The organism is Prevotella sp. TF12-30, assembly GCF_003436715.1.
Lineage (GTDB): Bacteria > Bacteroidota > Bacteroidia > Bacteroidales > Bacteroidaceae > Prevotella > Prevotella copri_A.
Window position 1 is genome coordinate 123,382 of the sequence record NZ_QSQJ01000003.1, and the last position, 52,850, is coordinate 176,231.

The following is a 52,850-nucleotide window of genomic DNA, read 5'->3' on the forward strand; positions in this document are numbered from 1 at the left end:
GTATCTGGCAGCGAAAGGAGTAGCCGCTACCCCTCAAAAAAACTATAAGCAAACACCCCGTTATTAATAACAATTTAAAGAAAATCTGCGTTATTTGCTTAACGCAGATTTTTTTTGTGTTATAAAACATCATTTTTAATGCAGATGTAACATTTATATCGATTTTTTTGTTTATATTTGCACTCGAAATCAATATTAAGGGAATATTTCCCCGTATTATTAATTAATTTTTATAAAAAAGGTATGCAGAAAAGATTGCATTTATTAATGGCTTTGCTCGCCTTTATGGTAACTACAGCCATGGCACAGATTACTACTTCTGGTTTAAGTGGTTCTGTGACTGCAAGTGGTGAAGACGTGATTGGCGCAACGATTGAGGCCGTTCACGTTCCTTCTGGAACTCGTTACAAAGCTGTAACCAACATTGATGGTATGTTCACTATCAATGGTATGCGTGTCGGCGGTCCTTACGAAGTCAAGATCAGCTACATCGGCTACAAGACTAAGGTCGTAAAGAACGTCACCCTTCAGCTTGGTGAAACTTACAACTTGAAAGAAACTCTTGATGAGGATGCTAAGCAGCTTGGCGAAGTTGTAGTAGTAGCAAAGGGTTCCAAGTTCAGTGTAGAGAAGACTGGTGCTTCTACCAACATCTCTAATGCACAGATTGCTAACATGCCAACTGTTAGCCGTAGCATTACTGATATCACCCGTCTTTCTCCTTATGGTGGAAACGGAATGTCATTCGCAGGTGCTGATGGCCGTACAGCCAACTTCACTGTGGATGGTGCAAACTTCAACAACAACTTCGGCTTGAGCTCAAAGCTTCCTGGTGGTGGTGCTCCTATCTCTCTGGATGCTATCGAGGAAATGCAGGTTGTTATCTCTCCTTATGATGTTCGTCAGACTAACTTCGTTGGTGGTGGTGTCAATGCTATTACCAAGTCTGGTACCAACAACTTCAAGGGTAGCGCTTACGTATATCACAAGAATGAGAACATGCGTGGTGATGCTATCGAGCGTGAACAGATTTCTGGTGCACGTGAGAAGGATCAGCAGACTACTTGGGGTTTCTCTCTCGGTGGTCCTATCATCAAGAACAAGTTGTTCTTCTTCGCTAACGGTGAAATGGTCAAGACTCCTACAGTGGTAAACCGCTGGAGAGGTTCTGAGGATGGTATTGGTGATGCTGTGAACTATATCTCTCGTACCAAGCTTGCTGATTTGGAGAGAGTTTCTAAGTTCGTTAAGGATAAGTATGGTTACGATACAGGTTCATGGACCAACTTCCCTGCAGACGAGAGCAATTACAAGCTCCTCTTCCGTGTTGACTGGAACATCACAGACAAGCATCACTTGGCTGTACGCTACAACTATACCAAGAACCGTTCTTGGCAGGCTCCTAACGCATCATCTATGGATGGTGGTACACGTGCATCTGGTAGCCGTATGTCTCAGTACTCTATGTCATTTGCCAACAGTATGTATGCCAATGACAACCTCGTGAACTCTTGGACAGTTGACTTGAACAGCCGTTTCACAGACAATCTGTCTAACCAGTTCCTGTTCACATACTCTAAGTTGGATGATAGCCGTTACACTAATTCTTCAGAGTTCCCATTCATCGATATCCTCGATGGCGGACAGAAGAGTGTAGATGGAACTGCTGATGCTGATGGTACCAACAACTACATGGCTTTGGGTTATGAGTTGTTTACCTGGAACAATGCTGTACACAATACTGTATGGAATATCAAGGATGACGTAACTTACTATCTCGGTAAGCACAAGATCATCGCTGGTCTCAACTATGAGCACCAGATGGCAGACAATGCTTATCAGCGTAATGGTACTGGTTACTATCGTTACAAGAGTCTCGACGACTTCCTGAATGGTGGTATTCCAGAGGTTGTATGTTTGACTTATGGTTATGGTGGCAACAACAATCCTGCTGCCCGCGTACAGTATAACAAGGCTGGTATCTACGCTCAGGATGAGTGGCAGATGACTCCTCAGTTTAAGTTGACCTATGGTCTTCGTCTGGATGGTCTGTTCTTCGACAATTCTGACTTGATGACTAACAATGCCATTCTCGGTCTCGACTATAACGGTCGTCACATCGACTCTGGCAAGTGGCCAAACAGCTCTTTGACAGTTTCTCCTCGTATCGGTTTCGTATATGATGTATTTGGTGACAAGACATTGAAGTTCCGTGGTGGTACTGGTTTCTTCCAGGGCCGTTTGCCATTGGTATTCTTCACCAACTTGCCAACCAACTCTGGTATGATACAGTATCAGGCACAGCTGAATGCAACCAAGGCATGGAATCCTCAGACAGGTAAGAAAGAGGGTGTAGATATGACTCCATTTGCAGGTGGTCTGGTTGTTGATAAGGATGGTAAGCCAACAGCAGCAGCTCTCCGTGACAAGTTGATTTCTATGGGTTACCCAGAGAACATCACTCCTGAAGAGGGTTCTGTTCCTTCAGCAATCTCTGCTGTAGATAGAAACTTCAAGTTGCCACAGGTTTGGAAGACATCTTTCGCTGTCGATTATCAGATTCCTGTTTCATTCCCAATGTCTGTTTCTGTTGAGGGTATCTTCAACAAGACATTGAATGCAGCTACATTGACAGACTGGAGCGTACAGGATGCCAAGGGCTTCCCACGTTTCAATGGTGCCGACAACCGTCCTGTATATCCTAAGGGTTCTACCGTAGGTACAAGTGCTTATGTACTTGAGAACACAAGCCGTGGTTACGGTTGGTCTTTCTCTGCACAGGTAAATGCTCAGCCATGGGAGTGGTTGAACTTGATGGCAGCCTATACTCATACAGTATCTAAGGAGGTTACATCACTTCCTGGATCTAACGCATCTTCTGTATTGAACTATATCTCTACAGTATATGGTCCTAACAACATCAAGTTGCACAACGGACAGAATGTAACTCCTGATCGTATCATTGCTTCTGCAACGATCCACGACAAGAGCAACAACCACTATAGCTTCATCTATGAGGCATGGCGTGGTGGTTACAACTACTCTTACATGACTGTAAACGATATCAATAATGATGGTTACAACTATGATGCTCTCTACATCCCAACAGACAAGCAGGTAGCTGATAATGAGTTCCGCTTCAAGTCAGAGGATGATAAGACCCGCTTCATGGATTATGTACATGCCAACAGCTATCTGAAGAACCATCAGGGTGAGTATGCAGAGGCTTACAGCCTTTACAACCCTTGGGTACATCGTATCGACTTCAGCTACAAGCACGACTTCAAGTTTGATGTGGCTGGTCACACTAACACTATCCAGTTGAGCTTCGATATGAAGAACGTGCTTAACTTCTTCAACTCTAGCTGGGGTGTCATGAAGTACTTGAACCCAGAGATTGGTTCAGATCCACGTATCTTGCGTTACGAGGGTCAGGATGCAGAGGGTTATGCAACCTTCTCTACTCCAAAGTCAATCAATGGTAACACCAAGACTTTCGTACCAAATCACGCTATCGGTCAGTGCTGGTATGCATCAGTGGGTCTCCGTTACATCTTCTAATTAATAAAGTATCGAAATTATGAAATTTAAATATTTATTCATCGCATTGATCGCCGTAGCAGGCTTCTTTGCAAGTTGTAGCGATGATAAGGACTTAGGTCAGCTTGATGGCATTCAGCTTTCTCAGTCTTCTCTCTCTATTCCGGTAGAGGGTGGACAGGTTGAATTTGATGTTACTTCTGCTGCTGACTGGAAGTTTGTTACCAACGATAAGAAGGGCAATCCTGTGGATTCTATTCCTGCCTGGATTTCTTCTTCTTGCAAGGGTGGTAGTGCAGGTACAACTCATGTTGTCTTCAATGCTGCTGCTACAAAGGGTGCTAACAATAGTACCTTCAAGTTGGTAAGTGGTGCTCAGACTCAGTACATCACCGTGATTCAGGGTGTATTGAATCCTCCATTCTCTACCTGTGCTGAAATCCTGGCAGGTAATGATGGTGAGACTTATAAGGTGAAGGGTACGCTCACCAAGCTTTCCAATACCGTATATGGTAACTGGTATATCAAGGATGCTACCGGTGAAGTATATGTTTATGGTACACTTGATGCCAATGGTAGTGCGCAGAATTTCGCTAGCTTGAAGCTGGAGGAAGGTGATGAGGTTACCATCCAGGGTCCTAGAACCACTTATGGAGGTTCACCTCAGTTGAAAAATGTAACCGTTTTGAGCTATACTAAGTCTTTGATCAAGGTTGAAGAACTCGATAAGGATACCTTGGATAAGGCTGGTGAGGACTTCAAGGTTACTTTGACCGTAAAGGGTGAAGGCGTAACTGTTGATATCCCTGAGGCTGATCAGAGCTGGTTGTCTGTTAAGGGTATCGTTACCAGTGGTACAAAGGCTGAGATTACATTCCATGCCAATGCCAATGCAGGTGGTGCTCGTTCTTCCAGCATCGGTTTCACTTCTACCAGAGGTAAGCAGAGCTCTACTGTTACTGCTGTAGCTTATCAGTTGGGTTCTATCATCGAGTGCCCTATTGCTGACTTCAACAAGGCTGAGAAGGGTTCTACCGTTTATCGTCTGACTGGTGTCATTACCAAGGTCGCTAAAGCTCAATATGGTAATTGCTACATCAAGGATGCTACTGGTGAAACATACGTTTACGGTATCGGTGCCAAGGGCGACTTCGAGAAGAAGGGCTTGAAGGTTGGCGATGTTGTAACACTTACTGGTGTGAAGGACATCTATAATGGTACAGGTCAGATGAAGAATGCTACTTTGGAGGCTGTGAAGGTAGTAACCAAGATTTCAGTAGCTGACTTCCTGACTAAGAAAGATGACAAAAACGTATATTATATGTTGGAAGGTACCATCACAGAGTTTGCCGGTCAGAAGAATGATTTGAAGACATTTGGTAACTTCGGTTTGACAGATGCAACTGGTTCTGCTTACGTCTATGGCTTGACTGCAGGCTGGGGTGGTGAAGGCAAGAAGGCTGGTGAGCTTGGCTTGAACTTTGGCGATAAGATTACCATCATCGGTTATCATACATCATACAAGAACGCTCCTCAGGTAGGTGGTGCATTCCTCTTCTCTAAGGGAAAGTAATCTGATACGTAAGTTTAATAAATAAGTAAGGTTAAGCGAGAACGTTGCTGAGTAGGTAATGTTCTCGCTTTTCTTTTCCATAAGAATAGAGATATTCTACAATAGATTATTCATTTATAAATAAGTGTAGTTATGAAGGCAAAATGGTTTTATCTTCTTTCCTTGAGCTTCCTGCTGGCTTTCTCTGCGTGTAATAGCGACGGTGATGACCAGGGCTCTCTGAAAGATTCGAATGCGAATAAGAATGTAGTTTCTGCTTCTGTTCCTACAGAAGCAACAGGGTTGGAATTCCCTAAGATTGTGGCGAATGGTACCACTAGAAATACGGTGCTCGTTCGCAGAACGGCTGACTATGGCGTAACCTATTCCACTTACTACGATTTGGATAAGAAGTCGCCAAGATGGTGCTGCTATCAGATCTGCCAGTCTAACAATATGAAAAACTGGACTAGAAAGCAGTGGGAAGGCGCTACTTGGATGGGCAAGAAATGGAGTGGGGATCCGTTCCAGAAAGACCCGGAGGTAGATGCCGATTGCCAGCCACCGGTTAGCAAGGAGTTTAGCGGAAGTGGATATGATCGTGGTCACATCGTGGCTTCTGAGGATAGAGTTTACTGTCAGGATGCCAATGGACAGACCTTCTATATGACCAACATGTATCCTCAGATGCATAGTTTCAATGCCGGTATCTGGGAAGATATGGAGAAGCTGGTCCGTAATTTCCTTACCTACGATATGAGTACCCAGGCATCTCATGCCAAAGATACGCTTTATGTGTGCAAAGGTGGCACCATCGACTCTTCTGGTCAGATTCTGAATTATACGAAGAATGGTTATATCGTTCCGAAGTATTTCTTCTGTGCGGTTCTTCTGAAGAATGCCAAAGGTTATCAGGCTATCGGTTTCTGGTTCCGCCACAACGCTTATGGTTCGTCTGAAACGGTAAAGGGTCATGTGGTCAATATCAGGAAGCTGGAAGAGCTGACAGGACTTGATTTCTTCTGCAATCTTCCGGATGATATTGAGAGAAGTGTAGAAAATGCTTCTTGTGATCCGAATACGGTCAAGGAAAAGTGGGGATTCTAACCACTTCTCTTGTTGTATGCAATAAGAAAGAATCCGTATATGAAAAAGGGTGCGTCATCAATCTGTGACGCACCCTTTTAATTTATATGATACCAGTTGGATATTAGAACAGTTGGGCGAATGCCTCGGCTGTCTTGCCTGTATAGGTTACCATCTCTGTAACTGGCTGGTAGCCGAAATCCTTGAAGGCAAGGAGCTGGGTGGCTACAAACTGATGGTCGTCAGAGAGGCATGCCTGCAGCTTCATATTACCCATACTGATGGCTGATACCGGAAACTTCTGGATAGAAGATTCTACCTCGCTAGGGGCAGAGCTCAGGATGTTGATGAGCTTCTTGCCATCCTCTACAGAGTATTCCTTCTCCTTGATCTTGATTGCACTGTTGGTTGGTTTGTAGATCAACTTGATGGTCAAACCCATGAAACCCTTCTTTACCTGTACATCGTCGAGTGCCAATACTTCCGCACCCATATCTAAATGATTAATCTTAGCCATAATCTTATTTTCTTCTTTAAATATATATATAAATCTGTTTTTTGTAAAATATAAAAAGAAGAACTAACAGATGAGATGCCGCAGACAAATGACATAATATTTGCTGGCGACATCAAAGTGGATAGGGGCAGTTTCCTGGCGGAAAGGCTCCTTCGCACCTTCTATGACTGATAAAAGGGATGATAAAAATCGGATTCTATGGATTAGCAATCTACTGCTTGCAGATGGGTTGCCATGTATATTGCCACTTGGCAACAAACGCTGTGGACGACTGCTGCATACCCGATAGGCGGCATTGGATGCATCTTCCAGCTGGGCATCCTGCTCCTGCTGGTGAGGTGTAACCTTGGCAAGTCCATCCTTCGTATGGCTGGCTTCTGCCGCATACGATCCATCCTTCTTGTGCGTAGCATCAGCAGCTTCTACAGCTAAAGAATCCTGATGGGATAAAGAAACAGAAGCAGCAGATACCTCTCCATAGCCTGAGAAGACCATGGACATCAGAAAAATGATGTAGAGTATCAGCTGCTTCATATTTTTATAATATATAGGGTGTCAGGATTTGTTCCCCCTGACACCGGGGTGAATTAATAACTTCTTGCGATGATAACGCGAGCTACGGCAGGCTTGCCGCTCACCATATCAACACCTGGAGTCTGCTCGTAAGCGAATGGCACGCAACGGATGGTAGCCTGAGTCTCCTCCTTGATCTTTGCCTCGGTCTCGGCTGTACCGTCCCAGTGGCAGAGGAAGAAACCGCCATTCTTTACACGCTCCTTGAACTCCTCGTAGTTGTCGCACTCATATACGTGAGCATCACGGTAAGCACGAGCCTTCTCGAAGATGTTCTTCTGGATGTCTTCCAGCATATCCTTCACGCGCTCTACGATGCCGTCGAAGCTTACGTTCTCCTTCTCCAAGGTATCACGACGCATGATCTCGATGGTGTTGTTCTCCAAGTCACGGCCACCCATGGCGAGACGAACAGGTACACCCTTCAACTCGTAGTCAGCAAACTTGAAGCCAGGACGCTTAGCTGTGTTGTCATCATACTTCACGCTGATGCCCAACTCGCGGAGCTGGTCGATAACTGGCTGCAGCTTGGCTGTAATCTGAGCCAACTGCTCGTCGCCCTTGTTGATAGGAATGATCACCACCTGGATAGGAGCCAGCTTTGGAGGCAAAACCAGACCGTTGTCATCGCTGTGAACCATGATGAGGGCACCCATCAGTCGGGTAGAAACACCCCATGAAGTTGCCCATACATACTCAGGCTTGTTCTCCTTATTCAGATAGGTAACATCGAAGCTCTTGGCGAAATTCTGACCCAGGAAGTGAGAAGTACCGCTCTGCAGCGCCTTGCCATCCTGCATCATTGCCTCGATGGTATAAGTGTTGAGAGCACCGGCGAAGCGCTCTGTCTCACTCTTCACACCCTGCAATACAGGCACACCCATATACTTCTCAGCGAACTCAGCATATACCTTCAGCATCTCCTGAGCCTTTGCCTCAGCCTCTTCCTTGGTAGCATGAGCGGTATGACCCTCCTGCCAGAGGAACTCAGAAGTACGGAGGAATGGACGGGTACGCATCTCCCAACGCATCACGTTACACCACTGGTTGCAGAGGATAGGGAGATCACGCCATGAATGAATCCAGTTCTTATATGTGTTCCAGATGATGGTCTCTGAAGTAGGGCGGATGATCAGCTCCTCATCGAGCTTGGCATTAGGATCCACCTCAACCTCTGTACCATCTTCTGTAGAACGAAGACGATAGTGAGTAACCACAGCACACTCCTTGGCGAAACCTGCCACGTGCTCTGCCTCACGAGAGAAGAAGCTCTTCGGGATGAGGAGAGGGAAGTATGCGTTCTGTACACCTGTCTGCTTAAACATCTTGTCGAGCTGCTGCTGCATCTTCTCCCAGATTGCATAGCCGTATGGTTTGATGATCATACAACCACGAACTGGTGACAACTCTGCGAGGTCAGCCTTTACTACCAAATCATTGTACCACTGACTGTAGTTGTCAGCGCGCTTGGTTAAATTCTTAAGTTCTTTAGCCATATTACTAATTATATATTTTGTTTTTAAATTCTGCTTGATATTTTGAGCGTGTAAACACGATGTATCTTGAGCGTGAAAACACGGCCAATAGGGAATTTCCGCCCCGAAATAGGCGATTTCCTTTCGCCATTTGGACAAATACCCTTAAATTTGCATGCAAAATTACAAAAAAATATTAGAAAACCCTCCATATTGGAGAAAAAAGACGTATCTTTGCATTTAAATAACATAAATATAGGAGAATTATAGTATGAAAAAGATGAAATTTACTGCTGCAGCGCTCTCAATGCTGCTCGTTTTGGGAAGTTGTGGAACTAGTCAGAAGACTGGTACAGCTGCTGGTGCAGGTGCTGGTGCTGCTCTTGGTGCCTTGGTTGGTGGTTTGCTCAATAACAGCCATCGTGGTACTGGTGCAGTGGTAGGTGCTGCTATCGGTGCTGCTGTTGGTGGTACAGCGGGTAACTTGATTGGAAAGCACATGGATAAGGTTAAGGCTGAGGCAGAGGCTGTGAAGAATGCGCAGGTTTCTACCGTTACAGATGCCAATGGTTTGACAGCTGTCAAGGTAACCTTCGATTCTGGTATCCTCTTCCAGACCAACAAATATACGCTCAATGCAAGCGCTAAGAACGACTTGGCTCAGTTTGCCCAGGTCTTGAAGAACAATGCCGACTGCGAGGTAGCTATCCAGGGTTACACCGATGCTACAGGTAATGATGGCATCAACTTGCCTTTGAGCCAGAATCGTGCCAATGCCGTTTCTAACTACTTGAAGTCATGCGGTGTTACCAGCAGCCAGATCAAGAGCGTAGAGGGTTTGGGTTCAGCTAATCCTGTGGTGAATACTACAGCAGCCTGCGCTCAGAACCGTCGTGTAGAGGTTTACATGTATGCTAGCCAGGCAATGGTGAATGCTGCTAACAATGGTACATTGAAGTAAAAACGAATGAGGTTCCCGGAAGGGAAAAAGAAGATAGATGATTCTAAAAAAGATCAGAAATATCGTAAGATGGGTGGTGGTGCTGTTTTTCAGTACCACCATTCTTGCTGTAGTAGCCTACCGTTTTATTCCGGTATATGTTACTCCGTTGATGATAATCCGCTGTTTTCAGCAAGTGGCTGATGGTGAAAGTATTACCTTGCATCATCACTGGGTTTCGATGGATAAGATTTCCCCTCACATGCCTGTGGCGGTGATGGCGAGCGAGGATGCCCGATTCCTCAAGCATCATGGCTTCGACTTCAATGCCATCGAGAGTGCTGCCAAGAATAATGCCCGTGGCGGTAAGGTGCATGGTGCCAGTACCATCAGTCAGCAGACCGCCAAGAACGTTTTCCTCTGGCCGGGCCGTTCCTGGACCCGCAAGGGATTTGAGGTGTATTTCACCTTTCTCATCGAAATGATGTGGAGCAAGCAGCGCATCATGGAGGTCTATCTCAACAGTATCGAGATGGGACCGGGTATCTATGGTGTAGATGCCGTGGCTGAGTATCATTTCAACAAGAAAGCGCAGGACCTCTTCCGTGGCGAGTGTGCCCTGATAGCTGCTACGCTGCCTAATCCTAGAAAGTTCAGCTCCCTGTATCCGAGTGCTTATATGAAGAAGCGCCAGCGACAGATTGAACATCAGATGAAATTCATCCCTTCGTTCCCTCGTGAGGGTGAAGACTACGACCCAAGCACGGCTGTAGGAGGATATAGGGGGAAGTGATTGTTTGTTAACAGTTGATAGTTTATAGTTTTTCCTGTAAATATTGATTAATGGATTTATTGAACGACTTGAATGATGCGCAGCGTGCTGCGGTAGAGTATATTGACGGACCTTCGCTGGTGATTGCCGGTGCAGGTTCGGGCAAAACGCGTGTGCTTACCTATAAGATTGCTTATCTCCTGAGCCAGGGCATGAAGCCTTGGAGCATTATGGCACTTACCTTTACCAATAAGGCGGCAAGGGAGATGAAGCAACGTATCGGAAAACTGGTGGGCGATGACCTCGCCCAGCATCTCTACATGGGTACCTTCCATTGCATCTTCTCCCGTATTCTCCGTGCCGAAGCTGAGCATATCGGTTTCAATAATAACTTTACCATCTATGATGAAAGTGACTCACGTTCACTGCTGAAGGCAATCATCAAGGAGATGGGACTGGATGACAAGACCTATAAGCCTGCTGCCGTTCATGCCCGGATTTCGATGGCGAAGAACAACCTGGTAACTGCCGAAGCCTACGATAGCGACCCTGCCATCCTGGAGCAGAACACGCGTGCCAGGATGCCTGCCATCGGAAAGATTTATGTGGCTTATGTGCAGCGTTGCCGTCAGGCGAATGCGATGGACTTTGATGATCTCCTGATGCTTACTTTTCAGCTTTTCAGAGATCACGAGGAAATCAGACAGAAGTATGCCGGCAGGTTCGATTATATCCTGGTGGATGAGTATCAGGATACCAACCATGTGCAGATGTCTATCGTGATGCAGCTCTGTAAGGAAAAACTGCGTGTTTGTGCCGTGGGTGATGATTCGCAGAGTATCTATAGCTTCCGTGGCGCCAACATCGACAATATATTGAATTATCAGAAACAATTGCCTGGAACCCAGCTCTTTAAGCTGGAACAGAACTACCGATCTACTCAAACCATCGTAGAGGCAGCCAACAGTCTGATTCATCATAACCGCAATCAGATTCAGAAAGAGGTGTTCAGCAAAAATGATAAAGGAGAGAAGATTCTGTATAAGCCTGCCTACAGCGACAAGGAGGAGGCACTGATAGTGGCGAAGAATATCCAGCGCATCAAGCGGCAGGATGATTGCGGATACGATCAATTTGCCATTCTCTATCGTACCAATGCCCAGAGCCGCAGCTTCGAGGAGGAATTCAGAAAGCAGGGCATTCCATATCGTATTTATGGTGGATTGAGTTTCTATCAGCGTAAGGAAATCAAGGATATCATCGCCTATTTCCGCCTTGTTGCCAACCCTGACGATGAGGAGGCTTTCAAGCGTATCATCAATTATCCGGCTCGTGGCATCGGTGCTGCTACCGTGACGAAGATTGCCGATTGTGCGCATCAGAACCAGGTGAGTTTCTGGGAGGTGATAGGTAATGTGGAGCATTACGGACTGAATGTCAACAAGGGTACGCAGACGAAGCTCGAGAATTTCCGCCTGCTCATCTCTTCATTCATCGACCGTTTGCATACTCTGGATGTCTATGAACTGGGTGATGCCATCATCAGGGAGAGTAGAATCAGCGAGGATATCATGTCGGGCAAGAATGCCGATGACCTGGCTCGCCAGGAAAACCTGGAGGAGTTTCTGAGTGGTATGCAGACCTTCGTGGCAGGACGCCAGGAAGAGGGACGAATGGATGAAGCTTATCTTACTGATTATCTGCAGGACGTGGCGCTGCTGACGGATGCGGATAGTGAGGGAGAGAAGGATGAACCGAGAGTTTCGCTCATGACGATTCATGCGGCAAAGGGTCTGGAGTTTGCTACTGTTTTCGTAGTAGGTTTGGAGGAGAATATCTTCCCGAGTCCGCTTGCTGCAGTTTCTGTCAGGGAGCTGGAAGAGGAGCGTCGTCTGCTCTATGTAGCGATTACCCGTGCCGAGAAGCATTGCATCCTGACCAATGCCAAGAACCGTTTCCGATATGGCAAGATGGAATTTGATAATCCGAGCCGCTTCATCGATGAGATTGATGCCAGTCTGATAGAGGGAGGAGAAGAGGCTCCTGAATCTTCATTCGGTGGGGAAAGAAGTTCATTTGGTGGCTATGGTTCTGATGGTGGCTATGGTGGAAGAATGCCATGGGATAGGGACCGGTCTGGCTATAGACGTGATTATCAAAACTCTAAGCCTGTAGCTTCGCAGTTCATGGCTGATCCTAAACCAGGATTCAAATCTGTAAGAGCTGTGAATGCTGTACATAGAATCATGGGTGATACCACTAGTTCTTCATCCGTTGCATCAGCTGGTTCTTCTGCTTCTAATGCTTCCTCTGCAGCCGGTTCTCTCAGCGAGGGCTGTAGAATCGAGCATCAGCGTTTTGGAATAGGAACGGTATTGAAGATAGAAGGTACCGGCGAGAACACGAAGGCTACCGTAGAGTTCCAGAATGCAGGAACCAAGCAGTTGCTTCTGAAGTTTGCCAAGTTCACCATTCTCTCATAGAAAATAGAAAGAAGATAAAACTGAGGATATGAAAAAATCCCAGCTGGAAAAGAACTTCCAGCTGGGATTTTTTCATATAGAATCTTTTATAAAGCTTCATCATCAGGACGCTGAATGGCAGGCTTCTTGATTTTTGGAAGATGCTTCTTGCGTCTCAGCCAGGCAGCCTTGCGCTGCTCGTAATCTTCGCGGTGGCGTTCAAGAAAATTATCTGCCATGAATTTATTCCTTGAACTTACTGTAGATCACCTTGATCTGAACAGGACCTGTAGCCACCCGCTTGCCGTCCTTGGTGGTGTAATCCTTGTCATGATCATCCGTCGCCTTGATCAGTCGGGTAGAGGTGAGCTGCATATCGTGATTGATCTTGGTAATCACGGTAGCATTGTTCTGTGTACTTGTGGTCAAGGTCACAGGTACCAGCACCACCTTGTTCCAGTTTTCACTCTTGCCCTTGTTCCTGTACATCGCCGTAACCAGGTTACTGATGTTATAGAAGGTGTAGGCATTCTTCACGCCTGTAGAGTTCTTGTTGTAAGAAGCCGTATAGGAGGTGCGGTTGTCTGTCAGCTTGTTCTTCTCGAAGAAGGCATCCAGACTGTCTTTCTGTACCATCAGGATAGTAGAAGGAACGCTGAACTGATAGTCGTTGTTGTTATCTACATTGTTCATTCTAGGGAAAGAGATGGTAGCTGTATTCAGCGTATCCTTCTCATGACCCTTCATGATATCCTCTACTGGCAGCGTTACTTCTGTGAAGATGCCGGCTGGTGACTTCAGGTAGGTGCAGCTCTCATCCTTTGCCAGATTAGCCAATGTCTTGGTGTCGTTGGTAATCTTGTTGAGCTGCAGCACCTCTTCTGTACCGTCAAAGCGGTTGAAAGCGAGACCTGTTACGATACTGTCGTTGCCCGCAGAGTTCTTCACCGTCTTCTTGATCTTGTAGTAAAACTGCAACTCGGTATTCCAGATATTGGCTACGTTCCCGATACCACCGGCATTCTTGATATAGAAACCCGGACAAACCTTGTTGAGGAAATCCCAGTTGGTCTTGAAGTACTCAGGGTGCTCCACGAAGGTATTCATCACGTAAGAACCGTAGTTCTTGTAGGTCTTGCCATCCTTTGCCTTATATTGCTTGTTCAGATAGATCTTGAAAGCCATCGTCGTGCTGTTCAGGTTATAGGTGGTGCTCGACTTATAGTTGTTCTCGCTCACCCAGTTGTCCTTGAAGGCATCATAGTCTGAGTAATACTCCTGATTCTCGCTCATCGGCTTACTCATTTCATAGGCAGTAGCCTTCATCGGTGCGAGGGTATCACCGTATGTAGTCTTGTATGATACCAGGAGATAGCATGAGTCTGCCTCGATCCTGCCTTCGTGTGCATTGCGGATGTACTCCAAAGTGTCCAGACTGAATGATGACAATACGCCAAACTGGGTCATATAGTCGCCAGCTACGTAGGTGCCGGTCTCAGGATCCTTCACATTACCGATCATACCCGTATTGTTTCGGCTCAGAACCGGGCCGGAAACGATGGAGCGTGAGGTGACGTTGAACACCTGGTCTTTGATAGAGATGTTATCAACGTCGTTGGTGATCGACGATCCGATGTTGTCGGTGGTGTCATCACATGCAGCAATAGTCATCGCTGCTATAAATAACGCTGTAAATAGTCTTAAAATCTTCATTATCCTTGAAATGTGTCTAATTTCTGAAGCTTACTCCTCATCAGGGCATACTTCGTTGATGAATGTCTTGTAGGCATCCGCAAAGTCATCGCCAGGATAAGCGAGGGTTGGCTTGCTCTTCTCATTGGCATAATCCAAGAGAGTTCTGTTTGCCAGGCTTTCGCCTTCAATCACGCCGTCGCTGTAGTCGATGGCCATCTTGCCCAACTCGATGAAGTCGAAGTCCTCCTTGTAGTCAGCGAGCAGTTCCGACTTGGCATCACGGAACTCCACGCAGCGCTTGAAGTGTGTGCCGAGTTCGCCCTTCAGCTCGTTGGTATAGAGTGAGATGATCACCTTTGAGTTGGCGAAGGAAGGCTCCTCAGCGTATGCCGTCTTGATATAGAAAGGAACCACAGCGCTTACCCAGCCCTGACATACGATGACGTCTGGCTGCCAGCGAAGCTTCTTCACGGTTTCCAGTACGCCGCGTGCGAAGAAGATGGCGCGCTCCCCATTATCTTTATATTCCACACCCTGCTCGTCGGCTGCCATCTGGCGGCGGGTGAAGTAATCGTCGTTATCAATGAAATAGATTTGTTGACGTGTTGTTGGTATAGATGCAACCTTGATGATCAGCGGATGGTCTGTATCATCGATGATAAGGTTCATACCAGACAGGCGAATCACCTCGTGCAGCTGGCCGCGACGCTCATTGATGGTGCCCCATTTAGGCATAAAGGTGCGAATCTCAAAGCCTGCTTCCTGCATTTTCTGAGGTAATTCGCGTCCCATGATAGACATGTGGGTCTCGGCTACGTATGGGTCGATCTCCTGATTGATAAATAATACTTTCTTTGCCATAAATTTAATTATTATTCTTACGAATTAGGTGCAAAGGTACAAAAAAAACTCCAAAAAAGCGTATTTTTCTTCTGAAATTCAATAATTTCGGCAATAATTCGCATATTTTTAGGTTTTTTCTTTCTTATTTGAGAAAAAAGTTGTTATTTTGCACCCGAAAACAGATAAGAAGATGAAAGTAATCAATAAGATTGTTGACCTCCAGAACGAACTTTTCAATCGTCGCAAGGAGGGAAAGGAAATCGGCCTTGTGCCAACTATGGGCGCGCTTCATGAGGGTCATGCCTCTCTGGTAAAGCGCAGTGTTGAGGAAAATGGTGTTACGGTAGTTTCCGTTTTCTTGAATCCTACTCAGTTTAATGACAAGGGTGACCTGGAGCGTTATCCACGTACACTCGATGCTGACTGCAAGCTCCTTGAGGCTTGTGGCGCTGACTATGTGTTTGCTCCTTCTGTCGAGGAGATGTATCCTACACCGGATACCCGCCACTTCGAGTTCCCTCCGGTAAGTACCGTGATGGAGGGTGCCAAGCGTCCGGGCCACTTCAATGGTGTATGCCAGGTAGTAAGTCGCCTGTTCTATATCGTTTGTCCTACGCGTGCTTATTTCGGAGAAAAAGACTGGCAGCAGATTGCTGTCATCAAGCAGCTCGTGAAGTACATCAATAGCGATGTGCAGATTGTGGAGTGTCCTATCATCCGTGACGAGGATGGATTGGCTAAGAGCAGCCGTAATACATTGCTGACCGCTGATGAGCGTGCCATCGCACCGAATATCTACAAGGCTCTGAAGGCGAGCGTAGAGTTTGCCAAGAATCATACCGTGCAGGAAACTCACGACAAAGTGGTGAGCGACATCAATGCCGTAGAGGGTCTGGAGGTGGAGTATTTCCAGATTGTGGATGGCGATAGCCTGCAGGATGTGGCATCATGGGAGGATAGCGCCTACGTGGTAGGTTGCATCACCGTATATTGCGGCAAGACTCCTATCCGTCTCATCGACCATATCAAGTATAAAGGATAATTCCTCTATAGATTTCTTTATTAAGTTTAATCCGTAATAGATAAAAGTAATAACAGAACAATGCAGATTGAAGTATTGAAGAGTAAGCTCCATTGTGTGACCGTAACTGAGGCTAACCTGAATTACATGGGTAGCATCACGATAGATGAGGATCTGATGGACGCAGCTAACCTGATAGCAGGAGAGAAGGTGCAGATTGTGGATAACAATAATGGCGAGCGCCTGGAGACCTATATCATTAAGGGTGAGCGTGGCAGCGGTTGTATCTGTCTGAATGGTGCAGCAGCCCGCAAGGTGCAGGTGGGTGATACCGTCATCATCATCGCCTATGCCCTGATGGACTTTGAGGAGGCTAAGACCTTCAAGCCTACCGTGGTTTTTCCGAAAGAGGGAAACAGGGTTTAATATTCAATGGAAACAAAAGAAAGGGTGTGTCATAGACTTATGGCACACCCTTTCTTTTGTTTTATTACTATATAATTTAAGGTGTAATTACGATTGGTTAAGGATAGATCTCAATATGGCTGCTGCCGGAGTTGCCATTCTTGATGATCCTTATCTGGGTGGTGATGCGCTCGCTCATCGTGTCGGTATGACTGATGACGCCCACCTTCTTGCCTTGCGAACTTTGCAGCATGGCGAGGGAGTCGATGACGGTGGCTAGGGTATCGGGGTCGAGGGTTCCGAAGCCTTCGTCGATGAACAGGTTCTCGAAGGAGATGTTGCGGGAGGATAACGCCGACAAGCCCAAGGCGAGACCGAGACTCACGATGAAGGTTTCGCCACCTGATAGGGAGGTGGTGTCTCGGATATCGTCGGCACGGTCGTGGTCGATGACTCGGATGCCCAGGGAATGCTTCACCTGTTGCAGTTCGTAACGGCTGTTGAACTTTCTGATTTCCTGGTTGGCGTGCGCTATCAGGAAACTGAGCGTATAGCATTGGGCTATCTTTCGCAGCGTCTTGCCGTCTGCTCCGATGGCATCCGTAATGGCTGTCCAGTCGTCCTTTTCCTGTGTTACGAGATTCAGAGCCTCAGCCTTGTCACCTAACTGCTTCACGGCTTCCTGATGGTTCTGCATCCTAGCGTTGGCAGCAATCAGTTCGTTGCGCTGGCTTCTCTCCTGATACTCCTGCTGAATGGCTAGGAGAGCATCACGGGTTTGGGCAGGCTGATGTTCCAAGTGCTGCTGATGCGCCTTTTCTGCGCTCTGGTAAAGAGCAGTTGTTGAAGCCACGGCTTTCTCCTTTTCGTCCTTTTCCCGTCGGATGGCATTCCAGTCTTCGGCAGAGTGAAGCATCTCCCGGATGGTATTTCGTTCGATAAGGCTTGGCTCGATACTTCTTTCCTCGATGCCTTCCTCTTCGGAGTCTTTTCCTTCGATGCTCTTTTCTTCAAGCTGCTTGTTATATTCCTCAATCCAAAGGTCGAGTTCCTTTTCCTTCTCTTGCAGATTCTCTTTCATCGTCTTGTTCTGAGACAGCATGGTTTGATGCGAACCTTTACTGTTGGCAAGTTCAGCCTTCAGTTTGTTGATATTCTCGTTCTGGTTATCAGCTGCTTTCGTTGCCTCATCCTTTGCTGCTGTCAGTCTTTGTTCAGCCGCATCTGGTTCTTCTCCATTCAGAATCTGCTTGTATTTCTCCTGCCATTCTTCCATTTCCTTCTTGGCGCTATTCCATGTCTGAAGGGCTTTCCCGTAAGCCTCCTCCTTGCTCTTTTGCTGTGAGATAAGGTTGATGGTAAGTGCTTTCTGCTTAGCCAGTTTTGTGACGCAGGTTGAAGTGTTTTCTTGAGCTTTGTTCAGTATAGTAGAAGCTTTGCTTTCATACGCAGCTTCATCCTTCACTGCCTTATCCTTGAGTTGGGTCAGCCGTTCTATCTCTTTCTGAATCTTGTTAAAGAGGCTCAGTTTGCTGCTTGCATCTTTCGCCTTGTTTTCATAGATAGGCAAGAGCAATTTCAGTTCTGCCTCTGCCTTCGGAATCTTTGGGTACTGGGCGGTGAGCGCCTTCCATTCCTCTTCGTAAGTTGCGATTTCACCCGACAGCTTTTCCTGTTGTTTCTGGAGCGTCTGTACTTCGCCATCGTTCTGTTTTCTCTCGCCGGAAAGATCCTTCTCCTGTTTCTGCTGCAGTTTCAGCAGATCTTCCTTGGCTTTCAGAAGTTGCGAGAGTTCTGTGGCGGCTTCCTCAAACTGTTTGTTGTCGGTATGATAAGGATGGGTCGTGCTGCCACAGAGCGGACAAGGCTTGCCTTCGGTCAGGTTGGCACGATGAATCTCCCATTTCTCGCTCACCATGAGGGTATAGGCATTTCTTAGCGTCAGGGTCTCTTGGGTCAGCGCCTCGATGGTCAACTTGCCCAGGGCTTCATCTATCTCTGCGTTTCTCTTGCCCAAGACAAGGATGCGCTCCTCATTCTTCTGCTTTTCTGCTGTGGCGGCATCGAGATGAGCCACAACCTTGATGGCTTGCTGGACATCCTGCAGCTTCCTGTCGGCTACAGTCTTGCTGTTCTGCAGTTCCTCTATGTTCTGTCCGGCATTCTTATTTCTTTCCGTCTCCCAAGCCTGTTCTGCGGCTTGCGTCGCTTCGTGCAGAACCTGTTTCTGCTTGGCAATCTCTTCCTTTGTCGTTTTGAGGGCAAGGTTCGCTTTCTCCGTTTCTGCTTCCCATTTTTGGATGTTTCGGGCGTTTTCCTCCACGTCTTTCAGGGCAGTTTGATTCTCTTTCTGCGTTAACTCCAATGCCTCTTTCTTTTCTTTCAGATTCGGCATTGCCGCTTCCATTTTTGTTTTCAGTGCCCTTGCTTCAGCGATGACCGGCAGCGCCTTTTCCAGCTGTTCCTGTGCCTTGCTTACTGCTTCCTTCAGGCTGGCGAGAGTTTTCTCGCTTTCATCGATGGCAGACTCTTGACTTTTGATGTTTCCTTCCGCTTTCAGAATGATTCCTTCCTGTTCGTGGATGCTTTGCGTCTGTCGCTCTACTTCCTGCAGCAGGTTGACGGCAGGCTGTACTTCATCGTGCAACTGCAGACGGAGAATCTGGGCTTGCATCGCTTTAATGGCATCGGATGCTTGCTCCATATCTGTCTGGCAGATAGTGATTTGATTTATTTGCTTATCGTTTTCCTCAAACCATTGCAGTTCTTTCGAGATGGCTTGCAACTGGCTGTCGAGTTCCTTCTCAGCCTTTTCCAGATGGGCGATTTCCTCTTGCAGTTGGGCGAGTTCTTCATCGTTCAGCAGGTTCTGTTTTACGGCTTCCACCGATGCAGCCATCTGGTTGTAGGCATCCGTCGCCTGGTCTTTTGCCTTCTTGATTTCAGTAGCGATGTTCGTATAAGTTTCCTTGCATCCGATGAGTTTTTCCAGGAGTTCGTACCGTTCGTTTTCCTTTGCCGTCAGGAAGTTGGCAAACGAGCCTTGGGCGATGAGCACGGTACGGAGAAACTGGTCGTAGTCGAGTCCGATAATGTTCGGCAGTTCGTTCCAGTCGGCAGTTTCTTCCGTCATCTCTTCGCCGTTTCTCGTGATTTTATAGAGCGCAGTCTTGGCGTTCTCGTAGCGTACCCTTTGGAATCTGACGTGCCATTCTGCGCGGTAGATGCTGCCGTTGTTGGCAAGGAAAGTGAGTTTGCTGTAGCCTTCCTTCTTGCCACGTGTCAGGATGTTTCTACTGTCGGTAGGAGCCAGTCGGTTGTTTTCGCTGGCATCTGTGGCTCCGAAAATCTCGATGTTCTGGTTCTTGTCTCCTTTCTTTCTGGGGTAGCGAGGGGCGCGGTTGTAGAGGGCAAGGCAGATGGCGTCGAGTAGGGTAGATTTGCCACTGCCCGTCGGACCTACGATGCTGAAGATGGTGCTCTCGCCTAAGGCACCTTCTTCAAAGTTGATGACCTCGCCTCCCTGTTTGTCAAGCGAAGCGAGGTTGAGTATTTCGAGTTGTAGGAATTTCATAATGATGATGTCGTTAATAAATCGGATAACATTTTCTCCTGTCTTTCGTTCATCGGAGCGTTGTGCCTGATGGCGAAGGCTTCCTTCAGCGTATCGAGCGGAGGACGGTTGATGATGTCTTCGATGCTGGTGATGTGCTGGGAACCCTGTATGGTGGAGAGGTCCAGTTGCGGGATGATGCGCTGGATTTTGCAGAGCACGGCATCCTTTTCGTTGACGAGTTTCTCCAGTTCCTTGATGTCATCGCTGGATAGCTTTTCCTGTTTCACCTTCAGCATCACGTAGTCGAAGTGGTCGCTCAGTTCGCCATCGGTTCTTTCCGAGAGTTGTGAGTTGATGAGCTTCTGCCATTTCTTGAAGGTCAGTTCCTCCTCGTCTTCGGGCAGAATGCGAAGGGAGTGCTGCGGCTTGTATTCCAGGAATTCTACTTTCCATTCCTTACTCTTGCCTGTTTTCTTTCCTTCCTCCTCTTCTCCGTGTTCTATGGTGATGAGGTCGATGCCGTGAGTGTAGTCTTTCTCTGCAAACGACATCGGGAGGATGCTTCCCGTATATCTTGCCCAGTCGGTGTTCCAGATATGTTGTCGCTTGTGGATGTGTCCGCAAGTCATATAGTCGGGATGTTCGTACCATCCTTCCAGGTCCACTTCCTCCTGTCCGCCGATGATGATTTTCTCGCTCGCATCCTTCTTGGCGATATCCGAACCCTTGGCGTACATGTGTGCCATCATGATGCACTTCCTGCCCGGGTGTTTCTTTCGAGCCTCTGCCGTCAGTTCTCTCAGAAAGTCGTTGACTCCCTGCGAGTAACTGGCGTTCTGCACCACATCGCTTCTAAGGAAAGGTACGGCGAGGACGATGACTTCTTCTCCTACCTCGTTGGTTACGGGGATGATGAGGTCATCGAAGGAATAGATCCAATGCCCGCCGGTTTTATCATCTGTTTCCTTTCCGTTCCCTTCGTCCTTGCTTTCTCCCTGCTGCCAGATTTTCCTTACGTTTCCTCTTATTTCCACGTGGTATCGGGTGAGCAGCGGACGGGGAGCCTCCAGTCGGCTGGCTGAATCGTGGTTGCCGGCGGTAATGATGACCTGCATGTTAGGGCACAGTTGGGTAGCATCGGCAAGAAACTCGTAATAAACGGTCTGTGCCGCTGCCGATGGATTTCCGTTATCAAAGATGTCTCCTGCGATGAGGAGAGCATCGGGTTTTTGTTCAGCGATTTGCTCCAGGAGCCATTTCAGGAAATGCTTGTGTTCCGGCAGACGGTCGTTGCCGTGAAACAAGTTGCCCAGGTGCCAGTCGCTGGTTGCTATTATCTTCATACTCATAAGAATGTCTAATCTTAGTCTTTTGCTTTGTCTTTGGCTTGCAATCCATTGGCCTTTGGCTTGCAATCCTTTGACCTTTGGTTTGCAATCTGACTACAAAGTTAACACTATTATTTGGGATACGCAAAGAAATAAGGTCAAAAAACGAAGAATATTGAATGGAAAAGTGAAGATATTCAGGAAAAGTCTTGTTTAATATAGGATAAAGTTGTATCTTTGCCAGGTAGAAATTTTCGTTCACCGACGTTGAACCGACATTCAGCGACGTTGAACCGCCGTTCGCCGACGCTGAACGGACATTCAACGTCGGTGAACGGAGATTTCTCCTAGGATTAAATACTTTTCTTCCTAGGGTTGTGGACTTTTCTCCTTAGGTATGATAATAAATACCGTAGGATGCAAAAGCTGCTGCAATAAGGAGTGTAACAATCTTAATAAGAAAGGAAACAGATATGGCTAAGTACAAGTTGCAGGAGTTGACAGATATGCGTGATGAAGGCAAGCGCAGAGTTTATCCCAAGATGGTGACCAACCGGACACTATCCAGAAAAGAGTTCATCAAGAGAATGCAGGGCTACCATCGTGGTATTTCGGAAAGTACCACGGAGGCTGTGTTGCTGGATGTGGCTGATATGCTGGTGGAAATGCTCTCTATGGGCTATAATGTGAATCTGGAAGGCATCGGCACCTTCTCCCTCTCCCTCGGTTTCGAGGACGATAAGCCTACGGAAATGCAGAGTGCAGATGATAAGATGACGTATCGCAAGGTGGGCGTGAAGGACATCAATTTCAAGGCATCTCCTGAATTTATCAGGGAGGTGAAGCGAGAAACCGATCGTGACCTGGAACGTGATATGGGTGGCGTAAAGGTGATTCGCAAGCAGCTGTATTCCAGGGAAGAGCGCATCGCCCGTGCCCTGGAGGTGATAGAGAAGAACGGAGTCCTCACCCTAGGCGATTATGCCTCCATCAACAACCTGAGCCGCACTTCCGCCTCTATGGAACTGAAGGAAATCACCGCCGACCGAACCTCGCCGATAGGTTGGATGGGCAACGGCAGTCACAAGGTTTGGGTGAAGAGAAAAGAATAAATCAAATGGTTCTTTATATAGGGATAGTGCCGTAGTCCAGGTATTGGAGGTGATAAGAGGAAAAGAAAATAAAACAGTTGAAAACCAATAGTTTAAGGTCACAAATTGTGACCTTAAACGCTATTTCTATGTGTTCTAATATATCAAATTGATGCAAAATGCATAAGGGGGGAAGTAGGGTGGTCGCCGCAGATTTCGCAGGATGCACGCTTCTTTAGCTTGATGGTGCGGAAGTTCATCGTCTTGGCATCGAAGGTGAGCAATCGGTCGGTGAGCAGTTCGCCCACACCGAGGAAGTACTTCAAAGCCTCGGCAGCCTGGATGGTTCCGAGCATACCAGCGATGGCACCCAGGACTCCTGCCTGGCTACTGGTAGGAACAGTGCCTGCTGGAGGTGGCTCCTTGAAGAAACAACGGTAACAAGCCGTGCCTGGAAGATGGGTGAAGGTCTGCCCCTGGAATCTCAGGATGCCGCCATGCGAGAATGCCTTGCCCAGTCGCACACAGGCGTCATTGATGAGGAACTTCGCCGGGAAGTTGTCGGTGCAATCAATGACGAAATCCCATGGCTTGATGATTTCTTCGGCATTGTCTGAGGCGAGGAAGGTATGGTAGGTTGTTACCTCCACATCAGGATTGATGGCAATCATCTTCTCCTTGGCGCTTTCCACCTTAGGGGTGTTCAAGTCCTTGGTCTGGTGAATGACCTGTCGTTGCAGGTTGCTGAGGTCAACCACATCGGCATCCACGATACCGATATGTCCCACGCCAGCCGCAGCGAGGTAGAGGGCAACTGGGGAACCCAAGCCTCCGGCACCAATGATGAGCACCTTGGCATTGAGGAGCTTTTCCTGTCCCTCGAGGCCTACATCCTGAAGGAGGATGTGGCGGCTGTATCTTTTTATCTGTTCTTCTGTTAAATCTATCATTTTATTGTACTTTATGTCTTTTTTCTTTGGAAAAAAATACTTTGTATAGCAGTTTATGCTCATACAGCAGTATAGAAAAAGGTCGCAAACTATCGTAGCTTGCGACCTTTGATATTCTTTATAAATTCCCGAATCATAAATTCCCGAATCAGGAAGTATAATTCTCAAATTACTCGATAACCACGAGAGCATCCTCTTCGAGTACAGCCTGACCAGGCTTTACGCAGATAGCTGTAACCTTGCCATCCTTCTCAGCCTCGATGTTGTTCTGCATCTTCATAGCCTCGAGAACGACAACAGTATCGCCAGCCTTTACTTCCTGACCAACAGCCACCTCGATGCTGGTAATAGTACCAGGGAGAGGAGCCTTTACAGCGTTGGCTGTATTTACGTTGGCAGCTGGAGTAGCCTCAGCATCATCAGATGCAGCAGGCTGACCGAGCACTACCTTCTTCTTCTCTGGTTCAGCTTCCTGTTCCATCTCAACCTTGTAAGCTTCGCCATTTACGTTCACGCTTGCGATGTTACCCTCAACAGCGTCAATCTGAACCTTGTATTCTTTTCCGTCAATTGTATATTTAAACTCTTTCATTTCTTTATCTTTATGGTTTGGCTGTTAAACTCAAGAACTTGGCGTTCCACATCGTCTGACGTGGCTTGATCGTAATGATGCCAGGCTCCTTGTCGTGTACGTTATTGCCCTGGTACTCATAGAGTGCCATGGCAATCGCAGCATAAATATTCTTATCCATTTATTCTAATGTTTAATTATATCATTACATTGGCATGCAGCCATGCTTCTTAGCTGGCAAGCTCTGGCGCTTGGTTGCGAGCTGAGCCAAACCACGGCAGATGCGGAAACGGGTATTGCGTGGCTCGATGACATCATCGATGTAGCCATACTGAGCAGCCTGATATGGATTAGCGAACTTGTCGGTGTATTCCTGCTCCTTCTCAGCCAGGAATGCCTTTACATCCTCGCCAGCTTCCTTCTTAGCCTTAGCTTCCTTACCACAGAGAACGGCAACGGCACCGCTGGCACCCATTACGGCAATCTCTGAAGATGGCCAAGCGAAGTTCAAGTCTGCACGCAACTGCTTGCAACCCATCACGATATGGCTACCACCATAGCTCTTACGCAATGTGATAGTGATCTTTGGCACGGTAGCCTCGCCGTAAGCGTAGAGCAACTGTGCACCGTGGAGGATGACAGCGTTGTACTCCTGACCTGTACCTGGCAAGAATCCTGGTACGTCAACGAGAGATACGATAGGAATGTTGAATGCATCGCAGAAACGAACGAAGCGGGCTGCCTTGCGGCTAGCGTTAACATCGAGTACACCAGCGTAAGCTGAAGGCTGGTTGGCTACGATACCAACGCTCTGACCATTGAAGCGGGCGAAACCTGTGATGATGTTCTTGGCGAACTTAGGCTGAACCTCGAAGAACTCTCCGTTATCAGTTACAGCGCCAATCACCTTATACATATCGTATGCCTGGTTAGGATCCTCAGGGATAATCTCGTTCAGAGTATCGTCCATACGGTCGATAGGGTCTGTGCACTCTATGCGTGGAGCCTCTTCTGTATTGTTGCTTGGGATGTAAGAGAGCAGGCTCTTGATCATCTCGATAGCCTCTTCCTCTGTTTTGGCAGCGAAGTGGGTAACACCACTCTTGGTTGCGTGAACAGATGCACCACCGAGGTGCTCAGCATCGATGTCCTCACCAGTAACGGTCTTTACCACCTTAGGACCTGTCAGGAACATATAAGAAGTCTGCTCCTTCATGATGATGAAGTCGGTCAAGGCTGGAGAGTAAACGGCACCACCTGCGCAAGGGCCCATAATAGCAGAGATCTGTGGGATGACACCAGAAGCGAGGATGTTGCGCTCGAAAATCTCACCATAACCAGCGAGGGCGCAGATACCTTCCTGGATACGGGCACCACCTGAGTCGTTCATACAGATAACAGGTGCACCCATAGTCATTGCCATATCCATTACCTTGCAGATCTTCTGTGCCATAGTCTCAGAGAGTGAACCACCATTTACGGTGAAGTCCTGAGCATATACGTAAACCAGGCGGCCGGCTATTGTAGCACTACCCGCTACCACACCATCACCGAGGTACTGCTTCTTCTCCATACCGAAGTTGGTGCAACGGTGCAGCTTAAACATGTCGTACTCCTCGAAACTGCCAGCATCTACCAACATTTCGATACGCTCACGAGCTGTATATTTGCCACGTGCATGCTGCTTCTCGATGGCCTTCTCACCACCGCCAAGACGAGCCTGTTCGCGCTTAGCGATCAGCTCCTTAATCTTTTCTACTTGTTTGCTCATAATTAATTATTATGTATAATTTCTTTTTTCGTTTATAGTGATTTGAGATGATGGATATGAACCATCATCGCATAAATCGGGCACAAAGATACGAAAAAAACCGCAGATAGCGAACTATCTACGGTTAAATATTTAGAATAATGTGAAAAATCACCATTTTTGAGTGCTAAAACTCCATGAGAATGCGGGCATTGAGCTGTCTTCCGGTGAGATAATTAGGCACGGCATACTGCTGATTTGTGACATCCGTTACCCAATAGTAGCTGTTTACATTGTCAATGCCGAAGAGATTGAGGCAATCTATGCCCACTGTAACATTCTTGAGGAATGTTCTGTGCTCATGATGGCGGTTGTCCAGTAACTGATAGCTCATTCCGATATCTGCTCGGCGATAGGCGGTGGCACGGAAACTGTTGGTTTCCAATTCTCTATGAGGTGCAGCGAATGGAAGTCCATCGGCAAAGGCAAGCTTGAGAGATAGGAGCCACTTCCTGCTGCCTGGGAAGTAATCGGTGAAGAAGAGGTTCACTGCATACCGCTGGTCGGTAGGAAGCGGGATGCTCTTGCCGTTGAGTTTCATCCTGGTATCCATCAGCGACAGGCTGAGCCAGGAATCCGTGCCGGGCACAAACTCGCCATAGAGCTTGAAGTCGAGACCTGCTGCATGACCGCTGCATTCGTTCTGTCCGTAATAAACTACCTTTACATTGCTGACAGAGTAGGGCACCAGATTGCTCAATGCCTTATAGTAGGCTTCTGCCGAGAACTTGTATCTCTGTTCATTCACCTTGAACCGGTAGTCGTAACCGGCAATGACGTGGATGCTTCGCTGACTCTTGATCTTCCGGTTGAGCGAGGCGATGGTTACTCCATTGATGCTTGAGGTATCTCTCAGCTCCTTGAAGAAAGGTGCCTGATAATAAAGTCCTGCAGCGAAACGGAGCGTCGTGTTCTCATGGTTTGCCGGAATGATAGCGAGGGAGACGCGTGGGCTCAGGATGGTTTCCCGGTTGAAGTTCCAATGACTCAGACGAAGACCATAGTTCAATGTATAGCGTGTTTGCCTGATATCGCCAGACTGGGTAGAATCTCCTCCGCTAGTGAAGCGGTAAGTGTCTTGAACATAGGCTTCTATACGGTTGGCATTCAACTCGTTTCTAGCCTTCATGGAATAGTACATATAGAGGTCTTTTCCGGTGTGAGGAATGCTGTATCCGGCAGAATCTCTCATCTCGTATTCTACGGAATTTTCTTTGATGTGCTCCCGTTTCAGCGTGACTGCAGTCTCCAAATCATGCTTCTTCACCTTATGTTTCAGCATCAGCTTGGCACTCATCACACGAGCCGTGAGATAGTTGCGAGCATGCTCGAAGTAAGTTCCTACACCTAGGTTTTCGGAGGTCTCGGTCTGGTCGAGCCAATACTGTCCCTGGATATCGTATTTTTCCTGTTCCCTGGTGTAGAAGGCACTGCCCAGGAGCGAGATGCTGGTGTTGGAGGTGATGTTGCGGGTGATGCCCAGTGTGCCGAAATAGGTGAGGAAGCGATCCTTCTCCTGACCATCGAAATATACTCTAAAGTTCTTGACGTTTTCCATTGTTCCGAAGGCGGTTTCACGGTCGGATGGTTCGAAATTGTAATGGTTATCAGAGATGTTTCCGATGAAATCAATCTTCCAGCGCTTGTTGGGCTGATAGCTCAGATAGGTTTGGTAGTCGAGATAGTTCGGCTTGTATTCTCCCTTGGTTTCCATCGAACCGAGCAGATAGGCTGTAGTCTTGTATCTCACACTGTTGAGCCAGGACAGCTTCCGGGTTCCCAATCCTATGTAGGCATCTGCTCCGAGCAGGCTGGCAGCAACGCTTCCTTCTACAATCGGGCTCTTTCCTTTCGACCTTAAGGTCTTGTAGGTGATGTCGAGTGCAGAACTCATCTTGTCTCCGTATTTGGCTGCATATCCACCCGTAGAGAATCCGATTTTATCTACCATATAGGGATTGATGATGGAGAGACCTTCCTGTTGACCGCTCCGGACGAGATAAGGACGATAAACCTCCACATTATTTATATATACGGAGTTCTCGTCGAAAGCACCGCCACGCACATTGTATTGCGATGAAAGTTCGTTGTGGGTGCTTACGCCGGCTTGCTGCTGGATGATGCCTTCTACGGCATTGCTGTTAGCTGAAGGGGCCAGTCTGGCATCCTTGAGCTTGATTTCCTGCGTCTGGTCGGTCTGGATCTTTTCTCCCGTTACATTCACTTCTCCCAGCATGGCAGCATCGGTATGGAGGACGACTTGCAGGTTTTGCTTGCCTCGAGGTTTTCTCAGCACTCTCATCTTGCTCTTGTATCCTATCATGGAGAACTTGACCATCACGCTGTCGGCAGAATGAAGGCGCATGCTGAACTCTCCCTTCAGTGAGGTAAAGGCTACCTTTCCCTGGCTTGCCACGGATACGGTGGCAAGCTCTATAGGATGGCTGTCTTCATCAGTCACCCTGCCGTGGAGTGTAAATTCCTGTGCCATCATCTTCAGGGTGGCAATCAGGCATATCGTGAGTATGAATAATCTCTGTTTCATACATTATCTAACGCAGAAACACCTTATTTATTATAATAATGAAGTAGAATAATGGAATGGATAAAAATAAAAAAGGTGAGTCATCAAAAAATGACTCACCTTTTTCATATAGAGTAGGGTAGTATTTTACTTGTCGCCAGCTTACTTGTTGCAAGCAAAATACAAACCGTCGTTAACAGCCATACGGAGCTGGTAAAGACCAATCTCGTTCTGCTCTACGTTCATCTTCTGTCCGTTAGGCAGGCAAGCCTGGATGCTGCCATCCTCGTTGAAGCTGAAGAGCTCGCGGATGTCTCCATCCTTGCTGTAAGACCAGCTCTTGTTCTTCTTGTCGAACACGAAGTAAGACTTCTCGCCAGCAGGGTCGGTAATCTCGTAGCCATTCTTCAGAGTCTTGATGGCATACAATCTGCCATCCTTGCCAGTAACTTTCTGAGTCTTGCCAACGTTGGCAATCACTTTGTCGCCAGTCCAGAACTCGATAGTGTTGAGTACAAGCAAGTCAGCTGCTGAGCAGACTGCATAAGCAGGGCTGATGACAATGAAAATCAACTCGTTGATGAACTTGTTGTCAGTTGCACGCTTGTTCCAGTTGAGCACATTGTTAGTCAAGCTGAAAGAGCCGATGCAAGAACTTAAGCACATTGAACCCAATGCGAGCGCAATGATGGTGTTAACTGTAATTTTTTTCATATTGATTCTTGTTAATGAATTACTTTGCTGATTCGAATTCACGCAGGAAGCGGGTATCGTTCTCAGAGAAGAGACGAAGGTCGCTCACACGATACTTCAGGTTGGTGATACGCTCAACGCCCATACCGAATGCATAACCGGTATATACGTTGCTGTCGATACCACAAGCCTCGAGGTCGTGAGGGTCAACCATACCGCAACCCAGGATTTCAACCCATCCTGTATGCTTGCAGAAGTTACATCCCTTGCCACCGCAGATGTTGCAGGAGATATCCATCTCTGCGCTAGGTTCTGTGAATGGGAAGTAGCTAGGGCGCAGACGGATCTTGGTATCTGCACCGAACATCTCGCGAGCGAAGGTGAGGAGCACCTGCTTGAGGTCGGTGAAGCTTACGTTCTTATCTACATAGAGACCTTCTACCTGGTGGAAGAAGCAGTGAGCACGTGCGCTGATAGCCTCGTTGCGATATACTCGTCCTGGGCACAATACGCGGATAGGTGGCTCGTGGGTCTCCATATAGTGAGCCTCGTCGTTAGAGGTATGGCTACGGAGAAGTACATTCTTGGTAACATCATCGGAGTCGGTCTTCTCGATGAAGAATGTATCCTGCATGTCGCGGGCTGGATGATCGGCAGCGAAGTTCAGCATGGTGAATACGTGCTTGTCGTCATCTACCTCTGGACCCTGATAGAGAGTGAATCCCATGCGGCCGAAGATGTCGATGATCTGATTCTTCACCACGGTCAATGGATGGCGGGTTCCGAGCGCTACAGGATAAGCTGTACGGGTCAGGTCGATGTCATCGCTTGAAGACTCTGCCTCCTCCATCTGTTCTTTCAGACCATTGATTTTCTCAAGGGCTGCGTTCTTTAATTCGTTGATCTTGATACCAACCTCTTTTTTCTGGTCGCCTGGCACATTGCGGAAGTCGGCCATAAGGGCATTGATTTCACCCTTCTTGCTGAGATACTTGATGCGAAGCTGCTCTACCTCCTCTGCGTTCTGGGCAGTGAGAGCGTTGACTTCTTTCAAGAGTTCTTCGATTTTCTCTAATAACATATCTTATTATTTGTCTGTTTACAAAATTGAAGTTTAAGCGATTTGTCCGCCATAAATGGCTCGCAAAAGTCACTATTTCATCTATTTTGAGTGCAAAGATAACATTTTTTGCTTAAAATATGAAATATCTCAAAAGAAAGTTGTACTTTTGCATAGAAAATTTGAGAAATTTTATAAGTTTATGAAGAAACTCTCTTTGATAACAGTTATGTTGGCGGTGCTTACCATCGTTTGCTTCACCTCTGTAGGATGCACAGACAAGAAGCCGGCACCTGCCGTTGATTCGACTGCGGCTGATACTGCCGTAGCCGACACACAAGCTATGGACTCAACTGAGAAATTGATAGAGGAGACTCCGATGCCGAAGGCTGCAGACGAGTTGTTTGATGATTTCCTGTTCAATTTTGCAGCCAGTCGCAAACTTCAGATGGAACGCATCCATTTCCCTCTGGCAGTATATCGTAATGATAAATTAAAGAAGCACATCGCGAAGCGACATTGGAAGATGGAACATTTCTTCATGCGTCAGGATTACTACACACTTATTTTCGATAACCATAAGCAGATGAACCTGATGAAGGATACCACCATCGATCATGTGGTGATAGAGAAAGTATTCTATAGTAGAAAAGTAGTTCAGCAGTTCCTCTTCAACCGCATCAACGGTCAGTGGATGATGACCAGCATCAATTACAAGCCGATGTATCAGAATATGAATTCCAGCTTCCTGAAATTCTATGGATCCTTTGCCACGGATACGGCTTTCCAGTCTCGCCATCTGCATAATCCGGTGAAGTTTACAGGTCCAGATCCTGATGATGATTTCAGTACGATGACGGGCGAGATTGAGCCTGAGACCTGGCCTGCTTTTGCTCCGCAGTTGCCTCATGGTATGATATATAATATCATTTATGGACAGAAATATACGGAGAGCAGCCAGAAAATCTTTGTGATTCGCGGTATTGCCAATGGAATGGAAACCCGTCTTACCTTCAAGAGAATCGGGGGTAGGTGGCAGCTGATGAAGCTGGAGATGTAGTTTTTTTAGTTCACTGTTAATAATTTGACCAGATATGAAGGATATCCGAGACTATAGCCTATTGGCTCACAATACGTTTGGAATTGATGCCAAGTGCAAGCGATTCCTGGAATACTCATCGGTAGAAGAGGCACAGCAGATTGTGGCTGGGCTTACGGCTGCCGATCAGCCGCTGCTCATCCTGGGCGGGGGCAGTAATCTCCTGCTTACAGGTGATTATCAGGGCACGGTGCTCCATTCTGCCATCAAGGGCATTGAGGTGCTTGAGAATGGCGATTTGGCTGCTGCTGAGCATGATGATGCCCTGCTGAATCCTGATTGGGTGTTCCTGAACTGTGGTAGCGGCGAGGTTTTTGATGATGTGGTGGCCTATGCGGTTGAGCATGACTTCTATGGCGCTGAGAATCTGAGCATTATTCCGGGCGAAGTTGGAGCGAGTGCTATCCAGAATATCGGTGCCTACGGAGTAGAGGCAAAGGATATTATATATAAGGTGGAGGCTGTAGAGATTGCTACCGGCAAGTTGGTAGTTTTCGATAACCGGGATTGCCAGTACAGCTATCGCCAGAGTAAGTTCAAGCATGAGTGGAGAGACAAGTATCTCGTTACCCATGTCATCTATCGCCTGAAGAAGACTTATGCCCCAGACCTGGACTATGGTAACATCCGTGCATCTCTGGCGACTAAGAATATCGAACATCCTACAGCGCAGCAGCTTCGTGATGTCATCATCGAAATCCGCAATGCCAAGTTGCCTGATCCTAAGGTGCAGGGCAATGCGGGCAGCTTCTTCATGAATCCTATCGTAGAGAAGGCGAAGTATGATGCTTTAGCAGCCCAGTATCCGGGTATGCCTCATTATACCATCGACGAGGAGCATGAGAAGATTCCTGCAGGATGGATGATCGATCAGTGCGGATGGAAGGGCAAGAGCCTGGGCCGTGCCGGTGTGCATGACAAGCAGGCGTTGGTGCTTGTGAATCGTGGCGGTGCTACGGGTGAGGAGATTGTCAATCTCTGTGAGACCATCAGGAAAGATGTGAAGCAGAAGTTTGGCATTGATATCCATCCGGAAGTGAATGTAAAGTGAAAAGTGTAGAACGAAGAGTGAAGAATTCGTTTATTTTTCAGAGAAAGATTTGAATATCAATGAAGATAACATTATTGGGAACAGGAACATCTAGCGGTGTTCCTGTTTTAGGTTGTGATTGTGAGGTGTGCCGCAGCAAGGATCCACGGGATAACCGTTTGCGCTGTGCGGCGATGATAGAGACTGAGCGTACCCGTATTCTGATAGATGCAGGACCGGATATCCGTCAGCAGCTCCTGCGGGTTCCTTTCCGCAAGCTGGATGGTGTGCTGATTACGCATATCCATTACGACCATGTGGGAGGTATCGACGATCTGCGTGGTTTCTGTGTGTATGGTGATATCAATATCTATGGCGATGAAATCACCACAGAGACATTGCCGCATACGATGCCTTACTGCTTCCCTAAGGACGCGGAGAAGCTCTATCCTGGTGCTCCCAAGTTGAAGCTGCATACCATCGTACCCCATCATTCCTATCAGATTGGAGATGTCGGTTTTATGCCTATCCGGGTGATGCACGATCAACTGCCTATTCTGGGATATCGTTTCGGAAAGTTTGCCTACATCACGGATATGAAGTCGATGAGTGATGAAGAGTATGCTTACCTGGATGGCGTAGAGACCTTGGTGATCAATGCACTTCGCTTCGATAAACCTCATCATAGTCATCAATTGGTGGCTGATGCCATCCGTGTGTCGCGCAGGATAGGAGCGAAGCAGACCTACCTTACTCACGTTACTCATCAGATAGGATTGCATGATGCCGCCAATGCCCAGCTTCCTGCTGGTTTTTGCTTTGCCTACGATGGTCTGGAGCTGGAAATTGACGAAGAATAAGTCTTAATGAAATTGAAAGAAATAAAAAAGCACAACATATAAGATTAAAGAATCTTAAGAAAAAGCATTTTTTTTAGAAAAAGCTTGTGGAATTCGCAGATTCTTTCTACATTTGCATGTGTGTTTTTCATAGTATTAGATTTAAGGTTAACAAGGTATTGGGTCACGGCGGTGACCCTTTTTTGTTTTTATACCCTGGTAAAGAGCCTAGTAAAGACACAAAAAATGCGGTCTTTTGCAAGGCCGCATTTCTTATGATGGTTTTCATTCATATCTTTCTCATGAGATAGAAGGATTCTCTTATTTCTTTTTCTTGAATTTCCGGTAGAGCTTCCACGCCAGCAGAGCTCCATCGAAAGCTCCCATACCAATAGACATCATACTTTGCAGTCTCTTGCCTCTGCTTGCGTCTTTCTTGAAGGCGTCAGGCTTGGTGAAGAGAGAGTTCCACAGGGTCTTGATCTTCTTGTCGTCTGCCTCTATGCTTTTGCGAAGTGCTTCCTTGCGCAGTCTGATGTCGTTGAGGCTGTTATACTGTGGGCAACTGTTGTCGTCGTCCAGGTACCTGTTGTCATTGTTTGGCTCATTTGTCATCATCATGCTCTTTTTTATTTTTGCATAAGCAGGCTGGCTAAGAATTTCACGAGTGGTTTTTCAATCCATTGATGTCTGAAAAGGATGAAGAGAACCAGTATCAATAAGTATGCTCCCGCCACGATGCAGAATGCAGGTGCCAAGCCTACGTAATCAGCCATGGCGAATGCGGCAGCAAACGAAAGATATATCAGAGCCAAGGTGAGGAGAGTCAGCAGCAGCGATCCCATGATCAGTGCAGCGAGCAGTCTTACCACCTTGTCAGCTACATCGAGTTTCATATACTCAGATCTGAGCCCGATGTAATGCTTGAGCACCTCTACGAGTTGCCCGATGGTTTCTACATTCTTATCGCTCGAAAACATTCTTATCGCTTATTCAAGTAATAATATGTTGTACTTGTCGAAATCTCAGGGTAGTTGGGGGGCTTAAACCTCAGGAGCAACATCCTTGATATCGTCAACCAAGTCGTCAACGTCCTTGCGTGTCAACTTGATGTCGTGCTTCTTGCAGAAATCTTCTACAGCTCCAGCAATCTTGCTGCGAGTATCCTCACCCTTCTCAGGAGCAAAAATCATACCGAGTGCTGTACCAGCGATAGCGCCACCGAGGAATGCGCCAATGTAACCTAATGCCTTCATAATCTAAAAGTTTTAAATGTTATACAATATATTGATGTTAATTGTGTGATGGCGATGGCATATTGGAGTTTTGCTTCCAGATGCACTTATTTCGCTTATCAATTGCAAATATACGAATTATTCTTCAAAAAACAAGCTTTTAAGTCTTAATATTTCGTTAAAAATGTTGTTTTACGTAATGTTTAACAATCTTTATGCTGAAAACGTTTCTTTCTTTGGGATATATTTTGTATTTTCGCAGAATAAAAGCGTAAGGCTATGTATTGCCCCTATATATAATAAGGTGTAGGCTGAACTCAAGTTGAGACGGCACATATATATAATAAGGTGAAGCAATATAAAATATTTAAGTAAACACAAATACAATTTTAGAAAAGATTATGAAGAAATTATCAGTTTTGAGCTTAGGATTGTGTGCTGTTCTGGCACTCGCAAGTTGTGGTACATCTAAGGAAAGTGCCTACAAGAAGGCATACGAGAAGGCACAGCAGCAGGAGGCTCAGCAGGAACCAGCTGTTCAGGAACCAGTAGTTACTCCATTGGAAACAACAACTCCTACAGAGAGCACAACTACAGAAGTTGATAATGCTACTGTTCGCCAGGAGAATGTAGATCTCATCTCTGGTTCTGGCCTGCAGAACTTTAGCGTAGTAGTAGGTTCTTTCTCTCTGAAGGCTAATGCTGAGGGATTGGCTAGCACTCTGAAGAGCGCTGGTTATGATTCTCAGATCGTTTACAACAGTGCACGTAACATGTATCGTGTCGTTGCTTCTACATTCGTAGATAAGGCTGGTGCAGTAAAGAGCCGCAACGAGCTCCGCGCTGGCAAGTATCCAGATGCTTGGTTGCTTTTGAAGAAGTAATTTTCACGTTTCACATAGAAGATTAGAAATTTCGTAACTGAATGCGAATTTTATCTATAGACTACGGTAAGAAACGTACCGGACTGGCAGTTACCGACCCATTGCAGATCATTGCTAATGGGTTGGCAACTGTTGCTACGCCCGAACTTTTCGAATTCTGCGAAGCCTATATCCAGAAGGAGCAGGTGGAGCGCATCGTCATCGGTAAGCCTACCCAGCCCAATGGGCAGCCTAGCGAGAACCTGGCGCGTGTGGAGAATTTCTTCAACCGCTGGCGCAAGGCTCATCCCGAGGTGCCTATCGAGTACTACGATGAGCGCTTTACGTCGGTTTTGGCGCATCGTGCCATGATAGACGGCGGCGTGAAGAAGAAGACGAGAAGAGAAAACAAGGGATTGGTAGATGAGATAAGCGCTACCATCATATTACAAGACTTTATGCAATCAAGAAGATGATTTTACCAATTTATATTTATGGTCAGCCTGTATTGAGAAAAGTGGCTGAAGATATCACCCCTGATTATCCTGAGTTGAAGGAATTAATCAATAATATGTACGAGACTCTCGATTCGAGCAATGGCATCGGTCTGGCTGCGCCTCAGATTGGCTTGGCTATCCGCCTGGTAGTCATTGATCTCGATGTGCTCAGCGATGATCTCCCTGAGTATAAGGGATTCCGTCATGCCTTCATCAATCCTCATATCCTGGAGTATGATGAGGAGGCTGAGAAGGATTCTTCTGATGAGGGATGTCTCTCTATTCCTGGCATCAATGAGAAGGTGGTTCGTCCTACCCGCATCCATGTGAAGTATATGGATGAGCAGTTTCAGGAGCATGATGAGTGGGTGAGCGGCTACTTGGCTCGCGTGATGCAGCATGAGTTCGATCACCTGGAGGGCACGATGTTCGTTGATCGCGTATCTCCTCTCCGTAAGAACATGATAGCTGGCAAGCTCAAGAACATAATCAAGGGTAAGTTCCGCTGCAGCTATCGTACCAAGATTCGTCGATGAAAAAGTTTATTTTCACTTTTGTGCTGGTGCTGGCTACTTTGTCAGCATCGGCGCAATATAGAGTTGACCGCCTCGTTACGGCGGGAAGAAGTGCGCTCTTCTACGAGGACTTCGTTCTTTCTATCAAGTATTTTAATCTAGCCATCGGTGCCAAGCCTTATCTCTATGAGCCTTGGTATTACCGCAGTGTGGCCAAGTTTAATCTCGATGACTATATGGGTGCCGAGAGTGATGCCTCCGAGGCGATTAACCTCAATCCGTATATCAACGATATCTACGACTTGCGTGCCATCTGCCGCATCCGTCAGCAGCGTTATGATGATGCCATTGCCGACTATAATTCTGCCATCCGACTGGAACCTCGCAACCGCAACTACTGGTTCAACCGTGCGCTCTGCCAGATGGAGGCGAAGAACTACGACAAGGCACAGCTGGAACTTGATACGGTCATCACCAAGTGGAAGGATTATTCGAATGCCTACTCCCTGAAGGCTGAGGTGTATCTGCATCAGAAGGATACGGTGCAGGCTGAGAAATGGCTCGACCAGAGCCTGAAGCTGAATCCATACGATGGTGATGCCTGGATTACACGTGCCTACATGGCGCTTGCCCGGAAGGAATGGAAGGTGGCTGATGAGGCGCTCACCAAGTCGCTTCACTTCAAGCCGAACAATGTAAACAGTTACATCAACCGGGCATTGGCTCGTATCAACATCAACAATTTACGAGGTGCGATGAGCGACTATGATGCCGCTATCGACCTGGATCCGCACAACTTCCTCGCTCACTACAACCGTGGATTGATGCGTGTGCAGTTGGGTGATGACAACCGTGCCATCACCGATTTCGACTTCGTCATCAAGATGGAGCCGAAGAATTTCATGGCGATATTCAACCGTGCGCTTTTGCATGACAAGACGGGAAACCTGAAGGCGGCTATCCGCGATTATACTACGGTAATCAATCAGTTTCCTAATTTCTGGACGGGTCTTTCCGCCCGTGCTCATTGCTATCGCCGACTGGGTATGACGGCGAAGGCTGAGCTGGATGAGTTCCGTATCTTCAAGGCACAGATGAACAAGCATCTCGGTATCCAGCCTCGCTGGAGTGCGAAGACCAAGAAGGAGATGCGCAAGCGTTCGGAGATAGACCCAAACAAGTTCGCTTCCATTGTGGTGGATGATGAGCCGAAGTATGAGCATAACTACAAGAGCGAGTATCGTGGAAGAATCCAGAACCGCCAGGTAGAGACTGCCTATCTGCCGATGTTCCAGCTTTCTTACTTCCCTAACACTCAGAATGTGAGTGGGGTACAGGCTTTCGACAAGGATGTGGAGGCGCTGAACCAGAAGATGAAGGACAAGGTTTATATCGTATGCTCCAAGGAGCAGTTGGATGAGAACAGTTCTATGAAGATCTTCTCTCTCATCGATAAGCTTTCGGCAGAACTGAGTGTGGCGAAGGATATAGAGCAGAAGAAGGCGATATTGATGCGTCGTGCCATCGCTCATAGTGTATTGCGCGATTTCGAGGCTGCCATCAGTGATTTCACCTATTATCTCTCGCTGGATGATAAGAATGCGCTGGCTTACTGGCAGCGTGCCGTCTGCCAGGCTGAGATGGATGAGTTCAACAAGGCTCAGGGCAAGGGAGTGGTGAATATCCATTCTGCCGAGGCTGATTTCAGCGATGCCATCCGCATGAACAGCAGCAATGCCTACATCTATTATAACAGGGGTAATCTGCATGCCGTAAGAAACGAGCTTTCCAAGGCGATAGATGATTATACCATTGCGCTGAAGATAGACAACCGTCTGGCTGAGGCGTATTATAATAGAGGTATCGCACGTGCCAAGAGTGGCAACCAGCAGGCTGGTATCCAGGATCTCTCGAAGGCTGGAGAGCTGGGCTTGTATGATGCCTACTCGGTAATCAAGCGATTGAATAAGACGAAATAAGTGCTTGAACAAGATGAAATAATAATAAAAAAATCCCGCAGAGCAAAATTCTGCGGGATTTTTTTGTAACATTGATTTTTATGCTTTCCAATACGGTTGGTTTTATATTTTCTTTAAACCAATTTATATTCTCGTAACCTGCTTTACGCCCTTTACGGCACTCAGTTTCTTGATGAGTGCATCCGTCTTGCCGGCATCATCGATCATCACGGTTACATTGCCCGAGAACAGGCCGTCCTTGGATGAGATGTTGATGCCTCTCATCACGAGCTTATCCTCTTTCGAGATGATGTTGGTGATGTTGCTCACGATGCCGATATCATCGTTTCCGATGATTCTCAGGGTGATGGCATACTTCGATGTACCCTTTCCGCTCCATTTCGCCTTCACGATGCGGTAACCGAAGCGGCGGCGCAGCTCCTTGGCATTTGGACAGTCGATGCGGTGAATCTTGATGCCCTTGCTGATGGTTACGAATCCGAAGATAGGGTCGCCGTAGATAGGGTGGCAGCAGTGGGAGAGCTCGAAGTCGATGCCCTTCAGGTGCTCATCTATTACCAGTACGTCGTCGCTCTGCTTCAGCAGTTCCTCGGTAGGGTTCTCGAACTCGAAGTTCTCGGCACTCTCGGCAGGCTTGTTGGTGTTGCTGAGGTTGAGGTCGTGGTCACGCTCTTCGATGTATTTCTCCACCACGGTGTTTACGTCGAGTTTCTCTTCCGCCACATCCTTGTAGAAATCAGAGTTCTCCTTGTATCCCATCTTCTTGATGATGCGCGCCATGGTGCTTTCATCAATCTCAATCTTGCGGTTCTTGAATCGGCGCTCCAGCAGTTCCTTGGCATAGAGTCCGTCCTTCTTCTGCGTTTCCTTCAGGGCGAGTCGGATCTTGGCCTTTGCCTTGGAAGTCTGCACGATGTTGAGCCATTCTCTTCTAGGCTTCTGGTTGCTCTGGGTGAGGATTTCCACCTGGTCGCCCGAGTGCAGTTCCTGTCGGAAGGTTACCGCCTTGCCGTTGATCTTTCCGCCCACGCAGGTGTTGCCGATGCGAGAGTGGATGTAGTAGGCGAAGTCGAGCACCGTGGCACCTTTCGGGAAGTTCAGCAGGTCGCCCTTAGGGGTGAACACATAAACCTCGTCTTCCTTCAGGTCGGTTGTAAACTGGTCCATCAGCTGCAGGTCGTCGTTGTTTTCCAGAGCGGCACGGATGTTGGCAAGCCATTCGTCTATGCCTCCTTCTCCCTGCTTGATGCCCTTGTAGCGCCAGTGAGCAGCCAGACCGTGCTCGGCGATATCGTCCATTCTCTCGGTTCTGATCTGGACTTCTACCCATTTCTTCTCCGGTCCCAGTACGGTGGTGTGCAGACTCTCATATCCGTTGCTCTTAGGCACGCTGAGCCAGTCGCGCATACGCTTTGGGTTCGGCTGATACATATCTGTAATCAGGGCGAAGGTCTGCCAGCACAGCATGTATTCCTTCTCTCTTGGTGCGTCGATGATGATTCGGATGGCGAAAAGGTCATATACACCTTCGAAGGCGCACTTCTGCTTCTTCATCTTCTGCCAGATGGAGTGGATGCTCTTGGTGCGTCCCTTCATGTGATATTTCAGTCCGGCAGCATCGAGTTTCTCCTTGATAGGCTGGATGAATCGGGCGATATAGGCATCGCGCGAAGCCTTGGTGGCGTTCAGCTTCTCCTTGATCATATAGTAGGCATCGTGCTCCAGATACTTCAGGCTCAGGTCTTCCAGTTCGCTTTTCAGCTTGTAGAGACCCAGCTTGTGGGCGAGTGGGGCATAGAGATAGCTGGCTTCCTCGCTCACCTCGTGCTTTGCCTCCTTCTGTTCGGTATCACGTATCTGTCGCATCACGTTCACTCGGTCGGCTATCATGATGAGAATCACGCGCATGTCTTCTGAGAAGGAGATGAGCAGGTTGCGGAAGTTCTCGCTCTCGATGATCGGGTTGCGCTTGTAGAGATCGTGAATGCGGAGAAGTCCGCTGATGATATGCGCCACGCTGTCGCCGTATTTCTGCTGTATGTCTTCGATGGTCTGATAGCCGTCGATGACGCTGGTCTGCATCAGGATGGCGATGATGCCGTCTCTTTTCAGACCGATTTCGTTCACTGCGATTTCTGCTGTCTGCAGGGCTGCGAGTATAGGGTTCATGCCGAAGACGTTGCGCTTGATCTGGTGGTTGATGAAGGCATGTTGTATGTCTTCACGCAGATGCTGCTCATCGCCTGGCTTGAATGTGTCGCCCACGGCGGTTCTCAGGCGCTCCAGAATTTGGAGTGTCTGTTCCTTTTCTTCGGATGTGAATTTAAAAGGTGTTTCGTTCATTGTCGTTCCCTCCCGTTGATTATATATTATTGAGTTGTTATAACTCGTCTATCCATTTCTGGCCAGACTTGGTGTTGAGCCAGATGGCGAAGCTAGCACCTATAACTGTCATGATAAACATGAATAATGTTATTAGTTCCATAACTTATATTATAAATTATCAATCCACTTCTGGCCAGACTTTGTGTTGAGCCAAATGGCGAAGCTGCTGCTGATAATTAGCCCCAGCGAAAAAATAAACATTAATCCATCCATCATTTCGATAGTTTTGGATTATAAATTGTCTATCCACTTTCTGCCAGATTTGGTGTAGCTCCAAATGGCTAAGCTCATACCAATAACAGCTCCTATACACATTACTAAAGCAAATCCTTCCATAATATAATGTTTTTAATCGTTATACTTCATTACATTGTTCGCAAATAATGCAAAGCTTATAGCGCTCAATGAGCCTGCAATGATGCAGACGTAATTAAATACTCCCATCTCGTCTCCGGTAATCATAGGAGATAATCCGCCTATACCGGTTCCGCTGATGAACAAGTTAGATACCCCATAGAGGTAATGTGATAGCCCCGACCTTCGGTCGTGCTCCTTTGATAATTTACTAACCATGTCGCAATATTCCATTTTAAATTTGACAAACAATGGCGTTTCAGCGTTAAAAAACGCGTACTTCGTTAAATTTTCAATGCAAAGGTACAAAAAAAAGCGGAAATATTTCTGATTATCAGAAAAAACTATTATCTTTGTAGCACATATAGTGTAAATTTAACATAAATATGGTATTATGAATCAGCAAGATCTAAACCAAATCGCTGCTCGCGGCATTTCCGAGCAGCAGATTGAACACCAGTTGGAACAAATCAAGAATGGCTTCCCATTCCTCAAGCTCGAGGGTGCGGCTGCCATCGGTAAGGGTATCATGGCTCCTACAGCTCAGGAAGTAGAGGACTACGAGAAAGCGTGGAATGACTACAAGGCTGAGGGTCACAAGATTGTGAAGTTCGTACCTGCTTCTGGTGCGGCTAGCCGTATGTTCAAGAATATGTTTGCGTTCCTGGATGCTCCATACGATGTTCCTACTACTGACTTTGAAAAACAATTCTTCGAGAATATCAAGAAGTTTGCTTTCCGCAAGGCACTCTGCGATAAGTGTCATGTAAACAACGAGAAGGGCATCATGTGCCTCATCAAGAAGGGCGATTACAAGGCTGTCGTGGCTAATCTCCTCAAGCCAGAGGGATTGAACTATGGTCAGTTGCCTAAGGGATTGCTCCAGTTCCACGAGTATGAGGATGAGGTTCGCACTCCGATGGAGGAGCACCTGGTAGAGGCTGCGCTCTATGCAAGCAGCAACGGCGAGGCAAACGTTCATTTCACCGTTTCTCACGACCACCTGGAACTCTTCAAGCAAATGGTAGCTGAGAAGGCAGATAAGTATGCACAGCGCTACGGCATCAAGTACAACATCTCTTTCTCAGAGCAGAAGCCTAGCACAGATACCATCGCTGCCAATCCGGATAATACTCCATTCCGCAACGAGGATGGATCATTGCTGTTCCGTCCAGGCGGTCATGGCGCTCTCATCGAAAACCTCAATGAGATTGATGCTGATGTAGTATTCATCAAGAATATCGACAACGTGGTTCCTGATCGTCTGAAGGCTGAGACTGTTACCTGGAAGCAGGTGATTGCAGGTGTATTGGTTACTTTGCAGAAGCAGGCATTCGATTACTTGAAGGTATTGGATTCCGGACAGTACAACCACGAGAAGCTGGAGGAGATTATCCGCTTCGTTCAGCGCGACCTCTGCTGCCGCAAGGCTGATATCAAGGAGCTGGAGGATGCCGAACTGGTTATCTATCTGCGCAAGAAGTTGAACCGTCCTATGCGTGTCTGCGGTGTCGTTAAGAACGTAGGCGAGCCTGGTGGTGGTCCATTCCTTACCTATAACCAGGATGGCACTGTAAGTCTTCAGATTCTGGAGAGCTCACAGATTGACAAGAACAACGAGGAGTATATGAAGATGTTTACCGAGGGTACTCACTTCAACCCAGTAGATCTCGTCTGCGCTACCAAGGATTACCAGGGCAATGCCTTCGATCTTCCTAAGTTCGTAGATCCATCTACCGGTTTCATCTCAAGCAAGAGCAAGAACGGTAAGGATCTCAAGGCCTTGGAGTTGCCAGGTCTCTGGAATGGTGCAATGAGCGACTGGAACACCGTATTCGTAGAGGTTCCTCTCGGCACCTTCAACCCAGTGAAGACCGTGAACGATCTGCTCCGCGACCAGCATCAGGCTGTAGAGGGCGGCATCAAGCACGAGCATCATCACGGAGAGGGTGGCTGCTGCGGCAAGCACTAATCCCACGGATATAGATACGATAAAGGCTCAATCTCCGATTCTTCAGTCGAGGATTGAGCCTATATTGTTTTGTTAAGAGTTGAGGTTTAGAAATCGTAGAAACTTATCTAGCTGCGAGATAACAAACCTGCGAGGGATAGATCTTGGCGCTTCCTTGATTTCACTCTTAACGGATTCTTGATGTACATGCTTGCCAAAATAGCTGTACCAGATGATTGATTGAACCAAAATTCTTGTTTCTTTTCTATTATTGGATTCTAGCTTTTCCGGGAGATTTCCTGGAGTTTGGCTTTCCGATAATACTTTTTTGCTTGAATTCTAGTTGTACCAGATTTCTCCGCCCAATAAAGTTGGATACTCTTCTGATGTTGTTCTTTCTACAGGAGCTGTAATCTCTACATACTCACCGTACTTTTTTGCTTTACTCTGCATAATTTAAAAGGTTTTTTGTTGATTTATTAAACTTATTATTTGATTGATCGAATGAGATAGATTATCGTGGGCATTGCTGCCCATTCATAGTCATTTCATCTTTCCTTATCTTTATGTTTATAGCCGTATTTTATTTCTGTTTCTTACGACTGGGGAAGTGCAATCGATTGCAACAAATTTTGCTTTCTTGCTCCCAATAGCAACTTTTCACACTACAAAGATAAGAAAAATATCGGTACGGAGATATTTTTTGCCCCAAAAACTTCTCTAAATTAAACTTTTTTAATTAAAACTGAATATTTACTGCAAAAATATGCGTTTTTCTCGTAACTGATTGAAAAAGAGCACCTATCTTCCGTAGAGGTAAGTGCTCCTAAGTAAAAGAATAAAATTTTACATATCTTATACCGTAAACTCGCCTGCAAGCGATTGCTTCAACATCTCCCTTACCTTGCGGTTGTCATCAAATCTGCCTTGCAGATACATCATCTTCGTTACCATCGCCTCTACCGTAGAGTCGTGGCCGCTGATTACGTGAGCAGTCTTCAACTGGAATCCGGCGCCGTATCTCTCCATCTCTACGCTACCTGTCAGGCACTGGCTGATGTTCACGATGTTCACGCCTCGGTGGGCAGCTTCGTCCAGCAGTCGTATGATCCATGGAGAATGAGGGGCGTTTCCCGAACCGAAGGTACGCATCACGATGCCTCGCAGATCCGGCGATTCCAGCACGTGGCGCACGATGTTGTCCTGGATGCCCGGGAAGAGACTGAACACGATCACGTTCGGGTCGAGTCTCAGATGGGGTATCATCGGCTTGTCGTAATCCGGAGTGAGGATGTGGTGCTTGTGATACTGGAAATTGATGCCCACATCGCAGAGGTGCGGATGGTTGAACGATTCGAAGGCGTGGAATCCCTCGGCATTGATCTTGATGGCGCGGTTGCCTCTGATCAGCTTGCCGTTGAAGAAGATGCATACCTCCGGCACCATCGGTCTGCCGTTCTCGTCCTTTGCCGATGCTATCTCGATGGCAGTCATCAGATTCTCCTTGCCGTCGGTACGCAGTTCGCCGATAGGCAGCTGGCTACCGGTCAGGATCACCGGTTTGGTCAGGTTCTCAAGCATGAAGCTCAGAGCCGATGAGGTGTATGCCATCGTATCCGTGCCGTGCAGGATCACGAATCCGTCGTAGTCATTATAGTTGTTGGCTATCATGCTCACGATTTCTGCCCATCTCATCGGATCCATGTCGCTTGAGTCGATAGGTGGATCGAATTTTCGCACGTCGATTTCTGCCTGGATGAGTTTGAACTCGGGCATGGATGAGACGAGATGGTTGAAGTCGAGCGGTTCCAGCACGCCTGTCACCGGGTCTTTTCCCATGCCGATGGTACCTCCCGTGTAAATGATGAGAATCTTTGGTGTTGCCATTTTTTTTGTTTCTTTACATTTTGTCACTTTATTGGCTGCAAAGATACAGAAAATATTTGTTTTTCCAAAACTTATCGGCTAAAAAAGCACCTTCTTTTTGCAAAGTGTTATGGATTATCGCTCGGAAAGCCGATGAAGACTTCAATATGTCACCGTTTTCGCCCCGAAAATCCCCTTATATAAAATAGGTATTAGCAAAATATAAATAGGTATTAGCAAAGTTTAGCAAAATAAATGCATTTTTATTCGCTTGTTACAAAAAGAAATAGTACTTTTGCACACGATTTAATAAAAATACTAAGTTGTTATGGTAAAAATCACATTCCCAGACGGATCTGTTCGTGAGTACGAGCAGGGCGTTACTGGCTTACAAATCGCCGAGAGCATCTCACCGGCTCTCGCTCGCAACGTTGTATCTTGCGGTGTCAATGGTGAGACAGTAGAGTTGGATCGCCCTATCAATGAGGACGCAAGTGTAGAACTTTACAAGTTTGAGGATGAGCAGGGCAAGCATACCTTCTGGCATACTTCAGCCCACTTGCTCGCAGAGGCTCTTCAGGAGCTTTATCCAGGCATCCAGTTTGGTTTCGGTCCAGCTGTAGAGAGCGGTTTCTTCTACGACGTGATGCCTGCTGAGGGTCAGGTGATCTCAGAGAATGATTTCGCTAAGATCGAGGCTAAGATGATGGAGCTCGCCAAGAAGAACGAGCCTGTGGTTCGCAAGGAGATTGCTAAGGCTGATGCGCTCGCTGAGTTCAAGGCCGACGGTCAGACCTACAAGTGCGAGCATATTGAGCAGGACTTGGAGGATGGTACCATCACCACATATACCCAGGGCAATTTCACCGACCTTTGCCGTGGTCCTCACTTGCTGAACACTGGTCTTATCAAGGCTGTGAAGATTACAAGTGTGGCTGGTGCTTTCTGGCGCGGTGATGCCAAGCGCGAGCAGATGACCCGTATCTACGGTATCAGCTTCCCTAAGAAGAAGATGCTCGATGAGTACCTGGTTGTTCTCGAGGAGGCTAAGAAGCGCGACCACCGTAAGATCGGTAAGGAGATGGAACTCTTCATGTTCTCTGAGCGTGTAGGTAAGGGTCTTCCTATCTGGTTGCCAAAGGGCACTCAGCTCCGCCTCCGCTTGCAGGAGTTGCTCCGTTCGCTCCTGAAGCCTTATAACTATCAGGAGGTTATCTGTCCTGGTATCGGCGGCAAGAGTCTCTATGTAACATCTGGTCACTATGCTCACTATGGCAAGGATGCATTCCAGCCTATCCAGACTCCGGAGGAGGATGAGGAGTATATGCTCAAGCCAATGAACTGTCCTCACCACTGCGAGGTCTACGCTCGTAAGCCTCGTTCTTACAAGGATCTTCCTTTGCGTATCGCCGAGTTCGGTACCGTGTTCCGTTATGAGAAGAGCGGTGAGCTCCACGGTTTGACTCGTGTTCGTACATTTACTCAGGATGATGCTCATATCTTCGTTCGTTCAGATCAGGTGAAGTCTGAGTTCGAGAACGTAATCGACGTGATTCTGAAGGTATTCAAGATTTTCGGTTTCGAGAACTACGAGGCACAGATTTCTCTCCGCGATCCTAAGGATACAGAGAAGTATATCGGTTCTGATGAGATTTGGGAAGAGAGTGAGAACGCTATCCGCGAGGCTTGCAAGGAGAAGGGTCTTGAGACTCGTGAAGAGATTGGCGAGGCTGCCTTCTATGGTCCTAAGCTCGACTTCATGGTAAAGGATGCCATCGGCCGTCGCTGGCAGTTGGGTACCATCCAGGTGGATTACAACTTGCCTGAGCGCTTCAAGCTGGAATATACAGCCGAGGATAACTCAAAGAAGACTCCTGTGATGATTCACCGTGCACCATTCGGTTCATTGGAGCGATTCACAGCCGTTCTCATCGAGCACACAGCCGGTCACTTCCCATTGTGGTTGACTCCAGACCAGGTTGCTATTCTTCCTATCTCTGAGAAGTTCAACGACTATGCTCAGAAGGTACGTCAGTACTTCGACAAGCAGGGTGTTCGTGCCTTGGTTGATGACCGTAACGAGAAGATTGGCCGCAAGATTCGCGACAACGAGTTGAAGCGTGTGCCTTACATGGTTATCGTAGGTGAGAAGGAGAGTGCCGAGGGCCTCGTTTCCATGCGTAAGCAGGGTGGTGGCGAGCAGGCTACCATGAGCATGGAAGAGTTTGCTCAGCGCATCAACGCCGAGGTTGCAGAGCAGCTGAAGGCAGCTGAAGAGTAAAAATAAGATATAAATCCGCAGGTTTCTTTGGAAATCTGCGGATTTTTTTAAAATAACCCGCTGAAAATTTGGTGGTTTCGCGGAAAATGCGTAACTTTGCAGCCGTTTAATCAAAAAACGTTGAATATATCGAATAGTTAATGAAAAATGACAAAATGAAAAATCAGTACCGCGTAAACGAACAGATACGCGTACGTGAAGTGAGAGTAGTAAGTGAAGGCGGAGCTGAAGTGATGCCTACACGTAAAGCGTTGGACTTGGCACGTCAGCAAGAGCTTGACTTGGTCGAGATATCTCCTAATGCCCAACCACCAGTTTGCCGTATTGTTGACTATTCTAAGTTCCTTTACCAGCAGAAGAAACATGCTAAGGAAATGAAGCAGAAGCAGGTGAAGGTGGAGACCAAGGAGATCCGTTTCGGACCTCAGACCGATGAGCACGACTATCAGTTCAAGCTCAAGCACGCTAAAGAGTTCCTCAACGAGGGTAACAAGGTACGTGCCTACGTGTTCTTCCGTGGTCGTTCTATTCTCTTCAAGGAGCAGGGTGAGGTTCTCCTTCTCCGTTTCGCCAATGATTTGGAGGAATGCGGTAAGGTAGAGCAGATGCCAAAGCTCGAGGGAAAGAAGATGTTCCTCTACATGAGTCCTAAGAAGGCTGGTACAGCTAAGAAGAGCCAGCAGAAGATGGACCGTGAGAAGCGAGAGGCTGAAGCTAAGGCTGCTGCTGATGCAGAGCGCGCTGCCAATGCCGAGAAGAATGGCTTGCTCGCCAATGCCAAAGGCGGCGATGCCCTGAAGAAGCTCGCAGAAGGAACAGAGGATTAAGAAAAAAAAGATGCGTAACGCCCTGGTATATGCGTTGCCATCGCTATAATAAATAACAATTTAAAATTAAAAGTAAAAATGCCAAAAGTAAAGACTAATTCCGGCGCAAAGAAGAGATTCCGTTTCACCGGTACAGGTAAGATTAAGCGTCATCACGCTTTTCACAGTCACATCTTGACTAAGAAGACAAAGAAGCAGAAGAGAAATCTCCTCGGCGAGACTCTCGTAGACCGTTCAAACTTGAAGCAGGTTCGCGACTTGCTCTGCCTTCGTTAATTATTAACTTTTTAGTCGAACTTTTAAAGAAAAAAAATTATGCCAAGATCAGTAAATCACGTTGCATCTAAAGCAAAGAGAACAAAAATCTTGAAGCTCACTAAGGGTTACTATGGAGCTCGCAAGAATGTATGGACAGTAGCTAAGAACACTTGGGAGAAGGGTCTTACCTACGCTTATCGCGATCGTCGTAACAAGAAGCGCACATTCCGCGCATTGTGGATCCAGCGTATCAACGCTGCTGCTCGCCTCGATGGTATGAGCTACAGCCAGTTGATGGGTGCTCTTCACAAGGCTGGTATCGAGATCAACCGTAAGGTTCTCGCTGACCTCGCTGTTAACAACCCAGAGGCTTTCAAGGCTATCGTTGCTAAGGTGAAGTAAATCCGACGCCAGGCTCTTTTCTTCCGGAATTTTCCCGATAGGAGAGTGTTTGGCCTCTAGATTAAAGAAAACTGAAGATTGCATTGGTTGGAAGTATTTCCGCTGATGCAATCTTTTTTTATGCCCGGAAAATAGAAAATTCCTCAAGAATGATTAAATAATTCCTCAAAATCTTGCATATTATTATATTTCTTCATATATTTGCAGGGTTAATTAAAAGCATACTATTATGAAAGAAAAAAAATATCATATAGATTTGCATGAGGGTGAGGATATGGTAGCTGAGCCTACGCCAACTCATCGTGTTTCGGTGATGGAGCATGCTGTGCCTATGCCGATGAGTGGTTTCGAGAATCATAAAGAGGTTTTAGATGAAATTCCGGAGTTGGGTAATCATTTCTCCTGGGAGAGTTTGATGGAGAGCATTGAGTATTGTAAAAACATTGCGGATGATCCAACGAAGTGGGAGCCATACGATGATTTTAAAGAACGTCTTTATCAGGATTTCCCATGGCTAAAGTAATTATTCACCCTCTTTTCGAACAGAAACTTCATGAGTATGTTGAAGAAGCTTATGAGGTTTATGGTAGAAAAACGGCTCGTAGATGGATGACGGAAATTGACAAGATCAAGAGTTTTTTGGAGGTCTTTCCAGAAGGAAGGCCGCCTTTTAATGGTGCTCCTGATTTTCCATACCAGCTGCGAGGCGCTAATTTCATGAATAATTTTAAGTTGATTTATTATTATCTCGAAAAGATGGATGAAGTTCATTTCGTAGATATTTGGGATATGAGAAAGAACCCATCCAGCTTTTGGAAACAAGAAGAATAACTTATAAAAAGCAAAAAAAATCCCCAGCTATCCATCAAAGGATAAATGGGGATTTTATTATTTATCAGCCTTTCGGGAGCTTATAACCTTTTCCGCTTTACTTCATCAACTCAAGACCTGCCTCGAACTTGGTGGTCTTTTCCATGATGGTAGGAAGCTGGTTTACAACAGTCTTCAAAATCAGGAATTTTGCCAAATCATCCTTGTCCATACCTGTAGTAGGAATCTTGTTAACCTGAGCATAAAGCATGGCGATGATAGGAGCTACGAAATCCTTGTCAACATAGAAATATACCTTGTTGGCTGCTGGATAAGATACGTGTACTGGAATACCGGTCTTAAACTGATCCAACATGCCGGCTACCATAGCCTTCTCCTGAGCATCGTCGATGTCTTCTGTAATCTTGGCTGTGTTCAGGAACAAGGTAATCATATTCTCGTTAACCACCTTTTGTGTAGCGTAATCGTTAGCTACCTTCCAGTCCTTGTCATCAGCCTCTTCCTTGTAGGTTGCAGAAATCTGACCCTTCTCATTGAAGGTTACATCCTGCAGAACGCTTCTGAGCTGGCTGTTGAGCAGCATTGGAACCATTGAGATGGCATCCTTTACTGGATATGGCTCATCAAAGAGACCTGGAATTTCGATAACTGCATCGTTAGAACCTTCCCAGTTTAATACTATTGAACCTGTTGCCTGGTAAGTTGTTGGATCCATACCAGCCTCCTGTACCTTCCAGGTGCCTTCAATCTTCTCGTTGCGTACAAATCCCTTCTCGTCATTGTCATCATCGCTGCTACAAGCAGTGAAGAAGCCAAGGGTGCAAACCATGGCCATCAAATAAATAAACTTTTTCATTTTTCTTCTCTTTTTTTGTTAATGAATAATTGTTGTTTTTTATCTTTTTATCTCTCTTTGGCTATACATATTAATGTACGCGTACATTATTATATAGATAGCTTCAGCAGAATATGATCTGTTACTTCAGCTGATACGTGATGCCGATGCTGCCGTAGATAGGATACATCGTCTGCTCGATGGTCTCGAAATCCTTCTTGAAGATGCCGTTCAGACCCCAGCTCAGATCAGCACAGATGCCCCAACGGTTGTTCAATCGCCAGTCTATTCCGAAATCTACGCCCACCTGCCAGTTGCGCATATCGTCGCTGAAATCGTAATCACCTCGTTCACCTTCCTTTTCGCCCAGCATCACCTTCTGTCCCGTAGGGTCCCCCTTGGGATGACCCTCCTCCTGGCGGCGGAGATAACCGTTGTATGCCCAGCCCTCAAACTTCTTCGAGGTAACATAGCTTACGTATGGACCCAGCTTGAAGCGGAGATTATCGCAGACATCGTATGTTGCCTGAATCGGAACGGTGATGAGACTCATATCCACCTTGGTCACTACATCGCCCGTAAAGATGCCCTGCAGCTCCTCGCCGCCACGAACTATCTTCATATAGTAGTTCTTAACGCCCGCATCGGTCTTCATGCTCTTGTTCTCGAAGCGGATTCCTCCCACGAAACCCCAGTTTCCGGAGAGTGGGTGATAGGCATCCACGCCCAGACTGAAGTTAGGGCGAAGGGTGTAGCTGTGAAGCGTGCGGATGGTGGCAGGCATGCCGATAGGGGCGGTGCCGCCCAGGTTATACGCCACGCGTGCCTGATACTCATAGCCGTGGAGATATTTGTTCCAGGCACTATTCTTGTCTCCTGCCCATGAAGCAGCGCTGCATGCCAGCAGGAGTGCCAGTACTGTTATCTTTTTCATTTTTCTTCTTATTTGCAAATCAGTTTGAAACTATCCACCCAGAGGGTGCTGCCTACAGCTCCCAGGAAGTTGGCACCATCAGAACTGGATGAGCAGACGATGGCCAGACTGTAACCGCCATTCTTCAGCTTCACGGGGTCGATGGTCTTGCCGTAGGATTGATAATCGAAATCTACGCTGAAGTGATGCCATTCCGGTGTGTTTCCAATAGCAACTTTTCCGTTGTCATCGCGGGCTTCGCCTACCAGTGCAAGTGCCACTATCTGCTTGCTGCTCTGTACGTTATCGCCATAGAGCATTACTGCATTTCCATTCTCGTCGATGTTCTCGTAGAGCACGGCGTAGATGGTTCCGTAGTCATGTCGGTTCAGTTCGTTCATATCCTTGTCGGTGAATTTCTCGCCAGCCTGATACTTGTACCAGCCTTCCAGCTTCTCCGGTTTGGCGCTGAAGCTGAATGGGCGACCGAACTTGGTGGCCTTCATCGCATCACGCAGGGCATCGGTGGCATCAAACTGTCCGATGAAGAGGTTGCCGGCAGCGATAGGCTTGTGTACCATATCAGCGAGCTTGCTTGTGCGCTGGGTGGTGAGCTTCACGCCCTTGCCCTGATAGCCGTTTTCTATCATCACGGTAGGATATTCCTCCGGTTTTGCTGATGGGTTGCTGATTTTGAAACCAGGGTTTCCGGTTGCCCAGATGTCGAGGAGGTCACCATTCCAGTTTTCCTGCCAGTTGTAGTATCCCTTGCTGAGGTATGTGTTTTCGAAATCGAATTCAAACTCCTTGCTCATGGTGGTCTGACCCTTCTTGATGCTCACCTGATAGGTGCGGGTCCACTGCTTGTCTTCCGATGTAACCACGTATGTAACAGGACCTTTGGAGAAATCGTGTACACTTCCGCTTTCCGGCTGGATGGTGGCTCCAGGAGTGAGCCGGAACATCGGTGCCTGCTTCTTGAGACTGGCGGATGGCTTCATGGTGAATTCTATCTTGTCCTGGTCGCTCTGCACGTTGACGAGCGTATCCGATGCGTTTGTGAACCACAGCTTCAGCCAGCCTCCTGGGTGGATGTATGCCTGCTCGATGTCGCATTCGGCATTGAGGGGTTCATCCTTGAAGCATGAACTGAGTGATAGGGCGCAAACCGTCGATAAAGATAGCGTTATAAATTTTCTAAAACCCATTGTCTTCATATCCTTTCCTTTATTATATAAGAGCGTTATCTTTTTGGGATATCCGCTGATGATTCAATTTTCTGGTTGCAAAGTTACGCAGAAAACTTGAAAGCACCAAACATTTTCCACTTTATTTGCATATTATTTATGTTTCTGATTATTTGTTAGATGGGGTAGGAAAAAAAGAAGAGGGTGTGTCATAAGTCTATGGCGCACCCTTTTCGTTT

General features: G+C 47.0%; 47 protein-coding genes (1 of these 47 running past the window's edge). 24 read left to right on the forward strand and 23 right to left on the reverse strand.

Features of this window, described 5'->3' with window-relative positions:
• The 4 genes from DXD25_RS02405 to DXD25_RS02420 all read left to right on the forward strand — a co-directional run.
• Positions 1-23, forward strand: partial view of an ABC transporter permease gene (locus DXD25_RS02405; protein WP_117661626.1) — the 3' portion only. 1,177 nt of this gene lie to the left of the window's left edge; only the last 23 of its 1,200 coding nucleotides appear in the window; its start codon lies off the left edge, out of view; its stop codon occupies positions 21-23.
• 220 nt (positions 24-243) lie between these two features.
• Positions 244-3,561: a TonB-dependent receptor domain-containing protein gene (locus DXD25_RS02410; RefSeq protein WP_117661627.1), complete on the forward strand. Its 3,318-nt coding sequence runs from the start codon at positions 244-246 to the stop codon at positions 3,559-3,561.
• A 19-nt stretch (positions 3,562-3,580) separates the two neighbouring features.
• Entirely contained in the window at positions 3,581-5,113 is a 1,533-nt protein-coding gene (locus DXD25_RS02415; RefSeq protein ID WP_117661628.1) for a BACON domain-containing protein, read from the forward strand.
• Between the two features lie 132 nt (positions 5,114-5,245).
• The gene (locus tag DXD25_RS02420) at positions 5,246-6,199 is read left to right on the forward strand and encodes a DNA/RNA non-specific endonuclease (RefSeq protein ID WP_117661629.1); all 954 of its coding nucleotides are present in this window, start codon (positions 5,246-5,248) and stop codon (positions 6,197-6,199) included.
• A 103-nt stretch (positions 6,200-6,302) separates the two neighbouring features.
• Here the strand turns inward: DXD25_RS02420 and DXD25_RS02425 are convergent, their stop codons facing one another.
• The 3 genes from DXD25_RS02425 to proS form a co-directional block, all read right to left on the reverse strand.
• Entirely contained in the window at positions 6,303-6,695 is a 393-nt protein-coding gene (locus DXD25_RS02425; RefSeq protein ID WP_147327824.1) for a hypothetical protein, read from the reverse strand.
• Between the two features lie 63 nt (positions 6,696-6,758).
• Positions 6,759-7,229 (reverse strand): hypothetical protein, encoded by a 471-nt coding sequence (locus DXD25_RS02430; RefSeq protein WP_117661631.1) that lies wholly within the window; start codon positions 7,227-7,229, stop codon positions 6,759-6,761.
• 53 nt (positions 7,230-7,282) lie between these two features.
• Positions 7,283-8,764 carry a proline--tRNA ligase gene (gene proS / locus DXD25_RS02435; RefSeq protein ID WP_089545090.1) on the reverse strand — a complete coding sequence of 494 codons (1,482 nt, stop codon included), beginning with the start codon at positions 8,762-8,764 and terminating at the stop codon, positions 7,283-7,285.
• A gap of 250 nt (positions 8,765-9,014) precedes the next feature.
• On the opposite strand from proS, the gene DXD25_RS02440 reads away from it, so the two are divergent.
• Genes DXD25_RS02440 through DXD25_RS02450 form a run of 3 tightly spaced genes read left to right on the forward strand, consistent with a single transcriptional unit; the run spans position 9,015 to position 12,938 of the window.
• Positions 9,015-9,704 carry an OmpA family protein gene (locus DXD25_RS02440; RefSeq protein ID WP_117661632.1) on the forward strand — a complete coding sequence of 230 codons (690 nt, stop codon included), beginning with the start codon at positions 9,015-9,017 and terminating at the stop codon, positions 9,702-9,704.
• 37 nt (positions 9,705-9,741) lie between these two features.
• On the forward strand, positions 9,742-10,476 hold the full coding sequence (mtgA, locus tag DXD25_RS02445) for a monofunctional biosynthetic peptidoglycan transglycosylase (RefSeq protein WP_187360416.1): 735 nt from the start codon (positions 9,742-9,744) through the stop codon (positions 10,474-10,476).
• A gap of 50 nt (positions 10,477-10,526) precedes the next feature.
• Positions 10,527-12,938 (forward strand): ATP-dependent helicase, encoded by a 2,412-nt coding sequence (locus DXD25_RS02450; protein WP_117661633.1) that lies wholly within the window; start codon positions 10,527-10,529, stop codon positions 12,936-12,938.
• An 86-nt stretch (positions 12,939-13,024) separates the two neighbouring features.
• Here DXD25_RS02450 and DXD25_RS02455 read toward each other — a convergent pair whose 3' ends face one another.
• The 3 genes from DXD25_RS02455 to DXD25_RS02465 are packed head-to-tail and all read right to left on the reverse strand — an operon-like array spanning position 13,025 to position 15,473.
• Positions 13,025-13,156 (reverse strand): dehydrogenase, encoded by a 132-nt coding sequence (locus tag DXD25_RS02455; protein WP_089545086.1) that lies wholly within the window; start codon positions 13,154-13,156, stop codon positions 13,025-13,027.
• Positions 13,157-13,160: 4 nt separating this feature from the next.
• Positions 13,161-14,630, reverse strand: coding sequence for a DUF4270 domain-containing protein (locus DXD25_RS02460; RefSeq protein ID WP_117661634.1), 1,470 nt, complete (start codon positions 14,628-14,630; stop codon positions 13,161-13,163).
• A 30-nt stretch (positions 14,631-14,660) separates the two neighbouring features.
• Positions 14,661-15,473 carry a glycogen/starch synthase gene (locus DXD25_RS02465; RefSeq protein ID WP_117661635.1) on the reverse strand — a complete coding sequence of 271 codons (813 nt, stop codon included), beginning with the start codon at positions 15,471-15,473 and terminating at the stop codon, positions 14,661-14,663.
• Positions 15,474-15,645: 172 nt separating this feature from the next.
• On the opposite strand from DXD25_RS02465, the gene panC reads away from it, so the two are divergent.
• Both panC and panD read left to right on the forward strand, forming a co-directional pair.
• On the forward strand, positions 15,646-16,497 hold the full coding sequence (gene panC / locus DXD25_RS02470; RefSeq protein ID WP_117661667.1) for a pantoate--beta-alanine ligase: 852 nt from the start codon (positions 15,646-15,648) through the stop codon (positions 16,495-16,497).
• A 60-nt stretch (positions 16,498-16,557) separates the two neighbouring features.
• Positions 16,558-16,902 carry an aspartate 1-decarboxylase gene (panD, locus tag DXD25_RS02475; protein WP_089545082.1) on the forward strand — a complete coding sequence of 115 codons (345 nt, stop codon included), beginning with the start codon at positions 16,558-16,560 and terminating at the stop codon, positions 16,900-16,902.
• A gap of 97 nt (positions 16,903-16,999) precedes the next feature.
• Here the strand turns inward: panD and DXD25_RS02480 are convergent, their stop codons facing one another.
• A complete protein-coding gene (locus tag DXD25_RS02480) occupies positions 17,000-20,455 on the reverse strand; it encodes an AAA family ATPase (protein WP_117661636.1) in 3,456 nt (1,151 codons plus the stop codon).
• Positions 20,452-21,780 carry an exonuclease SbcCD subunit D gene (locus DXD25_RS02485; RefSeq protein WP_158556276.1) on the reverse strand — a complete coding sequence of 443 codons (1,329 nt, stop codon included), beginning with the start codon at positions 21,778-21,780 and terminating at the stop codon, positions 20,452-20,454. Before DXD25_RS02485 ends, DXD25_RS02480 begins: the two co-directional genes overlap by 4 nt.
• 458 nt (positions 21,781-22,238) lie before the next feature.
• On the opposite strand from DXD25_RS02485, the gene DXD25_RS02490 reads away from it, so the two are divergent.
• Positions 22,239-22,877, forward strand: a complete 639-nt coding sequence (locus tag DXD25_RS02490) for a hypothetical protein (RefSeq protein ID WP_117661638.1) — start codon at positions 22,239-22,241, stop codon at positions 22,875-22,877.
• Positions 22,878-23,020: 143 nt separating this feature from the next.
• Here the strand turns inward: DXD25_RS02490 and DXD25_RS02495 are convergent, their stop codons facing one another.
• The 7 genes from DXD25_RS02495 to pheS all read right to left on the reverse strand — a co-directional run bounded on the left by DXD25_RS02495 (position 23,021) and on the right by pheS (position 30,485).
• Positions 23,021-23,803: a HesA/MoeB/ThiF family protein gene (locus DXD25_RS02495; RefSeq protein ID WP_117661668.1), complete on the reverse strand. Its 783-nt coding sequence runs from the start codon at positions 23,801-23,803 to the stop codon at positions 23,021-23,023.
• A 172-nt stretch (positions 23,804-23,975) separates the two neighbouring features.
• A complete protein-coding gene (locus DXD25_RS02500) occupies positions 23,976-24,398 on the reverse strand; it encodes a biotin/lipoyl-containing protein (RefSeq protein WP_022252631.1) in 423 nt (140 codons plus the stop codon).
• Positions 24,399-24,408: 10 nt separating this feature from the next.
• On the reverse strand, positions 24,409-24,558 hold the full coding sequence (locus DXD25_RS16900; RefSeq protein WP_176425588.1) for a hypothetical protein: 150 nt from the start codon (positions 24,556-24,558) through the stop codon (positions 24,409-24,411).
• Positions 24,559-24,582: 24 nt separating this feature from the next.
• The gene (locus DXD25_RS02505) at positions 24,583-26,148 is read right to left on the reverse strand and encodes an acyl-CoA carboxylase subunit beta (RefSeq protein ID WP_117661639.1); all 1,566 of its coding nucleotides are present in this window, start codon (positions 26,146-26,148) and stop codon (positions 24,583-24,585) included.
• 166 nt (positions 26,149-26,314) lie between these two features.
• Complete coding sequence (locus tag DXD25_RS02510; RefSeq protein WP_117661640.1) at positions 26,315-28,732, reverse strand: carboxypeptidase-like regulatory domain-containing protein; 2,418 nt, start codon at positions 28,730-28,732, stop codon at positions 26,315-26,317.
• A gap of 141 nt (positions 28,733-28,873) precedes the next feature.
• The gene (locus tag DXD25_RS02515) at positions 28,874-29,425 is read right to left on the reverse strand and encodes a DUF3332 domain-containing protein (RefSeq protein ID WP_089544575.1); all 552 of its coding nucleotides are present in this window, start codon (positions 29,423-29,425) and stop codon (positions 28,874-28,876) included.
• 19 nt (positions 29,426-29,444) lie between these two features.
• Positions 29,445-30,485: a phenylalanine--tRNA ligase subunit alpha gene (pheS, locus tag DXD25_RS02520; protein WP_089544574.1), complete on the reverse strand. Its 1,041-nt coding sequence runs from the start codon at positions 30,483-30,485 to the stop codon at positions 29,445-29,447.
• Between the two features lie 181 nt (positions 30,486-30,666).
• Between pheS and DXD25_RS02525 the strand changes: the two genes are divergently transcribed.
• From DXD25_RS02525 to DXD25_RS02535, 3 genes are read left to right on the forward strand one after another with little or no spacing between them, the layout of a single operon-like run.
• Entirely contained in the window at positions 30,667-31,524 is an 858-nt protein-coding gene (locus DXD25_RS02525; protein ID WP_117661641.1) for a DUF4348 domain-containing protein, read from the forward strand.
• Between the two features lie 34 nt (positions 31,525-31,558).
• Positions 31,559-32,614: a UDP-N-acetylmuramate dehydrogenase gene (gene murB, locus DXD25_RS02530; protein ID WP_117661642.1), complete on the forward strand. Its 1,056-nt coding sequence runs from the start codon at positions 31,559-31,561 to the stop codon at positions 32,612-32,614.
• 59 nt (positions 32,615-32,673) lie between these two features.
• Complete coding sequence (locus DXD25_RS02535; RefSeq protein WP_117661643.1) at positions 32,674-33,453, forward strand: MBL fold metallo-hydrolase; 780 nt, start codon at positions 32,674-32,676, stop codon at positions 33,451-33,453.
• Positions 33,454-33,753: 300 nt separating this feature from the next.
• Here DXD25_RS02535 and DXD25_RS02540 read toward each other — a convergent pair whose 3' ends face one another.
• From DXD25_RS02540 to DXD25_RS02550, 3 genes are all read right to left on the reverse strand, one after another.
• On the reverse strand, positions 33,754-34,053 hold the full coding sequence (locus DXD25_RS02540) for a hypothetical protein (protein ID WP_367379341.1): 300 nt from the start codon (positions 34,051-34,053) through the stop codon (positions 33,754-33,756).
• Between the two features lie 8 nt (positions 34,054-34,061).
• Positions 34,062-34,412: a phage holin family protein gene (locus DXD25_RS02545; RefSeq protein ID WP_117661644.1), complete on the reverse strand. Its 351-nt coding sequence runs from the start codon at positions 34,410-34,412 to the stop codon at positions 34,062-34,064.
• A gap of 63 nt (positions 34,413-34,475) precedes the next feature.
• Positions 34,476-34,688: a YtxH domain-containing protein gene (locus tag DXD25_RS02550; protein ID WP_089544569.1), complete on the reverse strand. Its 213-nt coding sequence runs from the start codon at positions 34,686-34,688 to the stop codon at positions 34,476-34,478.
• A 380-nt stretch (positions 34,689-35,068) separates the two neighbouring features.
• Here DXD25_RS02550 and DXD25_RS02555 point away from each other — a divergent pair, with 380 nt between their 5' ends.
• From DXD25_RS02555 to DXD25_RS02570, 4 genes are read left to right on the forward strand one after another with little or no spacing between them, the layout of a single operon-like run.
• A complete protein-coding gene (locus tag DXD25_RS02555) occupies positions 35,069-35,551 on the forward strand; it encodes an SPOR domain-containing protein (RefSeq protein WP_117661645.1) in 483 nt (160 codons plus the stop codon).
• 41 nt (positions 35,552-35,592) lie between these two features.
• Entirely contained in the window at positions 35,593-36,006 is a 414-nt protein-coding gene (gene ruvX / locus DXD25_RS02560) for a Holliday junction resolvase RuvX (RefSeq protein ID WP_117661646.1), read from the forward strand.
• A complete protein-coding gene (gene def, locus DXD25_RS02565; protein WP_089544566.1) occupies positions 36,003-36,563 on the forward strand; it encodes a peptide deformylase in 561 nt (186 codons plus the stop codon). Before ruvX ends, def begins: the two co-directional genes overlap by 4 nt.
• The gene (locus tag DXD25_RS02570; protein WP_117661647.1) at positions 36,560-38,521 is read left to right on the forward strand and encodes a tetratricopeptide repeat protein; all 1,962 of its coding nucleotides are present in this window, start codon (positions 36,560-36,562) and stop codon (positions 38,519-38,521) included. The genes def and DXD25_RS02570 overlap by 4 nt, the downstream gene beginning before the upstream one ends.
• Positions 38,522-38,644: 123 nt before the next feature.
• Here the strand turns inward: DXD25_RS02570 and DXD25_RS02575 are convergent, their stop codons facing one another.
• Entirely contained in the window at positions 38,645-40,864 is a 2,220-nt protein-coding gene (locus DXD25_RS02575; RefSeq protein ID WP_117661648.1) for a bifunctional (p)ppGpp synthetase/guanosine-3',5'-bis(diphosphate) 3'-pyrophosphohydrolase, read from the reverse strand.
• Positions 40,865-41,654: 790 nt separating this feature from the next.
• Between DXD25_RS02575 and DXD25_RS02585 the strand changes: the two genes are divergently transcribed.
• A complete protein-coding gene (locus DXD25_RS02585) occupies positions 41,655-43,232 on the forward strand; it encodes a DUF4301 family protein (protein ID WP_089544563.1) in 1,578 nt (525 codons plus the stop codon).
• An 834-nt stretch (positions 43,233-44,066) separates the two neighbouring features.
• Here DXD25_RS02585 and DXD25_RS02590 read toward each other — a convergent pair.
• The gene (locus DXD25_RS02590) at positions 44,067-45,098 is read right to left on the reverse strand and encodes an asparaginase (protein WP_117661650.1); all 1,032 of its coding nucleotides are present in this window, start codon (positions 45,096-45,098) and stop codon (positions 44,067-44,069) included.
• Positions 45,099-45,405: 307 nt separating this feature from the next.
• Here DXD25_RS02590 and thrS point away from each other — a divergent pair, with 307 nt between their 5' ends.
• From thrS to DXD25_RS02620, 6 genes are all read left to right on the forward strand, one after another.
• Positions 45,406-47,358, forward strand: a complete 1,953-nt coding sequence (gene thrS / locus DXD25_RS02595; RefSeq protein ID WP_117661651.1) for a threonine--tRNA ligase — start codon at positions 45,406-45,408, stop codon at positions 47,356-47,358.
• A gap of 140 nt (positions 47,359-47,498) precedes the next feature.
• Positions 47,499-48,185 (forward strand): translation initiation factor IF-3, encoded by a 687-nt coding sequence (gene infC, locus DXD25_RS02600; protein ID WP_117661652.1) that lies wholly within the window; start codon positions 47,499-47,501, stop codon positions 48,183-48,185.
• Between the two features lie 78 nt (positions 48,186-48,263).
• Positions 48,264-48,461 (forward strand): 50S ribosomal protein L35, encoded by a 198-nt coding sequence (rpmI, locus tag DXD25_RS02605; RefSeq protein ID WP_006846865.1) that lies wholly within the window; start codon positions 48,264-48,266, stop codon positions 48,459-48,461.
• Positions 48,462-48,500: 39 nt separating this feature from the next.
• Complete coding sequence (gene rplT / locus DXD25_RS02610) at positions 48,501-48,845, forward strand: 50S ribosomal protein L20 (RefSeq protein ID WP_089544559.1); 345 nt, start codon at positions 48,501-48,503, stop codon at positions 48,843-48,845.
• Between the two features lie 229 nt (positions 48,846-49,074).
• Positions 49,075-49,368 carry a hypothetical protein gene (locus tag DXD25_RS02615; protein ID WP_117661653.1) on the forward strand — a complete coding sequence of 98 codons (294 nt, stop codon included), beginning with the start codon at positions 49,075-49,077 and terminating at the stop codon, positions 49,366-49,368.
• Positions 49,356-49,676, forward strand: a complete 321-nt coding sequence (locus DXD25_RS02620) for a type II toxin-antitoxin system RelE/ParE family toxin (protein WP_147327825.1) — start codon at positions 49,356-49,358, stop codon at positions 49,674-49,676. The genes DXD25_RS02615 and DXD25_RS02620 overlap by 13 nt, the downstream gene beginning before the upstream one ends.
• Before the next feature lie 97 nt (positions 49,677-49,773).
• Here DXD25_RS02620 and DXD25_RS02625 read toward each other — a convergent pair whose 3' ends face one another.
• The 3 genes from DXD25_RS02625 to DXD25_RS02635 form a co-directional block, all read right to left on the reverse strand.
• Complete coding sequence (locus DXD25_RS02625; RefSeq protein WP_147327826.1) at positions 49,774-50,532, reverse strand: hypothetical protein; 759 nt, start codon at positions 50,530-50,532, stop codon at positions 49,774-49,776.
• Between the two features lie 121 nt (positions 50,533-50,653).
• A complete protein-coding gene (locus DXD25_RS02630; protein WP_117661656.1) occupies positions 50,654-51,445 on the reverse strand; it encodes a porin family protein in 792 nt (263 codons plus the stop codon).
• An 8-nt stretch (positions 51,446-51,453) separates the two neighbouring features.
• Positions 51,454-52,641, reverse strand: coding sequence for a PCMD domain-containing protein (locus DXD25_RS02635; protein ID WP_233522169.1), 1,188 nt, complete (start codon positions 52,639-52,641; stop codon positions 51,454-51,456).
• Positions 52,642-52,850 lie beyond the last annotated feature (209 nt).

Coding starts and splice junctions, on each gene's coding strand:
- mtgA (WP_187360416.1), top strand. CDS start 9,742: ATGATTCTAAAAAAGATCAGAAATATCGTAAGATGGGTGGTGGTGCTG.
- DXD25_RS02450 (WP_117661633.1), top strand. CDS start 10,527: ATGGATTTATTGAACGACTTGAATGATGCGCAGCGTGCTGCGGTAGAG.
- DXD25_RS02590 (WP_117661650.1), bottom strand. CDS start 45,098: ATGGCAACACCAAAGATTCTCATCATTTACACGGGAGGTACCATCGGC.
- DXD25_RS02555 (WP_117661645.1), top strand. CDS start 35,069: ATGAAGAAATTATCAGTTTTGAGCTTAGGATTGTGTGCTGTTCTGGCA.
- rpmI (WP_006846865.1), top strand. CDS start 48,264: ATGCCAAAAGTAAAGACTAATTCCGGCGCAAAGAAGAGATTCCGTTTC.
- DXD25_RS02465 (WP_117661635.1), bottom strand. CDS start 15,473: ATGGCAAAGAAAGTATTATTTATCAATCAGGAGATCGACCCATACGTA.
- DXD25_RS02440 (WP_117661632.1), top strand. CDS start 9,015: ATGAAAAAGATGAAATTTACTGCTGCAGCGCTCTCAATGCTGCTCGTT.
- DXD25_RS02570 (WP_117661647.1), top strand. CDS start 36,560: ATGAAAAAGTTTATTTTCACTTTTGTGCTGGTGCTGGCTACTTTGTCA.
- DXD25_RS02420 (WP_117661629.1), top strand. CDS start 5,246: ATGAAGGCAAAATGGTTTTATCTTCTTTCCTTGAGCTTCCTGCTGGCT.
- DXD25_RS02525 (WP_117661641.1), top strand. CDS start 30,667: ATGAAGAAACTCTCTTTGATAACAGTTATGTTGGCGGTGCTTACCATC.
- DXD25_RS02500 (WP_022252631.1), bottom strand. CDS start 24,398: ATGAAAGAGTTTAAATATACAATTGACGGAAAAGAATACAAGGTTCAG.
- DXD25_RS02510 (WP_117661640.1), bottom strand. CDS start 28,732: ATGAAACAGAGATTATTCATACTCACGATATGCCTGATTGCCACCCTG.
- DXD25_RS02635 (WP_233522169.1), bottom strand. CDS start 52,641: ATGAAGACAATGGGTTTTAGAAAATTTATAACGCTATCTTTATCGACG.
- def (WP_089544566.1), top strand. CDS start 36,003: ATGATTTTACCAATTTATATTTATGGTCAGCCTGTATTGAGAAAAGTG.
- DXD25_RS02415 (WP_117661628.1), top strand. CDS start 3,581: ATGAAATTTAAATATTTATTCATCGCATTGATCGCCGTAGCAGGCTTC.
- DXD25_RS02410 (WP_117661627.1), top strand. CDS start 244: ATGCAGAAAAGATTGCATTTATTAATGGCTTTGCTCGCCTTTATGGTA.
- DXD25_RS02540 (WP_367379341.1), bottom strand. CDS start 34,053: ATGATGATGACAAATGAGCCAAACAATGACAACAGGTACCTGGACGAC.
- DXD25_RS16900 (WP_176425588.1), bottom strand. CDS start 24,558: ATGGATAAGAATATTTATGCTGCGATTGCCATGGCACTCTATGAGTAC.
- DXD25_RS02625 (WP_147327826.1), bottom strand. CDS start 50,532: ATGAAAAAGTTTATTTATTTGATGGCCATGGTTTGCACCCTTGGCTTC.
- DXD25_RS02535 (WP_117661643.1), top strand. CDS start 32,674: ATGAAGATAACATTATTGGGAACAGGAACATCTAGCGGTGTTCCTGTT.
- DXD25_RS02460 (WP_117661634.1), bottom strand. CDS start 14,630: ATGAAGATTTTAAGACTATTTACAGCGTTATTTATAGCAGCGATGACT.
- infC (WP_117661652.1), top strand. CDS start 47,499: ATGAAAAATGACAAAATGAAAAATCAGTACCGCGTAAACGAACAGATA.
- DXD25_RS02490 (WP_117661638.1), top strand. CDS start 22,239: ATGGCTAAGTACAAGTTGCAGGAGTTGACAGATATGCGTGATGAAGGC.
- DXD25_RS02575 (WP_117661648.1), bottom strand. CDS start 40,864: ATGAACGAAACACCTTTTAAATTCACATCCGAAGAAAAGGAACAGACA.
- murB (WP_117661642.1), top strand. CDS start 31,559: ATGAAGGATATCCGAGACTATAGCCTATTGGCTCACAATACGTTTGGA.
- rplT (WP_089544559.1), top strand. CDS start 48,501: ATGCCAAGATCAGTAAATCACGTTGCATCTAAAGCAAAGAGAACAAAA.
- DXD25_RS02545 (WP_117661644.1), bottom strand. CDS start 34,412: ATGTTTTCGAGCGATAAGAATGTAGAAACCATCGGGCAACTCGTAGAG.
- DXD25_RS02485 (WP_158556276.1), bottom strand. CDS start 21,780: ATGAAGATAATAGCAACCAGCGACTGGCACCTGGGCAACTTGTTTCAC.
- DXD25_RS02455 (WP_089545086.1), bottom strand. CDS start 13,156: ATGGCAGATAATTTTCTTGAACGCCACCGCGAAGATTACGAGCAGCGC.
- pheS (WP_089544574.1), bottom strand. CDS start 30,485: ATGTTATTAGAGAAAATCGAAGAACTCTTGAAAGAAGTCAACGCTCTC.
- DXD25_RS02585 (WP_089544563.1), top strand. CDS start 41,655: ATGAATCAGCAAGATCTAAACCAAATCGCTGCTCGCGGCATTTCCGAG.
- DXD25_RS02480 (WP_117661636.1), bottom strand. CDS start 20,455: ATGAAATTCCTACAACTCGAAATACTCAACCTCGCTTCGCTTGACAAA.
- DXD25_RS02620 (WP_147327825.1), top strand. CDS start 49,356: ATGGCTAAAGTAATTATTCACCCTCTTTTCGAACAGAAACTTCATGAG.
- thrS (WP_117661651.1), top strand. CDS start 45,406: ATGGTAAAAATCACATTCCCAGACGGATCTGTTCGTGAGTACGAGCAG.
- DXD25_RS02515 (WP_089544575.1), bottom strand. CDS start 29,425: ATGAAAAAAATTACAGTTAACACCATCATTGCGCTCGCATTGGGTTCA.
- panC (WP_117661667.1), top strand. CDS start 15,646: ATGAAAGTAATCAATAAGATTGTTGACCTCCAGAACGAACTTTTCAAT.
- panD (WP_089545082.1), top strand. CDS start 16,558: ATGCAGATTGAAGTATTGAAGAGTAAGCTCCATTGTGTGACCGTAACT.
- DXD25_RS02615 (WP_117661653.1), top strand. CDS start 49,075: ATGAAAGAAAAAAAATATCATATAGATTTGCATGAGGGTGAGGATATG.
- proS (WP_089545090.1), bottom strand. CDS start 8,764: ATGGCTAAAGAACTTAAGAATTTAACCAAGCGCGCTGACAACTACAGT.
- DXD25_RS02630 (WP_117661656.1), bottom strand. CDS start 51,445: ATGAAAAAGATAACAGTACTGGCACTCCTGCTGGCATGCAGCGCTGCT.
- DXD25_RS02505 (WP_117661639.1), bottom strand. CDS start 26,148: ATGAGCAAACAAGTAGAAAAGATTAAGGAGCTGATCGCTAAGCGCGAA.
- DXD25_RS02550 (WP_089544569.1), bottom strand. CDS start 34,688: ATGAAGGCATTAGGTTACATTGGCGCATTCCTCGGTGGCGCTATCGCT.
- DXD25_RS02430 (WP_117661631.1), bottom strand. CDS start 7,229: ATGAAGCAGCTGATACTCTACATCATTTTTCTGATGTCCATGGTCTTC.
- DXD25_RS02425 (WP_147327824.1), bottom strand. CDS start 6,695: ATGGCTAAGATTAATCATTTAGATATGGGTGCGGAAGTATTGGCACTC.
- ruvX (WP_117661646.1), top strand. CDS start 35,593: ATGCGAATTTTATCTATAGACTACGGTAAGAAACGTACCGGACTGGCA.